47 protein-coding genes (1 of these 47 running past the window's edge) are annotated in these 57,671 nt (G+C 61.5%); 22 read left to right on the top strand and 25 right to left on the bottom strand.

Going from position 1 to position 57,671, the window contains the following annotated elements; translation table 11 throughout:
* Positions 1-1,543: the 5' portion of a methyl-accepting chemotaxis protein gene (locus tag GYK42_RS17420; protein WP_166448522.1), read on the bottom strand. The gene continues 164 nt to the left of window position 1, outside the view; only the first 1,543 of its 1,707 coding nucleotides appear in the window; it begins with the start codon at positions 1,541-1,543; its stop codon lies off the left edge, out of view.
* A gap of 206 nt (positions 1,544-1,749) precedes the next feature.
* Complete coding sequence (locus GYK42_RS17415; protein WP_166448521.1) at positions 1,750-2,640, bottom strand: LysR family transcriptional regulator; 891 nt, start codon at positions 2,638-2,640, stop codon at positions 1,750-1,752.
* Between the two features lie 114 nt (positions 2,641-2,754).
* Between GYK42_RS17415 and GYK42_RS17410 the strand changes: the two genes are divergently transcribed.
* Positions 2,755-3,933, top strand: a complete 1,179-nt coding sequence (locus tag GYK42_RS17410; protein ID WP_166448520.1) for a serine hydrolase domain-containing protein — start codon at positions 2,755-2,757, stop codon at positions 3,931-3,933.
* Positions 3,930-5,120: an MFS transporter gene (locus GYK42_RS17405; protein ID WP_166448519.1), complete on the top strand. Its 1,191-nt coding sequence runs from the start codon at positions 3,930-3,932 to the stop codon at positions 5,118-5,120. Before GYK42_RS17410 ends, GYK42_RS17405 begins: the two co-directional genes overlap by 4 nt.
* Here the strand turns inward: GYK42_RS17405 and GYK42_RS17400 are convergent.
* From GYK42_RS17400 to GYK42_RS17390, 3 genes are all read right to left on the bottom strand, one after another.
* Positions 5,085-5,630, bottom strand: coding sequence for a DinB family protein (locus tag GYK42_RS17400; protein WP_166448518.1), 546 nt, complete (start codon positions 5,628-5,630; stop codon positions 5,085-5,087). The genes GYK42_RS17405 and GYK42_RS17400 overlap by 36 nt on opposite strands.
* Before the next feature lie 31 nt (positions 5,631-5,661).
* Positions 5,662-6,261 carry a MarC family protein gene (locus tag GYK42_RS17395; protein ID WP_166448620.1) on the bottom strand — a complete coding sequence of 200 codons (600 nt, stop codon included), beginning with the start codon at positions 6,259-6,261 and terminating at the stop codon, positions 5,662-5,664.
* 116 nt (positions 6,262-6,377) lie between these two features.
* Positions 6,378-7,166, bottom strand: a complete 789-nt coding sequence (locus GYK42_RS17390; protein ID WP_166448517.1) for an AraC family transcriptional regulator — start codon at positions 7,164-7,166, stop codon at positions 6,378-6,380.
* A 101-nt stretch (positions 7,167-7,267) separates the two neighbouring features.
* On the opposite strand from GYK42_RS17390, the gene GYK42_RS17385 reads away from it, so the two are divergent.
* The 3 genes from GYK42_RS17385 (at position 7,268) to GYK42_RS17375 (ending at position 11,911) form a co-directional block, all read left to right on the top strand.
* Complete coding sequence (locus GYK42_RS17385) at positions 7,268-8,182, top strand: DMT family transporter (protein WP_166448516.1); 915 nt, start codon at positions 7,268-7,270, stop codon at positions 8,180-8,182.
* A gap of 41 nt (positions 8,183-8,223) precedes the next feature.
* Positions 8,224-9,831 (top strand): toxin-antitoxin system YwqK family antitoxin, encoded by a 1,608-nt coding sequence (locus GYK42_RS17380; protein ID WP_166448515.1) that lies wholly within the window; start codon positions 8,224-8,226, stop codon positions 9,829-9,831.
* Between the two features lie 346 nt (positions 9,832-10,177).
* Positions 10,178-11,911, top strand: a complete 1,734-nt coding sequence (locus tag GYK42_RS17375; RefSeq protein WP_166448514.1) for a methyl-accepting chemotaxis protein — start codon at positions 10,178-10,180, stop codon at positions 11,909-11,911.
* 1 nt (position 11,912) lies between these two features.
* On the opposite strand, the gene GYK42_RS17370 is transcribed toward GYK42_RS17375, so the two are convergent.
* Both GYK42_RS17370 and GYK42_RS17365 read right to left on the bottom strand, forming a co-directional pair.
* Positions 11,913-13,064 (bottom strand): AI-2E family transporter, encoded by a 1,152-nt coding sequence (locus tag GYK42_RS17370; protein ID WP_166448513.1) that lies wholly within the window; start codon positions 13,062-13,064, stop codon positions 11,913-11,915.
* Between the two features lie 163 nt (positions 13,065-13,227).
* Positions 13,228-14,238 carry a hypothetical protein gene (locus tag GYK42_RS17365; RefSeq protein ID WP_166448512.1) on the bottom strand — a complete coding sequence of 337 codons (1,011 nt, stop codon included), beginning with the start codon at positions 14,236-14,238 and terminating at the stop codon, positions 13,228-13,230.
* A gap of 123 nt (positions 14,239-14,361) precedes the next feature.
* Here GYK42_RS17365 and GYK42_RS17360 point away from each other — a divergent pair, with 123 nt between their 5' ends.
* Entirely contained in the window at positions 14,362-14,730 is a 369-nt protein-coding gene (locus GYK42_RS17360) for a hypothetical protein (RefSeq protein WP_166448511.1), read from the top strand.
* Here the strand turns inward: GYK42_RS17360 and GYK42_RS17355 are convergent.
* The 5 genes from GYK42_RS17355 to dnaA form a co-directional block, all read right to left on the bottom strand.
* Entirely contained in the window at positions 14,709-15,770 is a 1,062-nt protein-coding gene (locus GYK42_RS17355; RefSeq protein ID WP_166448510.1) for a GGDEF domain-containing protein, read from the bottom strand. The two genes, GYK42_RS17360 and GYK42_RS17355, sit on opposite strands and share 22 nt — an antisense overlap.
* A gap of 342 nt (positions 15,771-16,112) precedes the next feature.
* Positions 16,113-19,970, bottom strand: a complete 3,858-nt coding sequence (locus GYK42_RS17350) for a DUF3427 domain-containing protein (protein WP_166448509.1) — start codon at positions 19,968-19,970, stop codon at positions 16,113-16,115.
* Between the two features lie 66 nt (positions 19,971-20,036).
* Complete coding sequence (gene gyrB / locus GYK42_RS17345; RefSeq protein ID WP_058050370.1) at positions 20,037-22,535, bottom strand: DNA topoisomerase (ATP-hydrolyzing) subunit B; 2,499 nt, start codon at positions 22,533-22,535, stop codon at positions 20,037-20,039.
* Positions 22,536-22,688: 153 nt separating this feature from the next.
* Positions 22,689-23,795, bottom strand: coding sequence for a DNA polymerase III subunit beta (gene dnaN, locus GYK42_RS17340; protein ID WP_166448508.1), 1,107 nt, complete (start codon positions 23,793-23,795; stop codon positions 22,689-22,691).
* Positions 23,796-23,945: 150 nt separating this feature from the next.
* Positions 23,946-25,340 (bottom strand): chromosomal replication initiator protein DnaA, encoded by a 1,395-nt coding sequence (dnaA, locus tag GYK42_RS17335; RefSeq protein WP_034754339.1) that lies wholly within the window; start codon positions 25,338-25,340, stop codon positions 23,946-23,948.
* A 513-nt stretch (positions 25,341-25,853) separates the two neighbouring features.
* Here dnaA and rpmH point away from each other — a divergent pair.
* The 7 genes from rpmH to GYK42_RS17300 all read left to right on the top strand — a co-directional run bounded on the left by rpmH (position 25,854) and on the right by GYK42_RS17300 (position 30,498).
* Complete coding sequence (gene rpmH / locus GYK42_RS17330; RefSeq protein ID WP_010401996.1) at positions 25,854-25,988, top strand: 50S ribosomal protein L34; 135 nt, start codon at positions 25,854-25,856, stop codon at positions 25,986-25,988.
* 23 nt (positions 25,989-26,011) lie between these two features.
* Positions 26,012-26,449 (top strand): ribonuclease P protein component, encoded by a 438-nt coding sequence (rnpA, locus tag GYK42_RS17325; protein WP_099403828.1) that lies wholly within the window; start codon positions 26,012-26,014, stop codon positions 26,447-26,449.
* Positions 26,446-26,706, top strand: a complete 261-nt coding sequence (gene yidD, locus GYK42_RS17320) for a membrane protein insertion efficiency factor YidD (RefSeq protein ID WP_010401993.1) — start codon at positions 26,446-26,448, stop codon at positions 26,704-26,706. Before rnpA ends, yidD begins: the two co-directional genes overlap by 4 nt.
* An 11-nt stretch (positions 26,707-26,717) precedes the next feature.
* Positions 26,718-28,451, top strand: coding sequence for a membrane protein insertase YidC (yidC, locus tag GYK42_RS17315; RefSeq protein ID WP_166448507.1), 1,734 nt, complete (start codon positions 26,718-26,720; stop codon positions 28,449-28,451).
* Between the two features lie 62 nt (positions 28,452-28,513).
* Positions 28,514-29,893, top strand: coding sequence for a tRNA uridine-5-carboxymethylaminomethyl(34) synthesis GTPase MnmE (gene mnmE / locus GYK42_RS17310; RefSeq protein ID WP_166448506.1), 1,380 nt, complete (start codon positions 28,514-28,516; stop codon positions 29,891-29,893).
* Positions 29,894-29,902: 9 nt separating this feature from the next.
* Entirely contained in the window at positions 29,903-30,208 is a 306-nt protein-coding gene (locus tag GYK42_RS17305; protein WP_166448505.1) for a hypothetical protein, read from the top strand.
* Positions 30,209-30,300: 92 nt separating this feature from the next.
* The gene (locus GYK42_RS17300; RefSeq protein ID WP_058050374.1) at positions 30,301-30,498 is read left to right on the top strand and encodes a hypothetical protein; all 198 of its coding nucleotides are present in this window, start codon (positions 30,301-30,303) and stop codon (positions 30,496-30,498) included.
* A gap of 163 nt (positions 30,499-30,661) precedes the next feature.
* Here the strand turns inward: GYK42_RS17300 and GYK42_RS17295 are convergent, their stop codons facing one another.
* Both GYK42_RS17295 and GYK42_RS17290 read right to left on the bottom strand, forming a co-directional pair.
* Complete coding sequence (locus GYK42_RS17295) at positions 30,662-31,297, bottom strand: Hpt domain-containing protein (RefSeq protein ID WP_046683269.1); 636 nt, start codon at positions 31,295-31,297, stop codon at positions 30,662-30,664.
* A gap of 105 nt (positions 31,298-31,402) precedes the next feature.
* The gene (locus tag GYK42_RS17290; protein ID WP_205711445.1) at positions 31,403-32,353 is read right to left on the bottom strand and encodes a CAP domain-containing protein; all 951 of its coding nucleotides are present in this window, start codon (positions 32,351-32,353) and stop codon (positions 31,403-31,405) included.
* A 270-nt stretch (positions 32,354-32,623) separates the two neighbouring features.
* Between GYK42_RS17290 and pssA the strand changes: the two genes are divergently transcribed.
* A complete protein-coding gene (pssA, locus tag GYK42_RS17285) occupies positions 32,624-33,364 on the top strand; it encodes a CDP-diacylglycerol--serine O-phosphatidyltransferase (protein ID WP_235432888.1) in 741 nt (246 codons plus the stop codon).
* A gap of 2 nt (positions 33,365-33,366) precedes the next feature.
* On the opposite strand, the gene GYK42_RS17280 is transcribed toward pssA, so the two are convergent.
* Together GYK42_RS17280 and GYK42_RS17275 are read right to left on the bottom strand one after the other, a co-directional pair.
* Positions 33,367-34,293, bottom strand: a complete 927-nt coding sequence (locus tag GYK42_RS17280) for an aldo/keto reductase (RefSeq protein ID WP_166448504.1) — start codon at positions 34,291-34,293, stop codon at positions 33,367-33,369.
* Between the two features lie 53 nt (positions 34,294-34,346).
* Complete coding sequence (locus GYK42_RS17275) at positions 34,347-34,889, bottom strand: TetR family transcriptional regulator (protein WP_205711444.1); 543 nt, start codon at positions 34,887-34,889, stop codon at positions 34,347-34,349.
* 251 nt (positions 34,890-35,140) lie between these two features.
* Here GYK42_RS17275 and GYK42_RS17270 point away from each other — a divergent pair, with 251 nt between their 5' ends.
* From GYK42_RS17270 to GYK42_RS17260, 3 genes are read left to right on the top strand one after another with little or no spacing between them, the layout of a single operon-like run.
* Positions 35,141-35,833: a gluconate 2-dehydrogenase subunit 3 family protein gene (locus GYK42_RS17270; RefSeq protein ID WP_166448503.1), complete on the top strand. Its 693-nt coding sequence runs from the start codon at positions 35,141-35,143 to the stop codon at positions 35,831-35,833.
* Positions 35,834-35,871: 38 nt separating this feature from the next.
* Positions 35,872-37,668, top strand: coding sequence for a GMC family oxidoreductase (locus GYK42_RS17265; protein WP_046683272.1), 1,797 nt, complete (start codon positions 35,872-35,874; stop codon positions 37,666-37,668).
* 14 nt (positions 37,669-37,682) lie between these two features.
* A complete protein-coding gene (locus GYK42_RS17260) occupies positions 37,683-39,092 on the top strand; it encodes a cytochrome c (protein ID WP_166448502.1) in 1,410 nt (469 codons plus the stop codon).
* A 62-nt stretch (positions 39,093-39,154) separates the two neighbouring features.
* Here the strand turns inward: GYK42_RS17260 and GYK42_RS17255 are convergent, their stop codons facing one another.
* The 9 genes from GYK42_RS17255 to GYK42_RS17215 form a co-directional block, all read right to left on the bottom strand.
* The gene (locus GYK42_RS17255) at positions 39,155-40,300 is read right to left on the bottom strand and encodes a D-alanyl-D-alanine carboxypeptidase family protein (protein WP_046683273.1); all 1,146 of its coding nucleotides are present in this window, start codon (positions 40,298-40,300) and stop codon (positions 39,155-39,157) included.
* Between the two features lie 115 nt (positions 40,301-40,415).
* A complete protein-coding gene (locus tag GYK42_RS17250) occupies positions 40,416-41,069 on the bottom strand; it encodes an alpha/beta hydrolase (protein ID WP_166448501.1) in 654 nt (217 codons plus the stop codon).
* Between the two features lie 35 nt (positions 41,070-41,104).
* Complete coding sequence (locus GYK42_RS17245) at positions 41,105-41,422, bottom strand: (2Fe-2S) ferredoxin domain-containing protein (RefSeq protein ID WP_034781335.1); 318 nt, start codon at positions 41,420-41,422, stop codon at positions 41,105-41,107.
* A 39-nt stretch (positions 41,423-41,461) separates the two neighbouring features.
* A complete protein-coding gene (locus tag GYK42_RS17240) occupies positions 41,462-42,649 on the bottom strand; it encodes a VanZ family protein (protein WP_046683274.1) in 1,188 nt (395 codons plus the stop codon).
* Positions 42,646-43,257, bottom strand: a complete 612-nt coding sequence (locus GYK42_RS17235; protein WP_166448500.1) for an ABC-type transport auxiliary lipoprotein family protein — start codon at positions 43,255-43,257, stop codon at positions 42,646-42,648. The genes GYK42_RS17240 and GYK42_RS17235 overlap by 4 nt, the downstream gene beginning before the upstream one ends.
* 12 nt (positions 43,258-43,269) lie before the next feature.
* Positions 43,270-44,229, bottom strand: coding sequence for an MlaD family protein (locus GYK42_RS17230; protein WP_166448499.1), 960 nt, complete (start codon positions 44,227-44,229; stop codon positions 43,270-43,272).
* Positions 44,229-45,128: an ABC transporter ATP-binding protein gene (locus tag GYK42_RS17225; protein ID WP_166448498.1), complete on the bottom strand. Its 900-nt coding sequence runs from the start codon at positions 45,126-45,128 to the stop codon at positions 44,229-44,231. The genes GYK42_RS17230 and GYK42_RS17225 overlap by 1 nt, the downstream gene beginning before the upstream one ends.
* Complete coding sequence (locus GYK42_RS17220) at positions 45,128-46,261, bottom strand: MlaE family ABC transporter permease (RefSeq protein WP_166448497.1); 1,134 nt, start codon at positions 46,259-46,261, stop codon at positions 45,128-45,130. Before GYK42_RS17220 ends, GYK42_RS17225 begins: the two co-directional genes overlap by 1 nt.
* A 57-nt stretch (positions 46,262-46,318) precedes the next feature.
* Entirely contained in the window at positions 46,319-47,839 is a 1,521-nt protein-coding gene (locus GYK42_RS17215; RefSeq protein ID WP_166448496.1) for a B12-binding domain-containing radical SAM protein, read from the bottom strand.
* Positions 47,840-47,973: 134 nt separating this feature from the next.
* Here GYK42_RS17215 and GYK42_RS17210 point away from each other — a divergent pair, with 134 nt between their 5' ends.
* Genes GYK42_RS17210 through GYK42_RS17190 form a run of 5 tightly spaced genes read left to right on the top strand, consistent with a single transcriptional unit; the run spans position 47,974 to position 57,227 of the window.
* Entirely contained in the window at positions 47,974-49,581 is a 1,608-nt protein-coding gene (locus GYK42_RS17210; protein ID WP_166448495.1) for a DUF2138 family protein, read from the top strand.
* Complete coding sequence (locus GYK42_RS17205; RefSeq protein ID WP_240943633.1) at positions 49,578-50,258, top strand: DUF1175 family protein; 681 nt, start codon at positions 49,578-49,580, stop codon at positions 50,256-50,258. Before GYK42_RS17210 ends, GYK42_RS17205 begins: the two co-directional genes overlap by 4 nt.
* Complete coding sequence (locus GYK42_RS17200) at positions 50,255-54,787, top strand: alpha-2-macroglobulin family protein (RefSeq protein ID WP_205711443.1); 4,533 nt, start codon at positions 50,255-50,257, stop codon at positions 54,785-54,787. Before GYK42_RS17205 ends, GYK42_RS17200 begins: the two co-directional genes overlap by 4 nt.
* A complete protein-coding gene (locus GYK42_RS17195; RefSeq protein ID WP_166448493.1) occupies positions 54,787-56,469 on the top strand; it encodes a DUF2300 domain-containing protein in 1,683 nt (560 codons plus the stop codon). Before GYK42_RS17200 ends, GYK42_RS17195 begins: the two co-directional genes overlap by 1 nt.
* Positions 56,470-56,498: 29 nt before the next feature.
* Complete coding sequence (locus GYK42_RS17190; protein WP_166448492.1) at positions 56,499-57,227, top strand: YfaP family protein; 729 nt, start codon at positions 56,499-56,501, stop codon at positions 57,225-57,227.
* The last annotated feature ends 444 nt before the right edge of the window (positions 57,228-57,671 follow it).

Below are 57,671 nucleotides of genomic sequence, written 5' to 3'. Positions count from 1 at the left end.
TGCCGGTTTTAAAGAAGCCCACCACGTGGGCCAGTTCACCCGCCTGGTCCTGCATGCTTTGCGAGGCGGCTGCCGCTTCTTCCACCAACGCTGCGTTTTGCTGCGTCACTTCATCCATTTGGGCGATGGCCATGTTGATCTGTTCGATGCCGATGGTTTGCTCGTGCGTGGCCGAGGTAATCTCTCCCATGATGTCGGTCACGCGCACGATACTGTCGACGATGTCGCCCATGGTCTGGCCCGCTTCATTGACGAGTCGCGAACCCGTGTCCACGTTGGCGACGGACGCGGCGATCAATTCCTTGATTTCCTTCGCTGCGCCAGCCGACCGTTGGGCCAGATTGCGCACTTCCGACGCCACGACGGCGAAGCCGCGGCCCTGTTCGCCCGCGCGCGCCGCTTCCACGGCCGCGTTCAAGGCCAGGATATTCGTCTGGAAGGCGATGCCGTCGATGACGCCGATGATGTCGACGATTTTCTTCGACGAGGCGTTGATGGTGCCCATGGTGTCGACCACTTGCGAGACGATGCTGCCGCCGCGCACGGCCACTTCCGACGCGCTTTTTGCCAGCTGGTTCGCCTGGCGCGCATTGTCCGCGTTCTGCTTCACGGTCGAGGTCAGCTCTTCCATGGCCGACGCCGTTTCTTCCAGCGAGCTGGCTTGCTCTTCCGTGCGGGACGACAGGTCGAGGTTGCCGGCGGCAATTTCGCTCGATGCCGTGGAGATCGCATCCGTACCGTTGCGCACTTGCGCCACCACGCCCAGGAGACTGGTGTTCATGGCTTTCAGGGCGCCCAGCAGGCGGCCCGTTTCATCGCTGGAATTGACGACGATGTGCGACGACAAGTCGCCCGAAGCGACGGTTTCGGCCACGCTGACGGCCGCATTGATGGGCTGCGTGATCGAACGCGTGATGATCCAGGCAACAAAAGCACCCAGCAGCACGGCCACGCTGCCCAGGGCAAGCATGGACGCGCGCGCGCTGCCGCTCAGCGTTTCGGCGTCCGTTGCCGCCTGCGCCGCCTGTTCACCTTCATACGCGACCAGGCTGTCGAGCGCGCCCAGCACGCGTTTCAGGCTCGGCGCCGCCTGCTGTGTCAGGAATGCAATGGCTTCTTCCGTCTGGCCCGCATTGCGCAGCTCGATGACCTTGTTGTTCAGCGGCGCACCCGCTTTCAAGGCAGCGTCCAGCTCGGCCATCAGCGCCGTTTCCTTGTCCGTCGAGATTTTCTTTTGCAAGGTTTCCTTGGCGGCGCCGTATTTCTTGCGCGCTTCGCCAATTTTCGCCAATTCCGCCTGCACCAGCGCTTCCGTCGGCGCCACCACAATGCTCGTGATCGCCAATGTAATGTTGCGTACGTTGTCGCTCATGGTATTGGCGGCCGCCATCTTGACGTTCTTGTCGGCCACGATGTCGTGCGTGCGTGCGCTCAGTTGCCCCATGGAATACAAGCCGACGAGCAAGACGGCGACCAGCAGGCCGAGGACGACAGCAAACCCGATCCCGAGCCGGGTGCCGATTTTGAATTGTGTGAGTGACATGATTGCTTTCGTGTTGCGGAAGTGAGGGAAAACGTCGACAGGTCGAGGCTACGGGTTTATACGTAGCAGCGGCCGGTCTGTAATTGTTCCTCAAAATTTCGCACCGCAATACAAAAACTTGTATCAAGTCCGCGAAAAGTTTGAAAACTGGTAGCAAATTGTATAAGTTGTCGTGTGGAAACAACGAGCGTGGTGCTGATGCGGGCTCAGCTTTCCGGAAACACGTGGATGGCGAGGAAATCGATGAAGGCGCGCAGTTTCGGCGTCAGGTGGCGACTGCTGGGCCACAGGATGCGGAAGGCGCCGTCGTGCTGGCGGTGCGCGTCCAGCACCGGCTGCAAGCGTCCCGCAGCCAGCGCGGCGCGCACGGCAAAGTCGGGCAGGGCGGCGATGCCCAGGCCGCTTTCGGCAAAGTGCAGCAAGGTGTCGACATTGTTGCAGTGGAGCAGGGACGGCAAGCCGGCCGTGTGCAGGGCCTGCCACTCTGGCAGGGGCCAGGCTTCGACTTTGCCGCTGCTGGGAAATTTGTACAGCAGGCAAGTGTGACGCGCGAGGTCGGCGGGAAGCAGCGGCGTGCCGTGCTGCGCCAGGTACGTGGGCGCGGCCACCAGCTGCAGCTGGAACTGGCCCAGCTGGCGGCTCATCAAACGGCTGTCGGCGCTTTCGCCCGCGCGCACGACGGCGTCGTAGCCTTCCTCGATCACGTCGACCCGGCGGTCGCTGAAATCGAGGTCGAGCTCCACCAGCGGATACGCGCGCGCGAACGCGGCCAGCACGGGATTGAGCAGGCTGCCGACCTGCGGCAAGCTGACGCGCAGCCGGCCTTGCGGCGCGCTCTTGCTATTCGATAACTCCAGCTCGGCCGCTTCGATCTCGCCCAGGATGCGGCGGCAGCGTTCGAGAAACACCGTACCTTCGCTCGTCAGCGCGATACTGCGCGTGCTGCGGTGAAACAGGCGCACGCCGAGGCGCTCTTCCAGCCGCGCGATGCTCTTGCCCACGGCCGAGGCGGAAATACCAAGCACGCGGCCCGCCGCCACAAAACTGCGCGTTTCGGCCGCCTGCACGAAGGCCGTGAATCCCGCCAGGTTATCCATGTCACTCCTCTTTGATTGCGGATGCAAACGTCCGCACAGACAGAAACTATAGCCTGTTTTTCTTTGATCGCGCCTGCCTTACCTTGGCAGTCTGATCATTTGAAAGGCTCAGTCATGACTTACAACTTCTCTCCCACGGCCTTGGCCGCCCGCATCGATCCTCTGCTGGACTGTGTTCTGCAGCAGCGCCTGGTGGGCGCCGTCGTGCTGGTGCGCCAGCGTGGCCAGGACGTGTATCGTCGCGCGGCCGGCCACCTGGACCGCGAGGCGGGCACGCCCATGCGCGAGGACGCGCTGTTCCGCCTGGCATCCGTCAGCAAACCCATCGTCTCGACGGCCGCGCTGGCGCTGGTTGGGCAAGACCGGCTGGGCCTGGACGACCTGGTGACGCACTGGCTGCCGTATTTTGCGCCGCGCCAGCCGGACGGCGCCGTGGCGGCGCTGACCGTGCGCCACTTGCTCACGCACACGGCCGGGCTCGACTATGGCTTTTTCCAGTCGCCGGGCGGCGCGTATGCGCGGGCCGGGGTGTCGGATGGCATGGATGCCTCGCCCATTACCCTGGAGGACAACCTGCGCCGCCTGGCCACCGTGCCGCTGGCGTACGCCCCCGGCGAGCGCTGGGCGTATTCGATCGCCACCGACGTGCTGGGCGCCGTGATCGAAGCGGTGACTGGTTTGCCGCTGGCGCAGGCCGTGGAACATCTGGTGACGGCGCCGCTGGCCATGCACGACACGGGTTTCCTGGCGACGGAGCCGGCGCGCCTGGCCGTCGCGTATGCGGACCGCGCAGCGGGAGAATCCCGGCCGCGCCGCTTGCTCGATGTTGGGGAAGACCATCTGCCGTTTCTCGATGGCATGGCAGGTTTTACCTTGTCGCCGGCGCGCGCCCGCGATGCGCAGGCGTACCCGTCGGGCGGCGCCGGCATGGTGGGTTCGGCGCCTGACTTCATGCGCTTGCTGGAAGCGCTGCGCCAGGGCGGCGCGCCGCTGTTGCCGCCAGAACTGGCGCGCCAGATGGGCACGAGCCAGACGAGTGAATGTGACTTGCCATTCTGGCCGGGCCGGGGCTTCGGCCTGGGCTTTACCGTATTGACCGATCCGCTTGCCGCCGCCACGCCGGAATCGACGGGCAGCTGGCGCATGGGCGGCACGTATGGCCACTCGTGGTTTGTCGATCCGGCGCAAGAGCTGTCCGTGGTGGCGTTCACGAATACGGCATTGGAAGGCATGGCGGGGCCGTTCGTGACGGAACTGTGCCAGGCAGTGTATGGCTCGAAGGAACTGGAATGACGCGCCCGCACCCGATCGTCTTCCTCGCGTTGGGCTTGTTCGGCGTGTACTGCATCGAGTTTGGCGTCGTCGGCATCTTGCCGATGATCATGCAGCGCTACGCGGTGACGGCCGCGCAGGCGGGTTCATTGGTGAGCCTGTTCGCCCTCGTCATCGCCGTGGGCGGCCCCTTTCTGGTGCTGCTGGCCACGCGCTGGCGCCGCAAGCGCGTGTTGATCGCGTCCCTGCTCGTGTTCGCGCTGGCCAGCGTGGTGTCGGCGTATGCCCCCCGCTTCGAGCTGCTGCTGGCGCTACGCATCGTGCCGGCCCTGTTCCACCCCGTGTATTTCTCGCTGGCCATGGTGGCGGCCGCCGCGCTGTATCCGCCACAGGATGCGGCGCGGGCCGGCGCGCATGCATTTACGGGCACCAGCATGGGCATGGTGCTGGGCATTCCGCTGACGACGTGGATTGCCGCACAGTATGGCTACGAGGCATCGTTCCTTGCCTGCGCCCTCGTCAACGCGCTGGCCGCGCTTGGTTTATATGTGTTCTTGCCCGACACGCAGCAGGAAGCGCCGATGGCCTACGGGCGCCAGCTGGCCGTGCTGCGCAAACCCGCCCTGTGGCTCACCATTGCCGCTGCCGTGCTCGTCTTTGCGGCCATGTTTGCCGTGTATGCGTATGCGGCCGCTTATCTGCAGCAGGAAGCGGGCTTGTCGGCGCGCCAGACGGGGCTGGCGCTGGTGGTGTTTGGCGTGGGCGGCGTGGCGGGCAATCTGTTTGCCGGGCGTCAGCTGGGTACGCACGTGCTGCGCACGGTATTGTTGCAGCCCGTGCTGCTGGGCCTGGCGTACTGCTTGCTGTACCGCTATGCGGGCAGCGGTATCGGCTGGGCGCCCATGGCGGTGTTGTTGCTGTTCTGGGGCGCGGCGCACACGAGCGGGCTGATCGTCACGCAAGTGTGGCTCAGCAGCGAAGCGCGCGAGGCGCCCGCGTTCGCCATCGGCGTGTATATCGCCGCCATCAACCTGGGCGTGACGGTGGGCGCGCTGGCTGGCGGCCAGGCCATTGCGCACTACGGCATGCAGGGGGCGCTGGCGTGCGGCGCGCTGCTGGGTATGCTGGCGCTGGCGGCGATTGCCGGGAAAGCGTGGCTGTACCGCCCGTCGTCAGTCGGCAATATGGTTGGGAATGCGAAACAGTAAATCCGTATCGCCGATATCCACACCCGCTTGCGACAGCAGGGTGCTGGCCTGTCCCCGGTGATGCGTCTGGTGGTTAAAGAAATGCATGAGCAGGCTGAAAAACTCGCGCCGGTTCGGCCCCTTGCTGTTGCGGTAGTCGAGCAGGTGGTCGAGGTCCGCTTCCGTGATGGAGGCGGCCCAGTCGACGATGAGCTGATCCAGCCATTGCCGGTGCGCATGCATGGCGGCAAAATCGTCGGCCGCGAACAGCGGCTGCGTGAGCGAGGCGGGCGGAGTGATGGCGCGGATGGGGTTGAGCAGGGGGAAACCGGCCGGGTGTTTCGCATAGCGCTGCATCCACAGTGTGTCGCCCACCATCACGTGGTTCAGGGTGGCCAGCAGGGAGCCGAAAAAGGCGCCCCGCTCGCGCTGCAGTTCTTCCGCCGGCAGGCTGGCCGCCGCCGCGTAGACCTTGGCATTCATCCACTGGTTGTAATCGGCCATCAGGCAAATGTGGGCGCAACGGCTCATGCTGGACTCCTTCAGTGGATGAATGATGATGTTAAACGGATTTCAAAAACGCGCGTATGCCGGCCAGCAGCATTTCAATCGCCATCGCCGTCAGGATCAAGCCCATCAGGCGTTCAAACGCCGTCATGACTCTTGGACCGAGGGCCCGCTGCAAGCGTTCGGCGCACAGGAAGACGGCCAGCCAGACGACGGCCACGGCCGTCAAGCCCGCCACGTGGGCGATCACTTCATTGACTTCATGCGAGGAAAACAGCAGCACGGTGGCCAGGGCCGACGGACCGGCCAGCGCGGGGATGGCCAGCGGCACGATGAACGGTTCGCCGCCCATCTCGTGGTCGCTATTGCCCGCGTTCGGCTGTGGAAACACCATGCGCATGGCGATCAGGAACAGGATCACGCCGCCGCCGATGCGCAGGGCGATTTCCGACAACTGCAAGGCGTTCAGAAAATGGCGGCCGAAGAACATAAACAGCAGCAGGATGCCGAAGGCGATCATGCATTCGCGCACCACGACTTTCCAGCGCCGCTCGATCGGTACCCGTTTCAGGGCATTGACGAACAGGGAAACGTTGCCGAACGGGTCAGTGACAAGCAAGAGCAGGATAAAAGTCTGGAAGAAATTCTGTGTCATGGTGGTGTGGAATAAGGTCAACACCGTTGCCAGGATGGGTGCGGTGCGATAAGGCTTGCGATGATAACAAGCGCGGCGCTTATCGCCCATGATTATTGATGCATAGCAGCATTTTTTTACGCAGCGATGACTTTAGCCTGGTAAAACGCGGTCGGCGTGGTGCCGAAATGTTTTTTGAACATGGCGGCAAACGCGCTTTGGCTCGTGTAGCCGTTGTCCATGGCCACGTCGATGACCTTGATGCCTTGCGCCAATTGCTCCAGCGCCCGCAGCAAACGCGCTTGCTGGCGCCATTGGCCGAAGCGCATGCCCGTCTGTTTCTGGAACAATCGGTGCAGACTGCGCTCGGTGATCGCCAGTTCCTGCGCCCAGTGCGCCACCGTCACTTGCTCGCCCGGCTGTTCCATCAGCCGCGCGCAGATGCCGCGCAGGCGCGCGTCAAAAGGCAAGGGCAGATACAGGGGCAGTACTGGCAGGCTGTCGAGCTCGTGCAACAGCAATTGCAGCAGATGCCAGTCGCGGCTGCCTTCCGTAAAATCGGGTGCGATGTCGACGGCGGCCACGATCAGTTGCCGCAGCAGGGGGCTGATGTCGAGCACGCAGCTGTGGCCAGGCAGCAATGGAGAATTGGCGCAGTTGACGAACACCGTGCGCATTTTCACAGCGCCGCTCATGCGCACCTTGTGCGCGATGCCGGGTTGCAGCCACACGCCGCGCGTGGGCGGCACTACCCAGCGCCCGCCCTGCGCCTCGATGGTCATCACGCCCTCGATGGCATACAGCAATTGCGCATGCGTGTGGCGATGGGCGGAAATCACGTGGCCGTGCGCATAGTCGACGGCCAGCGCCATGGCGCGCGCCGTGACGGGCAGCAATTCCTGAAAGGCGGGGGAGGAACAATCCATGAAAGCAGGTCAGTTTTGCGATAGGTATGGACATCTTAGCGCGAGAAGGCGCGGCGTGCCTGCGGCATGATGAATACCCGCAATTATTTATGGAGCCTCGCATGCCTGTGCGCGCCTATCTGTATCCGTTTCTGGCCATGTTGCTGTGGGCCGGCAACGTCGTCGTGTCCAAGCTGGCCGCGTCCAGCATCGCCCCCACGGCCATCACTTTTTATCGCCTGGTACTGGTCTTGCTGGTGATGACGCCGTTTATCGTTCGGCCCCTGTGGCGCAACCGCGCCGCCATCCGCCGCCACTGGTGGCAGCTGGCCTTGTGCGGCCTGATGTCGATGGCCTTGTTCCAGAGTTTGTCCTACCGCGCCGCGGAAAGCACCACGGCGACGAATATGGCCATCGTCACGGCGCTGGCGCCCCTGATGACGGCCCTGCTCAGCGTGTTGCTGCTGGGCGAGCGCCTGACGGTCGGCATGGCGGCCGGCGGCGTGCTGTCGTTTGGCGGCTTGCTGTACCTGGTGGGGCGTGGCGACGTGCTGGCCTTGCTGCATCAGGGCGTGCATGCGGGCGACGCGCTGATGCTGCTCGCTTCCCTGAGCTTCGCCCTGTACGGCGTGCTGCTGCGCCGCTGGCGTCTGTCTGTTCCTGCTTGGCAAGCCATTTATTGCCAGGCGCTGGCTGCCCTGGCGTGCATGTTGCCGTTCTTCCTGTTCTTGCCGCCCGGCAGCGCCAAGCTGGACGCCACCACCTTGCCCTTGATCGGCTATGCGGGCATCGGTTCGTCCATCGTGCTGTCCTATCTGTGGATCGAAGGCGTCAAACTGCTGGGGCCGAACCGCTGCAGCATCTACGTCAACCTGTTGCCCCTGCTGACGGCCTTGCTGGCCATCGTCTGGTTGCACGAAAGCATGCATGTGTACCACCTCGTCGGCGGCGGCATCTCGCTGCTGGGCGTGCTGCTGGCGCAGACGGTGCAGCGGCCCCTGTTCGGCCGGCGTCCTCGCGTGTCCGGTCTTGCCTGAGCGGCCATGCATAATGGCGGTTTTCAGGCAGTGGAGTGGGCATGCGGCAAGCATTTTGGATGAGCACGATGGCGGCGCTGCTGGCGCTGGGTAACTTGGCGCCAGCGCAGGCGGCGCGTTTCTATGAAGGCGTCCCTATGGCCACCGCCAGCGTTGTCGAGCGCCGCGATGGCGGCGTGGTGTTGGCTTTCTTGCGGGAAAATGGCGAGGTCAACGGCTACTACTGCCAGTGCAATGGCATCAGCGAAAAACGCATGAACCTGGACAAGTACGGCAAGGCGGCCATCGCGGCCGTGTTCCAGCTTGACCTCGACAGCGAAGGTGAAACGACGTTCGTGCTCAGCCGCAGTGCCGATGGCTATGGCTTGCATGCCTACCGCTACGAGCGCAGCGGCGGCAGGATGTTCAAGGTCGCGACCTTGCAGCCGGCCTTGGATGCCATCGTGCGCGGCGCGAAAACCATGGACGAGGCGCGGGTACGCGCTGCGCTGGCCCGTTTGCAGCTGATCGACTACAGCATCGCCTATGTGCCTACAGGCGTGGCCGAGTTCGACGCCATCGAGCATGCGTACGGCACCCTGGTCGGCTATTTCAATATCGATGGTGACTTGTTGCCGGGCAAGCCGGTGGACGCACCCGCGTTTGCCTATAAAAAAACCTTCGAGGGAAAGGATGGCCATTTCCTCACGGTCACGTATTTGCTGGGCAAGGGCTGGGAAGGCGGGCGCGCGCCCAGCTATCACATCAAGTGGATCACCTGGGAAACGCAACCGCAGCGCTTTGCCGCCAGCCAGGATGGGCTGTTCATCGAGTACGACGTGAATTGCTGCAGGGGCAGCGTGTTTGCCCGCGGCCAGTATGCGCAGGGGAAGCGGACAGGGCAGTGGCACTATGAAGAGCCGCTCACCATCCGTTCGTCTGGCGCGTTTGTCGATGACAAGGCTGAAGGAGCATGGACCTATGTAAGCGGCGAGGAAACGACGACGGGCATGATGCAGCGTGGTCAGCGCACGGGACGCTGGGAAGTGAGTCCGGGTGTGGAGGAATGGCGCGACGAGGGCAAGGGCAACTACCAGGGCTTCGATACCTACCTCAAGGACAGGCTGGATGGACCCAGCGAGCGTCGCGTCGAAGGCGTGGTGCACTGGCAGGGCAACTATGTCAATGGCAAGAAGCAGGGCCAGTGGGTCGAACCTGGCGGTGGCGGTTTGTACGTTGACGACGTCAAGCAGGGGCCGTGGAAGAAAGCGACGCCGGATGGCGGCTGGCAAGTGTTGACCATGCTCAATGGCGAACCGGAAGGCAAGCTGGAACAATATGCGCCCAATGGCCAGCTGGAACTGGCCGAGCATTACCGCCTGGGCGTGCTCGAGGGCACGATGGAAAGTTTTTATCCGGATGGCAAGCGGCGTTATCAGGGGTCATTTGCCGAAGGCAAGCGCGATGGCGTGGAAATCCTGTTTTATCCCGATGGCGAATTGCCGCAATTTCAGCGCAACTGGCACAAGGGCGTGCTGCATGGCGTCAACATCGAGAATTTCCAGAACGGCAAGCCGAAGCTGATCGGCGCCTACGACATGGGCAAGAAAACGGGCCGGTTTCAATATTTCCGCAGCGATGGCCAGCTCATCGAAGAAACCATGTATTAACTAATTGGCTAACATAAATGGCATTCCCACGCGAGCGCGCACGATTGCGGAATGCCAGTTCTGCGCAAAAAACATCATCCGCTTGTTACAAAGCGTGAAAATTCATGCTGGATGTTGCTACTGGTAATCTTTCCCTGTATCTTGCAGTCAGGAAATAAAAGTACGGAAAACCTCAACCCTGTTGATCTGTCTTTCACTCCTGACGATATGCGCGGGCCGCCTTCCCCCTGCTGCCGCACACGCCGTATCGCTCTGTCCTGAACAATTCACGTGACCCGCCCATCTGGCGCTTGCTGTATTCCAATCGGTAAGCAGCGGCATGGTTGCGCCCCTACCAAGGAACTGCATGCTGTCGAATATCACTATAAAAATGCGCCTGATTGCCACCATGAGTGTGCTGGGCTTGCTGATCGCCGTGCTGGGCGTCATGAATATCATCAGCCTGAAATCGGCCAACAACAGCCTCAACGAGGTCTACAGCAATCAGCTGGCATCGACGCAAGCGATCGGCGAATCGCAGATTCTGCTGGGCCGCGCCCGGTTCACGATGGACCGCGTGATGGTGCATCCTGATGCGGCCGACGCCAAGGATATCCTTGTCCGTGCCGAACAATTCATGGAGGCATCCAACAAGTCCTGGAAGGTGTACCTGGGCTTGCCGCAAAGTGCGGATGAAAAGCGCTTGTCCGACGACATGGACAAGAAGCGCAGCGATTACATGAGCAATGGCTTGCTGGTCATGAGCAAGGCTTTGCGTGAAGGCAATGTCGCGCAAGCGGACGGTTTGATGATGACGGGACTGACGCCGCTGTACCGCACCTTGGACCAGGCCGCCGAAACATTGACGCAATACCAGGCCACTTCGGCCGCCGCGATGTATGCGACCAGCCAGTCCAGCTACCGTACTCAGGTGACCATGGCCATCGGCGGCATGATACTCGGCGCCTTGCTGACCATTATCTCGAGCATCTTGCTGCTGCGCGCCATCTTTGGCCCGCTGGACCAGGCCCTGCGCCATTTCGGCGCCATTTCCGACGGCAACCTGGCCAACGACATCGTCATTATGCGCAACGACGAAATGGGCGCCTTGCTGACGGGTTTGCAGAAAATGCAGGAACGCCTGTCGACCACCGTGCGTGGCGTGCGCGACGGCAGCGGCGCCATCGCCACGGCCAGCAATGAAATCGCTTCGGGCAACCTGGATCTGTCCAGCCGCACGGAGCAGCAAGCGTCGAGCCTGGAAGAAACGGCCTCGTCGCTGGAAGAACTGACCTCGACCGTCAAGCAGAATTCCGACAATGCGCGCCAGGCCAACCAGCTGGCTGTCTCGGCATCGGACGTGGCGGTGAAAGGTGGCGCATTGGTGGCGCAAGTGGTCGATACCATGGGCACCATCAGCGAATCGTCGAAAAAGATCGCCGACATCATCGGCGTGATCGACGGCATCGCCTTCCAGACCAATATCCTGGCGCTGAATGCAGCCGTGGAAGCGGCACGCGCGGGCGAACAGGGCCGTGGCTTTGCCGTCGTCGCCACGGAAGTGCGCAACCTGGCGCACCGCTCGGCTTCCGCCGCCAAGGACATCAAGCTGCTGATCGAAGCGTCGGTACAGAACGTGGGCGCCGGTAGCGAACTGGTCAGCCAGACGGGCACGACGATGGACGAGATCGTGTCCAGCATCCGCCGCGTGACGGACATCATGGGCGAAATCAGCGCCGCCGGCCGCGAGCAGGAACTGGGCATCGGCCAGATCAATCAAGCCGTGGCGGAAATGGATACCGTGACGCAACAGAATGCGGCCCTGGTGGAAGAAGCGGCAGCAGCGTCGGAAGCCATGCAGGAACAGGCGGCGGCGCTGGCCGAAATGGTCAGCATTTTTAAACTCGACGCCAACCATAGCGGCCCGGCAGCGGCCAAGCCTGCCTTGCGCAAGCCTGTCGTTGCCGCCGCCAGCACGGCCTTGAAACGCCCGGCGTTGCGTCTGACGCCAAGCCGCGTCGCCGCTGCACCTGTCGCGGCCGCAAAACCGCGTCCGGCCAAGCCTGCAGCCGACAACAGCGGCGAGTGGGAAGAGTTTTAAGTTACTGTGCTTCCAGGGTGGCCTTGCTGCCCTGTTCCTGCAAGCGCGCCGCCTCGGCCAAGGCCTGGGCGCGCGCTTCTTCCGCCGCCTGCTCCGCTTTCTCCAGCGCATCATGGCGCGCCTGCAAGGCTGCCCGGGCACGCACGAAGACAATCTTGATGGCCGCCATCACGGGCACGGACAAAAAGATGCCGACCACGCCACCGAGCTGATCGCCAGCCAGCAAGCCGACGATCACCATCAGCGGGCTCACTTCCACGCCTTCGCTCATCAAATACGGATTGACCACGTAATCCTGGAACAAGCGGTAGGCGGCGATAAAGCCGATCAGCCAGAACACGTGCTCGAAGCCGCTGAAACCGGCCACGACCACGGCGATGACGGCGGCCGCCAGAGGACCGGCAAACGGGATGAATTCCAGCAAGGCGGCAGCGCCGGCCAGCAGCAGGCTGTACGGCACGCCCATCAGCGAAAAGGCGATGCTGTAGGACACAAACGTGGCGATCGACAACAGCAGCAGGGCGCGCACATAGCGCGACAGCAAGATGTCGAGGTCGTCGATGATGGCGCCCCAGAGCTTCTTGTTCGGGCGGTTCAGCAGGGACAACAAGCCGTCGCGCATGTCCGGTCCCTCCTTGATCAGCAAAAAGCTCAGCACGGGCACCAGCACCAGATAGATCAGGTTGCTGGCCGCATGCATGACGGTCAAGCCCAGTTCTTTCGCCAGCGGCATGGCTTGTCCCGTACCGCTGCTCAGCTGCGTCTGCATGAATGACAGCAGGCGCGCGCGCAGCGGCTCCATGAATTCAGGCAAAGGAATGCGCTCGGCAAAGTTATTGCCCTTGAGCAGCGTCGGCAGCTGATCGCTGAGTTTGATCGCCTCTTCCTCGATGCGCGCGCCAAAGATGGAGCCCAGCACCGCCACCAGCAAGATCACGACGAGGAAGACGATGCCGATATTGGCCGTGCGCGGCAAGCGTTTCGGGCCATGGCGTTCCAGCAGGCCGATCAGCGGATACACGAGGTAGCTGAAGAAAATGGCAAAGACCACGACGATCAGGGTCGACGAGACCTTGTAGGTGAGAAAGAGCAGGAAGGCGATGAGGAACGCCGTCCACACCATCTTGGCAACGCGCAAGTTAAAACCGAACATATGAATTCCTTAGGGGCAGGATGCGACGCAAGCGTGACAGGCTTGAAGGGCAGGGTGGGCAAGGCAGGGATCGGGCCGCGCCGCACGGCTGGAAATCATACCGCAAAATGCCAAAATGCCATGCTCTTGTGCGTAATGGCAATGCTTTCCCGGTTCGCTTACCTTATTTTGTCCGCCAACTGGCCACGGTGATGAGGATGCCATCGTCCTTGTTTGGTTCGCGCAAGGTCACCGTGTAGCGGCCGCTCGTATCGCTGCCCGTAAACACCACCTTGTCGTCATGGCCCTTCACTTGCGCGCCCTTGGCCAGCTTGGCGTAGGTGTTGAGCACCCAGTGGAAATCGGCATAGCTGCGCAGGGTGATGTCGGCATCGGGCATGGGTTCGTCGCCCGCCTCGGCCGCTTCCGTCGGCGTGCGCATGGGCAAACCGACCAGGCCCGCTGGTGTGACGATCTTGCCGCCGCTGGAACTGCTGTTCAATTCCGCATTCGGCAACAGCAGGTGCAGCAGGCTGTCGGGAAAGCCGGGCGGCACGTCGCGCGCCTCCCAGCCGGGTTGATCGGGGCGGGTCGTGATGTATTCCACCGCCGCAATGCTTTGCCGCTGTTCCGGCGCGGCCTGCGCCAGCATGGGGGGCAACTGCCGCGCCCAGACCAGTAGCGGCGCGCCCATCTCATCCTCAGCGCCTGGCGGCAAGAAGAGCGTCAGCACGGCGTGCGTGGCTGGCAGGCAGGCGGGTGCGGCGTCGCCGATGGGGGCTTGGCAATGGCCGTTGACGAGGCCCAGCGCCAACAGCTTGCGTTGCGGATCGAACAGCATGGCGGCGCGCCAGGCACCGTGTGTGCCGGCATCGACGGAGGCCAGCACGGAGCGCCCGTCTGGCAGCATGGTGCGCGTGATGTCGTCGAGTGAATGCATGCTGCCGAGCACCTGACGGGCGATCAGGGTGTCGCCCTGCGTATAGCTGCCGCGCGCATAGCCGAGCAGCTTGAAGACGTCGGCGCGGATCTCCGGATGCGCACTCAGGCGCAGTGGCGGCGACGGCACGGGCACGGTAGCGGCCACGAAGGCGGCATCCTCGGCAGAAACGGCTTGTGCCATGCTGGAAAGCGGCAGGGACAGGGCGGCGCACAGCGACAGCATGCACAGAGTGATTTTTCCTGGGGTGTTCAATGGCCATCCTTGTCGAGACGCCATGCCGGACCGGTTGCCGGCATGCGCGGGCCGCGATCTTAGCATTTCAGGAATAAATCTCTTTCTGCTAAGCTAGTCTATTGAATCACTGTCTCCGTTGCCATGGCCAAGATCACCATTTCCTGCAGTATTCCCGTTGACGATGAAGTCGTGACCGAGTTCCTGCACAAGTACGTGCTCCACTCGCGTGTCGGGGCGGCCAGGAGATTGCGCATGGGAGAGAAGGGCTGCTTCTATACCTGTTCTTTATACTTGGAAGACCATGCCAGGGTCAGCCAACTGCTCCGCCGCATGCTGGCCTTCTTTGAGAGCAAGAACATTCCCTTGACCATCCTCAAGATCTGCGCCCAGGACAGCTGGTACGAGGTGGACCCGGAGCAGCGCGATCCCTGGAACATTTCCCCACAAGCCTTGCTGGCGCTGCTCGATGCGGCGCCGGAAGGCGGCGTTCAGGCGGCGTCGAGCACGTAGCGGTTCTTGCCGTTCTTCTTGGCCAGGTACAAGGATTCGTCGGCGCGCCGGTAGCTGTGCGACAAGTCGACTTCCTTGAGCAGTTCCGCGACGCCGATGCTGACGGACACCTTGCGTTCCGGCACGAACGCGGCCTCGACGCTGTCAACGATCTGCGCGGCAAAGGCGCAGGCCGCGTTCTTTTCGCCCAGGTAAATGACGGCAAACTCTTCGCCGCCGAGGCGCCCGCACAGGTGCTCGCCCGACAGCCTGGCGATCACGTCGGCGATCTTTTTCAGGACTTCATCGCCCACGTCATGGCCGTACACGTCGTTGATCTGCTTGAAGTCGTCGATATCGATCATCAGGAAATACGCGGGCGTGCGCGCCGTGCGCTGCAAGGTGCGCGCGCCTTGCGTAAACATGCGGCGGTTATTGAGTCCGGTCAAGCCATCCTTGTAGGCCATCGTCGCCAGGTCGCGCTGGGCGCGGTAGTTGTGGATGCGCAAGACGAGAAAATAGATGTTCAGCGCCAGGCCGATGATGACGCTGATGGTGACGGCCAGCACGGGCCAATGCTGGTCAGCCTGGCCCGCATGCACGGGAAACTGCCCCAGCCCCAGGATGGCCCACACGCACAGCGATACGCCCAGGTAATACGCGATGCCGCTGAAAATGGGCGCCGTCGTCAGGGTGATCATCACGCCCAACGGCAACACCCAGAAAGCGGGATCTTCCGTGCCCAGCATCAGCACGCGAAAACTGAACCCGATGAACAGCACGCTGATGGTGCCGCTGGCGATAATCGCCTGCAAGGACTTCGCATACACGGTCAGCAACAGCCCGGCCAGCATGCCCGTCACGCCCAGCGCCGCCTGCGCATGATCGAACGAAGCGCGCGGCAAGGTCAGGCTGAACGTGACCAGCCAGCAAGCCAGGCCAAACGTCAGGATCGCTATCGAAATGAAATGCAGTTCCTTGAAAAAGCGCTGCTGCTGCTCCCGTTCTCCTGAAAAGAACAGGTAATAGAAGGCAGGAGACAGGCTGCGCGAAGCGAACATGACATTTGTCCAGGCAGACAACAAGCCTTGCGGCAGGGACGCCTCCCGGCAACGGCAGGCGGCATGATGCGCGCACAAAATAGTTGCGCTCAGGAACTAGTGTACTGGTTTCTGGGAGGAAATGGTGACTGAGGCGAGGAAAACGGTGGCCAGTGTTCTGCTGCCGCCACATTGTGAAGGAGTACGCCTATTGTTCGATCCACACAGAGCTATACCAAGGCCATGCTGCAAACCGCCTACCGCAGCAAGACCAATCAGGATATCGCCGCCAGCATTTTCTTTGGTAGTAGTGATTATTTTCTCTTTTGGTGTTAGCAGTTCACGCTGCGATAGATCAGATGCTTATAGCGTAGCCAAGCTAAATACGACACTCATCGGACTGCTGCCTGTGTGGCTCACGTAGCGTACCGCCCCATGATAAACGAAGGGTGCACCTTTGCCGTTGTGTAGCTTAGATTCACGCACAAACAGATGGATTGTGAGTCCTTTGTGCTCGTGCTCGATAATGTCCCGTCCTCTTTTGTTAATCGGTGTTGTGGAGTTTTGGCTTTGCCAATGAAAGGTGCTGTCATCGACCCAATGATCGACGTACCGATGATCTACGGCTTTGCCTTGCTTATTCAGCGTTACCAGCAACACCATTGCGTTCTTGCTGACCAGCGTCACATGCCCGACATTCCAATTGCCGATACTATAGGTTTCGCCAAATAACGGCGCAATATCCTCGCGCTTGAATGCCTGTCCGACGGCCAAATCGAGCGGACTGACAATGGCTTTGAAACGCGCCAAGGTGTGCATATCCTCGGTGGCATCCATGTCTTGAAAGTCTGTATTCGTTGCCCGCAGCACATAGCCGCCGTCAGGTGTTTTCACGATATGTCGCAGTAAATACTGGAAGACATCGCCAGACTCATCTTGACGCTCGATTGCCATCACCGAGCCAGTAATCGAGCCCGCATTGGTGGGCGTAATATGTTCCAGTAGCAGGTAGTCGCCATCTTGAATCGGGTGTTTTCCACCGTTCATGGAATTGCCCGATGCTCGGGCGATAAAATGTCGATGCGGATCGATATTTCCGTAGCTGGTAGGCAGATTGCGGTACTCTTCCGCATCCACAGTCCCGGTCTTAAAGTGGCCGCAAGCGATTTTTAAATTTGGGAAATATGGCAGTGTCGTCAGATTGTTCGCCTTTGCGCTGCGAACAAACGGAATCACATTATTTGTTAAATCTGCTTGAATGCGACGGATTTCATAGGTGGCCAAGCGGTAGTCAATAATCTCTTGCACCATCAGTTCGAAGTTCTCCCGATGGCCGTCATGAAGTTTAAAGACGGCTTCAAATCGCCCATCTTTCATCCGGAAATCACTATTCTTACCAGTGCTATTGCCGCCTATCCAAGCGTTGATGGGATTGCTGGACCAGTAGCGCAGCCATGCTTCGCTTTGACCATTCCCTGCGCGCAGTGGCTGCGGAAGATCGGCCAAAAGCGCGCGTCGCCGTTGCAGCACTTGCCATGAGCGCTCAGCCAGTGCGGCTGCTGTTGGTGGCGTATGCCAACCATCCATTTCCTGTAATGCCTCAAGCAATACCATCTTGAAGCTCTTGTTCATCGAGGTTATTTCCAGTTCGCGCAAGAAGCTGCGATGCTTGGCCGCGATGGCTTGCTCGTCTGCGTCAAGGTCATCCATTGCCTGGACTAGGGCGTACCAATCACCGTACTCCTTGCGCATCGCTGGCATGCTGGCGCCAGCCCGGTAAAACTCGGCCAAAGTCGGGCGCCGGCCTAAGCTATCGCGCAAGGCGATGTACTCGTTTTTCGTTCCTTCGCTGTCCAACGACTTGAGAAACTCGATCAATTTCAAATCGTAGTTGACGAAGCATCCCTCGGGAAAATCAAGCTGATTCGCCTCTGCCTTGCGTGCGAAATCCGCTAATTTTTTATAGCTGGCGTCGATCTCAAACAAGGCCTCGGGTTTGTGTAGAAAGCTCTTGTGATTGCCGATAAAGTCTAAAATAACCAAGCGTTCCTTACCTTCGCTTTTGCGCAAGCCTCGGCCCAACTGCTGGAGAAATAGGATTTTGGACTCGGTAGGGCGCAGCATCATGACCGTATCGATAGCCGGCAAATCCACGCCTTCGTTAAACAGATCAACAGAGAAGATCACTGCGAGCCGTCCGTCACGCAGGCGCTCCAGCGCGTCGGCGCGGCTTAGCCGCGAACCGGCATACACGGCAGCACAAGCGATACCCGCTTTGGAAAATTGGGCGGTCATAAATTCGGCATGCGTGACCGAGACACAAAATGCCAGCGTGCGCTGCTGCTTATGGCGCTGCCACTCCGTCAGCGCATGCTTAGCCCGAGCCAGAGTCGCTAATTTATTGCTTAGTTGCTCAAGAACGAAGCGCCCGCTGCGCCAAGGTATCTCGGTGTAATCGACGGAACTGTCGAAGATGCCATAATAGTGAAACGGTACCAAGAGCTTGGCTTGGATGCCGGCAAATAGCCCCCGCGTGAACACCAGATTGTCATCGCATAACGACAAGATATCGGACTGGTCTGAACGATCCGGCGTCGCGGTTAAACCCAGCAGAAAACGTGGTGAGAAATAGGCCAGTAAGCGTCGATAGGTGGGAGCGGCCGCATGATGGAATTCGTCAACGACGATATAGTCGAAATGCTCTGGCGAGTATCGCTCCAAATGGGCTTCTTGCCCTAAAGTTTGGATCGAAGCGCATAAGATATCGGCCTCGCTGTCTCTGGTTTGACCAGCGTAAAAGCCGACGCGTGCATCGGGTCGAATGCGTAGGAAAGTTTCGGCGGCTTGATTCAAAATCTCCTCCCTGTGAGCGACAAACAACACCCGTCGCGCTCCGAGCTGTTTGGCATCGAAGGCGGCAAGCCATGTTTTTCCAAGGCCGGTTGCCAGCACGACTAAACCGCGTCGAAACCCTTCATCGCGTGTCGCTCTCAGAGCGAACAAGGCTTCTATTTGGACGGTAGTTGGAACGGGGGGCGCATCTTGTTCCAAGCTACCTGGCGCTACAGCCATCGGCAAGGGAACGCGGCGGGCATCATACTGGGCGATCCACTCATCCGTTAGGGGGACGCAGCGAGGATGAGCAAACAGCTCTTCGAATTTGGTGCGTGCTTCAAGATAGCCATTGTCGCCCGGATAATCAATGCGATAGTTCCATTCCAAGCCATTCGTTAGCGCTTGCCTGCTGATATTGCTGGAACCAATAAATGCCGTGCCGCTTAGAACACTCTGGTCATTGAGTTGAGCGAACAGATAGGCTTTGAGGTGAAAACTGCTGCCAGCCGATTGGTACACTTTGACCTGCGCCCCCTGGGCCTGCAGCAGCATCAACAAGCGCAAGGCCTCGGTATCTGTCACATCTAAATAGTCGCTCGTCAGCACCCGTACACGCGCCGACTGGCGATTCAATTCCTTGTTACCTTTGAGTGCGCTTTGAATGTCTGGCAGCAGCAAGCGCAGTCCTGTCGTTTTAACGAAAGCAACAGCTAAATCGACCTCGGACGCTTGATTAATGGAACTGCTCAGGTGCGGCAAAAACGGATCGCTGCCACCCGTAATCAGATGATTTTGTGATGCGACTGCACGGCGCACGAGCGCGTTCAGCCATTGCTCTGTACGGCCAGGACGTTGGTCCATTGACTGCCAGCAAGCCATGGTGTCCACCTCGGGCAAGGCGGTAAACCATGTACGCAACTGCTGCTCTTCGACATCAGTAAAGTGACGCCCATCTTGCACACGTTCTCCCGTGCCTACTTTAAAACTGAGATAAAACACACCGCCGGGTTTCAGTGCATTCCACAGAGAGGCAAGCGCAGCTGGCAATTCTGCTTTTTCAACATGCAGCAAGCTGGCACAGGCCCAAATGCCGTCATAGCACGCTTGCTCTTTGACATCGATAAAACTACGCACCTGAACCTGAATGCCAGTGTGTTCCTCTGCCAAACGCGCCAGCTCATGTGAGGCATCGAAAGCGGTAACGCGATAGCCTCTGTCTAAAAATACCTTGCTATCTCGCCCCGAGCCACAACCGGCATCCAAAACGTTTCCGCCAGCGCTCACCGCAGACAAAAATCGGTCATGTAATACCGACATATCGACGCTAATCGTATTAGTAAAGAAAGTCGTCGCGTTTTGATTGTAGTAGCTCAGGGTAGATGTCATCGTGCTGTTCAATCTGATCAAAAAAAAGGCGACACATTGTGTCGCCCCCTTTATCAACAATACCGCTTAAACGTCGATATTGCCGGCCCTCAGCGCATTATTCTCAATAAACGCCCTGCGCGGCTCCACATCATCTCCCATCAGGGTGGTGAAGATCTGGTCTGCCGCAATCGCGTCTTCGATCTGCACCTTCAACAAGCGGCGCACGGTTGGGTCCATCGTGGTTTCCCACAGCTGGTCCGGGTTCATTTCGCCCAGACCTTTGTAGCGCTGTTTCGAGACGGTGCGTTCGGCTTCGTCGCGCAGCCATTGCATGGCTTGGTGGAAGTCGACCACGGCGATTTCCTTCATGCGCTCGCCTTCGCCGCGGCGCACGAACGCGCCTTCGCCGATCAGGCCTTCGAAGGTGGCGGCGCCGCTGCTCAGCACGGCGTAGTCCGGGCCTTGCACGAAGTCGGCGTCGATGGCGGTGACTTTGACGTTACCGTGGTACATGCGCTCGATGTGCAGCTTGTGTTTTTCCGACAAATCGTCGGAACGCACGTGCACGCGCACGGCGCTGTCGTTGATGGCCGTCTGCAGGGCCAGGGCGGAGGTTTCCGCCAGGTCCAGGGTCGACAGGTCCAACTGCACGCCTGTCATGATGGCCGTCAGTGCGGCGCGGTCGATGACGCGCGTCAAACGGGTCATGATAGTGTTCGACAGGTTGAACTTGCGCACCAGTTCCGTCAGCGTGTCGCCGGAAATGCCTTCCGCGCCTTCGCGCGGCACCAGTACGGCCGTGTTCAGCGCCACGGTCATCATGTAGCTCGCTTCTTCGGCGTCATCTTTCAGATAGCGCTCGTCGCGGCCGGCTTTCACTTTGTACAGCGGCGGTTGCGCGATGTAGATGTGGCCGCGCTCGACCAGTTGCGGCATCTGGCGGTAGAACAGGGTCAGCAGCAAGGTACGGATGTGGGCGCCGTCGACGTCCGCATCGGTCATGATGATGATGCGGTGGTAGCGCAGTTTCTCGACGTTGAATTCGTCCGGTCCGATCGAGGTGCCGAGCGTGGCGATCAGGGTGGTGATCTGCTCCGACGACAGCATTTTTTCGAAACGGGCTTTTTCCACGTTCAAGACTTTACCGCGCAGCGGCAGGATCGCCTGGAACTTGCGGTCGCGCCCTTGTTTTGCCGAGCCACCTGCCGAGTCACCCTCGACGATGTACAGTTCGCACAGGGCGGGGTCTTTTTCCTGGCAGTCGGCCAGCTTGGCCGACAGGCCCAGGCCGTCCATGATGCCTTTGCGGCGGGTCAGGTCGCGGGCCTTGCGGGCCGCTTCGCGCGCGCGCGCCGCTTCGACGATCTTGCCGCAAATGATCTTGGCGTCGTTTGGTTTTTCTTGCAGGTAATCGGCGAGGGTCTTGGCAACGATTTCTTCCACCGGGCCGCGCACTTCGCTCGATACCAGCTTGTCTTTCGTCTGCGACGAGAATTTCGGTTCCGGCACTTTCACGGACAAGACGCAGGTCAAGCCTTCGCGCATGTCGTCGCCGTTGATTTCCACTTTCGCCTTTTTGGCGAACTCGTGTTCATCGATGTATTTGTTGATCACGCGCGTCATCGCTGCGCGCAGGCCCGTCAAGTGGGTGCCGCCGTCGCGTTGCGGGATGTTGTTCGTGAAGCACAGCACCTGTTCGTTGTAGGCATCGTTCCACTGCATCGACACGTCGACCGAGATGTTCGTGTTCTGGTCCGACATGCGCTCGCCCGTGGCCTGGAAAATGGTCGGGTGCAAGACCGACTTGGCCTTGTTGATGTATTCGACGAAGCCGCGCGTGCCGCCTTCGAAGGCGAACACTTCTTCCTTGCCCGTGCGCTGGTCGGACAACTTGATGTTGACGCCATTGTTCAGGAAGGACAGTTCTCGGATGCGCTTGGCCAGGATTTCGTAGTGGAATTCCACGTGCGTGAAAATCTCTTCGTCGGCCCAGAAATGCACGTCGGTGCCGCGCTTGTCCGTTTCGCCGATGACACGGATCGGCGAGGTGGCGATGTCGCCCACCATGACGATCTGGCGGTCTTGCGGCACGCCGCGCACGAATTCCATGTGATGCACTTTACCATCGCGGCGGATGGTCAGTTTCAGCAGTTTCGACAGGCCATTCACGCAGGACACGCCCACGCCGTGCAAACCGCCCGAGACTTTATACGAGTTCTGGTCGAACTTGCCGCCGGCGTGCAATTCGGTCATGACGATTTCCGCCGCCGAACGCTTCGGATCGTGCTTGTCGTCCATTTTCAGGCCGGTCGGCACGCCGCGGCCATTGTCGGTGATCGAGATCGAATTGTCGCTGTGGATGGTGACGTGGATTTCCGTGCAGTGGCCGGCCAGCGATTCATCGATGGAGTTGTCCAGCACTTCGAATACCAGATGGTGCAAGCCGGTGCCGTCCGAGGTGTCGCCAATGTACATGCCCGGGCGTTTGCGTACGGCTTCCAGGCCTTCCAGGATCTGGATGGAGGCGGCGCCGTATTCTTCCGTTTTGGCCTGGATCGGGGTGTCTTGTGGATTCTCGGACATGGACTGCTTTCTCAAATAACGATTGCTGATTGATTCGGGGCTGCTGGCTGATGACCGTAGGTCGGGTTAGCCATAACGGCGTAACCCGACAGACGGCGATTCAGCATGTCGGATTACGCTGCGCTAATCCGACCTACGTCACTGCTGTGGTCTTTAGATGCGCATCGGCATGACGACATACTTGAAGTCGGCATTGTCGGGGATGGAGATCAGGGCGGACGAGTTCGAATCACCGAGCGCGATGTTGACGTATTCGCATTTCAGGTTGTTCAGCACGTCCAGCAGATACGTCACGTTGAAACCGATGTCGACGGAGTCGCCGCCGTAGTCGATTTCCATCTCTTCGACGGCTTCTTCCTGGTCCGCATTGGTCGAGCTGATCTTCATGCTGCCCGGGGTGATGATGCAGCGCACGCCCTTGAACTTGTCGCTGGTCATGATGGCGGCACGTTGCAGCGAGCGCAGCAGTTCATCGCGGCCGATGGTGAAGTCGTTTTTGTAGCCTTTTGGAATCACGCGCGTGTAGTCGGGGAACTTGCCTTCCACCAGCTTCGAGATCAGCTCGATGTCGGCAAAGGTCAGTTTTACCTGGTTGGCGGCGATGTCCAGCTGCACCGGCTCATCGTTCTCTTCCAGCAGGCGCTGCAGTTCGATGATGGTCTTGCGCGGAATAATGACTTCCTGGCGCGCAAACGTCTGTTCGGTGGCGACCTGGCAAAACGCCAGGCGGTGGCCGTCGGTGGCCACGGCGATGACATTATTGCCATCCAAAACCAGCAGCAAGCCGTTCAGGTAGTAGCGGATGTCTTGCTGCGCCATCGAGAAATGCACCATGTTGAACAGGTGCTTCAGCGTTTTTTGGGGCAGGGTGACGGACGCGTTGTAGCTTTCCGCCTGTTGCACGGTCGGGAACTCTTCCGCCGCCAGGGTTTGCAGGGCGAAGCGCGACTTGCCCGTTTGCACGGTCAGGCGCTTGTTCAGCAGGGTCATCGTGACGTCGCCCGATTCGGGCAGGGCGCGCAGGATGTCGAGCAGCTTGCGCGCGGCCACGGTGGTGCCGGTGACGTCCGCGCCGGAACCGATTTCCGCGTGCGTGGTGATCTGCACTTCGGTGTCGGTCGACAGGAAGGAGACATTTTCACCGTCTTTGCGGATGAGGATATTGGCCAGAATCGGCATAGTGTGCCGACGCTCGACAATACCGCTCACGATCTGCAGTGGCCGGAGAAGGGTATCTCGGGTGGTTTTGACCAATTGCATATTTATCCTCAATGTATAGGTTGAACAGTACGATGTTTAACGTATTAATTTAACAATTGTTGCCATAGGGAGCCCCGACAGACCGGCTGCGGTGCCCTCCCAGATGATAAGGGTAAAGCACGTTTTGAGCCAGTCTTGCTCAAGCGGCGCTTAGCCTTTTAATGTTTGCTCCAGCACATGCAATTCATGGTTGCATTCCGGATTCTTGGTGCGGTCCAGCGCGATCTTGCGCACGGCATGCAGCACCGTGGTGTGGTCGCGGCCGCCGAACAGCTCGCCGATTTCCGGCAGGCTCTTCTGTGTCAATTCCTTGGCCAGGTACATGGCGATCTGGCGCGGCCGGGCGATATTCGCAGGGCGGCGCTTCGAATACATGTCGGCAACCTTGATATTGAAGAAGTCAGCCACCGTTTTCTGGATGTTTTCCACGGAAATCTGGCGGTTCTGCACCGACAGCAAGTCCTTCAGGGCTTCCTTGACGATATCGATCGTTATATCTTTGCCATGGAAGCGCGAGTACGCGAGGATCTTGCGCAACGCGCCTTCCAGCTCGCGCACGTTCGAGCGCAAGTGCTTGGCGACAAAGAAAGCCACGTCGTCGGAGAAAGTCACGCCTTCCTGCTTGGCTTTTTTCAACAGAATCGCCACGCGCATTTCCAGTTCCGGCGGTTCGATGGCCACCGTCAGGCCCGAGTCGAAGCGCGAGATCAGGCGGTCATCCATGCCCGTGATCTCCTTCGGATACGTATCCGAGGTGATGATGATCTGTTTCTTCGCGGCAATTAATGCCTCGAACGCATAGAAAAACTCTTCCTGCGTGCGGCTCTTGCCACCAAAGAACTGGATATCATCGATCAGCAGCATGTCGAGCGAGTGATAGTAGTGCTTGAAATCGTCGAAACCCTTGCGCTGGTAAGCGGTCACTACGTCGCGAACGTACTGTTCCGCGTGGATGTAGCGAATTTTTGCGCCCGGATTGTCGGCCATCACCTGATTGCCGATGGCGTGGATCAAGTGGGTTTTACCGAGGCCGACGCCGCCGTAGAAGAACAGCGGGTTATAGGACACGCCCGGATTGTTCGCCACCTGGATAGCGGCGGCGCGCGCCAACTGGTTGGCCTTACCGGTAACAAAACTGTCGAAGGTCAGGTCGGTGTTGATGCGGCTCTGCTCGCGGCGCGGCGCCGCGCCGATGCTCAGTTCCGGCACGCTGGGCTGCGGCTCCGCGGCGCGCGCGCTGGGCGCGCCGCCATTCGGATCGCTGGCCGGGGTACTGGCGGCAACGGGCTTCTTCGGCAAGGCCAGACGCGGGTCGAGCACGAACTGCACTTCCGTCGGCGCTTCGAAGTACTGAATGGCCAGGGCAGTGATGCGGCTGGCGAACTGGGTCTTGACCCAATCGAGCTTGAAGCGATTGGGCGCAGCAATGCGCAGCTTGCCCTCTTCGTAATCGAGAGGGATAAGCGGTTTGATCCACGCACTGAATTGTTGCGGTGTCAGCTCCAGTTCCAACTGCGCGGAACAGGCCTGCCAGAAATTATCCATGTATGTCTATGTGAAAAGGTGTGGGAGGGCGTATCGATTCTGCCCTGCGTTCACCGTGTTGCAAGGCCGGCGTCGCGCGAGGGCTCGCCACACGTAACGCGCTATTCTACTCCCGACTGACAAAGTTATCCACAGGCACGACGCTTATTTTTCTGTGGCGGGGTGGGGCGCCGTGTGCATAAGAGGCGACTTATCCCCCGGTTATCCCGTCACAAGCAGTGCTGGCGCGGCCTGTGGCGGGGCCTTGCAAGCAGATGGGGGCCGGCGCGCAAATTTCCAGGCGATCACGGCAATCCTTGACAAGAGGGGGGCATATGCTGAATAATTCAGGGTTCCCCGCCCGTATTCCGTGTTTATTCATTTGGAACGACAATATGGACTAAGCGTGGATTAAGCGGGCGATGAGATTGGCCAGCTTGTGCCTTGGCATAAGTGCGCGATTGTCATTGGCACCAAAAACTGACGGGACGTCAGACCCGATTTTGCATTTTTTTTGTTTTTAGCGAGACCAACATGAAACGTACTTACCAACCTTCCGTCGTTCGCCGCAAGCGTACGCACGGCTTCCGCGCTCGTATGGCTACCCGTGGTGGCCGTGATGTGCTCAACGCACGTCGCGCAAAGGGCCGCAAACGTCTGGCCGTCTAGGCTTGTCGTTGACAGCTGATCGCGTGGCTAGCTGTACTCCAGTCGGCAATCAACGCGAAGGTTCACACGACTTCGCGCGCGTTCGGCGTATCGTTAAAACGGATGAATTTTCATCCGTTTTTCGTTTGCGCCCTTCGCAAAAAACAGCGCATTTTGTGCTGTACACCCGACACAATCAATTGCCGCATGCGCGGCTGGGCGTCGTTGTGGCGAAGCGTTTCGCGCCGCGCGCGGCGACCCGCAACACGATCAAGCGCGTCACGCGCGAGCTGTTTCGCAACAGCGCGATGCCGCCGGTCGACTGCGTGGTGCGTTTGTCGCGCGCCGTCAACAGCAAGGATGGCCCGGCCACCACGACCAAGCTCAAAGCCGAGCTGCGTGAAGAGTTGAGCCGCCTGTTCGCGGCGCAAATCGCCGCCCAGGCCCGTTCTGTTGCTGCGCCACCACCATCCGCGCCATGAAAACCCTGCTGCTGTTCCTGCTGCGCGCTTATCAGTTGCTGATCAGCCCAATGCTGGGACAGAATTGCCGTTTCTATCCGAGCTGTTCGCATTACGCGATGGAAGCGCTGCGCGTGCACGGTACGGCCAAGGGCAGCCTGCTGGCTGCCAAGCGCCTGTGCCGTTGCCACCCCTGGAATGAAGGGGGCGTCGACCCGGTGCCGCCGGCCGATTGCAAACAATCTTCAACGACCGCTTGCGGTTGCAACCACTCCTGACAAATACCCTAATGGATATCAATAAACGTACCATCCTGTGGATCGTGTTTTCCGTCTCGCTGGTAATTCTCTGGAACGAATGGATGATCTCGAACGGCAAGCCGTCGATGTTCTCCGCGAACACGGAACAAACCGCCAAGGCGCCTGTCACCCCGGCCAAGACGGACGCCCTGGCTGCCGCGGCTGCCGGCGCGACCGCCGTGCCTGGCGAAGCGACCGATCCCGCCGCGTTCAAGCGCGAAGTGATTACCATCACCACCGACGTCATCAAGGTCGACATCGACACCCTGGGCGGCCAGGTCAAGCGTCTGGAATTGCTGAAGTTCAAGGGCGCGGGCAATCCGGGCTGGTTCGGCGGCTGCTTCGGCCTGTTCAAATGGTGCCAGCCTGATGAAGGCAAGCAAAACGAAGTGCTGTTCGACGAAGGCGCGAACCATACCTACCTGGCGCAATCGGGCCTGGTCGGCGGTCCTTTCCCTACCCACGCGAGCGGTTTTACCGTGCAGCCTGGCGTGCGCACGATCGGTGACGGCAAGCAAGTGCAACTGGTGATGGAAGCGGTCGAAGGCGGCGTCAAGCTGACCAAGACGTTTACGTTCAAGCGCGGCGACTACGTCATCGACGTGCGCCACGACGTGTCCAACGTGGGCGCGGCCCCTGTCACGCCACAGCTGTACCTGCAACTGACGCATGACGGCAACAAGCCGGTCGGCGATTCGTTCTTCAATAGCAGCTTCACGGGCCCGACCCTGTACACGCCGCAAGACAAGTACCAGAAGCTGACGTTCGAGAAAATCGAAAAAGCGGCCGTGGAAGACGAGAAGAAGGGCAACGACAACGCCATGAAGGGCCTGCATCCGGCCACGGCGAATGGCGGCTGGTTTGCGATTTCGCAGCACTTCTTCGTGTCGGCCTTCGTTCCGCCCGAGAACGCCAAGCGCGATATCTTCACGAAAAAGCTCGGCACCAATCTGTACGCCATCGGCAACGTGCTGCCATTGCCTACCCTGGCGCCAGGCGCCTCGGCCAGCATGGACAGCAAGCTGTACTCGGGTCCGCAAATCGCGCACCTGCTGGAAAACGTTTCGCCTGGCCTGGAACTGGTCAAGGATTACGGCTGGCTGACCATCATCGCCAAGCCGATCTTCTGGGTCATGGAACACATCCACAGCGTGCTGGGCAACTGGGGCTGGACCATCATCGCCTTCACGATCCTGATCAAGCTGGCGTTCTTCCCGCTGTCGGCCGCCGGCTACCGCAGCATGGCCAAGATGAAACTGGTCACGCCGAAGATGCAAGCGATCCGCGAGCGCTACAAAGGCGATCCGCAAAAGATGAACCAGGCCACGATGGAGCTGTACAAGACGGAAAAGATCAATCCGCTGGGCGGCTGCCTGCCGATCCTGATCCAGATGCCCGTCTTTATCGCCCTGTACTGGGTGTTGAACGCGTCCGTGGAAATCCGCGGCGCGCCATGGATCGGCTGGATCACCGACCTGGCCCAGCATGACCCATGGTGCATCCTGCCAGTGCTGTACGCGATCTCGATGTACATCACGACCAAGCTGAACCCGGCCCCGGCCGATCCGATGCAAGCGAAGATGATGCTGTTCATGCCACTGGCATTCTCGGTGATGTTCTTCTTCTTCCCGTCGGGCTTGGTACTCTACTGGGTCGTCAACAACGTCCTGTCGATCGGCCAGCAATGGGTGATCACCAAAAAATACGCGCCTGCCGCCAAGTAATTCCGGCCAGCGAACAGAAAGCCCGCCTCGCGCGGGCTTTTTTTTCATCTACAATATCCCCCATGAAACTCGACTCTTCCCCTATCGCCGCCATTGCCACCGCTCCCGGTCGCGGCGGCATCGGCGTGGTACGCGCCTCCGGCAAAAACCTCGCTCCTTTAATGACGGCCCTGTTCGGCGCGCAGCAACTCAAACCGCGCCACGCCACCTATCTGCCATTCACGGAAAGCGATGGCAGCATCATCGACCAGGGTATCGCCATCCACTTCAAGGGCCCGCATTCGTACACGGGCGAAGACGTGCTGGAATTGCAGGGCCACGGCGGCCCCATCGTGCTGCAGCTGCTGCTGGCGCGCGTGCTGGAAGCGGGCAAGGACAGCGGCTTGCGCCTGGCCGAACCGGGCGAATTCACGCGCCGCGCTTTTCTCAATGACAAGCTGGACCTGGCGCAAGCGGAAGCCGTGGCCGACCTGATCGACGCGTCCACGGAAGCGGCGGCCAAGTCCGCCTCGCAATCGCTGTCGGGCGCGTTCTCGAACACCATCCACGCGCTGGTGGAACAGGTGACGGGGCTGCGCATGCTGGTCGAAGCGACCCTGGACTTCCCGGAAGAGGAAATCGACTTCCTGGAAAAATCGAATGCACGCGGCCAATTGAAAGCCGTGATCGAAGCGTTGAACAAAGTGTTTGCACAGGCGGCGCAGGGCGCGCTGCTGCGCGAAGGCCTGAACGTGGTGCTGGCCGGCCAGCCCAACGTGGGCAAGTCGTCACTGTTGAACGCGCTGGCGGGCGCCGACGTGGCCATCGTCACGCCGATCGCCGGTACCACGCGCGACAAGGTCAGCGAAACCATCCAGATCGAAGGCATTCCGCTCAACATCATCGACACGGCCGGCATCCGCAGCGCGGGCGACACCATCGACGCCGTCGAGCGCATCGGCATCGAACGCACCTGGGGCGAAATTGGCAAGGCGGACGTGATCCTGCACTTGCTGGACGCAGACCACGGTCCGACCCTGGCCGATGAAACCATCGTCGCCGCCTTCCCTGAAGGCGTGCCCGTGGTGCGCGTGTGGAACAAGATTGATCTCTCTGGCCACAAGCCCGGCGTCGACAGCATGCCGGACGCCACCCACGTGTATCTGTCGGCGCACGAGCACATCGGCATCGACCTCTTGCGCGCCGAGCTCCTGCGCATCGCCGGCTGGCAGCAGACGGGTGAATCGCTGTACCTGGCGCGCGAACGCCATTTGATCGCCTTGAAATCGGCCGGCAAGCATCTGGATATCGCCGCCGCGCACGCGGCGCAGGACGACCAGTCGCTCGATCTGTTCGCCGAAGAACTGCGCTTGGCGCAGGTGCAACTGTCGAGCATCACGGGCGAGTTTTCGCCTGACGACCTGCTGGGCGTGATCTTCAGCCGTTTCTGCATCGGCAAATAAGGAGGTTCGATGAAGCTTGTGCTCGCTTTTGTGTTTGCCTGCCTGCCCCTGCTGGCTGGCGCGCAGGAAAAACTGCCGAAGGATGTGGCGAAGTTCGTTGAGCATGCGCAAACGTGCGAGCATTTTGCCGGCGAATGGGATGATAACGACAAGGCGCGCCAGCGCGAGATCATCGCAGCCGTGGACGATGCCTGCGGCCAGGCGCAGCGGCAATGGAAGCGGCTGTCCGCCAAGTACGCGGGACAGCCGAAGCTGCAGAAAATCATCGATGAACAGGCCAATGACGCCGTGCGCAGCTACCGGAAGTCAGGCTAGCATCTGCCCCGTTGAGAATTATCATGAAGTCCAAACTGCGCTGACGTAATCTTGCTGAGCGGCCTTGAAGTGCCGCTAGGAAAGGAAGCGCCATGGACAGCGAACAGCCGGAAGTCGTGGAAAGCGGGGGAGTGGTGGCGCCGCCATTGCCTTCCCTGCCGCAATTGATCGCAGCGTTGCCGCCAAAAGGCGCATGCTGGTACTGCGACAAGCCGCTCGATGCCGTGCGTCGTTTCTGTTGCAAAAGTTGTTGCGTGGCGTATGCGGAAGAGGCGCAATACAACAACTGAGCGTCAAGTAAGCCCCAATAAATTATTGTGTTTTCTGACTTCCATAACCGCTGCTCTGCGGTGTTGCCCGCTGCTGGCAGTGCTCGCACTGCGTCGCAGCGGGCGCCTTGCACAGCATCCGGTTCTGTTCGTTATAAATTCACAATAATTTCCCGACGATTACTTAGCGGCGCCGCAGCAGGGCCGCCAGGGCGCCGTCGAAATCAAACTCGTGCGCGGCGGCGGCCACTTCCTGGTAGACGTTCACGCCCAGGCTGGCCGCGAGCAGGCTGGCCGAGTTTTCCAGGATGTCGATGGCCGCCCCGTCGCCTTCGCGCAGATGGCTGGCCAGGCGCGCCAGCAGCAGCTGGATGGCGGGCGCGGCCGGGTCGGGCGCCACGTCCTGCGCCGCCGTATGGTTTGCCTCCGGCGTGCCCAGCATGCTGCTGACCGCGCCGAGCAATTGATCCTGCGCCAGTTCCAGCTGCAGCATCTGCTGGGCCAGGTCGGGCGCCTGTGCGCGCAATGCCGATTCGAGGGTGGCCGACAGGCCATGCACGTGGCGCGCACCGATCATGCCGGCGGCGCCTTTGAGGGTATGCGCCTTCAGGCGCGCGGAAGCGTAGTTGCCCGCGTCGAATTCGGCGCGGATCTGGCATGGCGTGGTGCCGTGGTCGTGCAGGAAGCGGCGCAGGATTTTCAGGTACAGGATGCGGTCGCCCATGATGCGGCCCAGTCCGTTCTCGACATCGAGAATACGGACCATGTCGGATGCCGCAACGGCGGCATCATCATCGCAAGTGGCGTGTGGTTTCAGCATGCTGTGCAGAGCGCCCCAAAACTTGTCAATGTCAGTAAAGCTGGAACCGCTATTTTACATCCAGTCATCCTCGACGCTGCGCCCGCTTGGCCGCCAGCGACATTGCTAGCGCGTCGTGAATGACCAGCTGTGCGTAACGTCCGCGCCATTGACTTTGCCGATGAAACTCACGTCATAGCTGGCGTTCGCATTCAAGGGCGCCAACGGGATGATGGACGCGGCCGAGACCGGCGTATGTACATCGTTGCTGCTGGTGAGCAGGCGCGCCGCCAGGTCCGTGGCGGTGCCGCGCTGGCGCACGCTGAACGCCGTCACGCTGACGGGCGTGCCGTAGTTGGCATGCACGCTGATCGGGTAGCCGACCACATCCTGGTTCGGCACGGGATCGGGCGATTCGTTATCGCTGGAAAAACTGACGGCCACCTTCTGCTGCCCGCTGAACGGATAGGTAACGATCTGTCCCGCCGCCAGCCCGGGGCCATAGCTGCGGTTGCCGGCCAGGTCGGTGGTGAAATAGGCATAGCCGGCGCCGCTGACGGCCGCGCCCGCGCCACCTTCCTTGAACAGCGGTTCGAAAATGACGAAGCGGTGATAGATGGCCGTGACCAGTTCTTCGGCCAGGTAAAAGCCGGACGTGTTGCTCGCGCCAGCGATGACTTCGCCCTGCAGCGACGTGACGACGTAGCCGGCCTTGGCCAGGCGGTCGCCCAGTTTCACACCCGTAAAGCCGGGCTTGCCCTGCACCTGTTCGTGCGCCACCGTATTATTGAGATTGAGATAGCTGGAATGCCCCAGGGCCGCGCTGTCGATCTGGCTGTTGCGCACCAGTGGCGACAGGCCGATCTGGCTGCGCCGGTAGTTGAACCAGTTAAAGCCATCGGTGGCAATATTGTTGCTGAGGACGGGAGCGCCCGGCTCCTGTGTCAGCTGCCCGGCCGGGGTCGAGGTGCTCAGCGACGTATTGCCGCCGCTGTCGCCGCCGCCGCAGGCACTCAGCAGTGCTGCACTCAGCAGGGTAGGTATCCAGTATTTCCAACGCAGTGACGAGGCAATCAAGTTGGCTCCTGTAGAGGTAGACGGACGGCGGTGGGGCCAGCGTGCTGTCCTGTAAAACGATTCTAAGGTATTTTGATACCTTGTAGCGCATTCATGAAAAGATATGTGGCGCGCTCGTGCGCGGACGGTGCCGCAGCTGCGCAGGGTAGAATGAGCGTAGCGCAGCGTTTGCCGCTGCATTGCCTTACTTCCGATTTTTTTTGATTGCCCATACATTTGAACACCTTGCCCAAGTCGCGCCTGCAGCGCGCCAAATACGCCTTGCCCAGCATGGTGACTTTGCTTTCGATAGCCTGCGGTTTTGCCAGCATCGTCATTTCCGTCGACAACGCCGCCGTGGGCGATGCGGATGCCTACCGCCTGGCGGCGGCGCTGCTGGTGCTGGCCGGCGTGTTCGATGCGCTCGACGGCTATGTCGCGCGCCTGACGAACACCAGTTCGCAGTTCGGCGTGCAGCTCGATTCCATCGCCGATGTGATGAATTTCGGCTGCGCCCCGGCCGTCCTGTTGTATTGCTACGGCTTCGTGCAGATGGGCGTGCATGATCCGCTGCTGCTGCGCTTTGGCGGCATGGCCAGCTTCTTCTTTGTTGCCTGCGGCGCGATGCGCCTGGCGCGCTTCAATGTGAACGTGGGGCGCACGGATCCCCTGTATTTCGTCGGCATGCCGATCACGGCCGGGGCCGCTTGCGTGGCGGCCGTGGTGGTGGCCTGGCCGGCGCCCATCGATTCCATGCTGCACAGCTATCTGCTGATGCTGCTGCTCGTCGGCGTGGGCAGCCTGATGGTGTCGACCTTGCGCTTCCCCAGCTCCAAGCAAAAGAAAAGCCTGGCCGCGCTGCTGGTGCTGATAGTCGCTATCGCCCTGCTCGTGTGGCTGAAGACGAGTTTCTTTGCGCTGTTCTTCGCCGTCTACATCGCCGCCACCCTGGCGTTGAACCTGGCGTGGTACCTGGGCTGGCGCGGTATTGCGCTGCCGCAGGTATTCAACGACCCCGACGAGATCGATTAATCTCAGGCCACCTCGTGCCCGCGCGCGGCACGCAGGATGGCGAACCAGTCGCTGCGGCTGAGCGTAAACTGCGTGCCTTCCACGGCCACGCCCACGGCCTCGATGCGGCCCGTGCCCGTCAGCGGCAGGGGGCGGCATGGCAGCTGCATGATCCAGGCAAACACGACGCTGGCAAACGGACGCTGCAGTTGGTCCGCGATCTGCTTGATGACATTGCGCAAGTTCTCCACATTCGCATCGCCCCCCTGGAACAGCCGGCCGCCCGCCAGCGGCGACCAGATCATCGGTGCCACCCCCACGTCTTGCAAGCCGTCGAAGGTTTCATCAAACAGGGGAGCCACGTGCAGCGGCGAAAATTCCACCTGGTTCGTCACCAATGGAAAACGCCGGTGCAGGCACTCGAACTGGTGGCGGCTGAAATTCGACACGCCAAAGTGCAATACCTTGCCCGCCGCTTTCAATTGCGTGAAGGCGCCGGCGATCTCGTCGAAATCCATCAGCGGGTCGGGACGGTGGATCAGCAGCAAGTCCAGGCGGTCCGTGTGCAGCTGGCGCAAGGTGTGTTCCACGGAACTGGTGATGTGCGCCGCGCTCGTGTCGTAATGCTGGATGGCATGGCCAGGACGGTGCGGCGACAGCAGCTTGATGCCGCATTTGCTGACCAGCTCCATCTTGTCGCGCAAGCCCGGCTGCAGGGCCAGCGCTTCGCCAAACAGGCCTTCGGCACTGTAATCGCCATAGATATCGGCATGGTCGAAGCTCGACACGCCCAGCGCCAGGCATTGCTCGATGAAGGCCAGGCGCTGCTGCGCCGACATATTCCACTCGCCGATGCGCCACATGCCGGCGACGATGCGCGACAGTTCGGGACCGTTGCTGCTCAAACGGCTGCGCGGTGTTTGCAGGCTGGCGGGAAATACATGGCTCATGGGCTGGCTTTCTGGTGGTGGCGAAGAAGGTGACGCCACGATTATATCCAGTGCTACAGCATGCTGCGGATAAAGCGGCAGCAACGCTCCTGCAGGGCATCGTCGAGCTGGCCGCCCAGCTGCATCTGGTACACCAGCGCCGACTGCAGCATGAAGGCAAACAGGCGCAGGTCGAGGTCGGCGCGCACGCCGATGTTGACCAGGCGCTGCACCACCAGGGTGATCCACGGCGCGACGATCTGCTCGCGAAAACGCAGCTGCGCCGCCGCATCATTGTGGATCAATACCAGTAAGTCGCACGTGAAGCGGCCATCGGCGTTCAGGTTGTCGAAGATGCGCGCGCAGATCGCCTCGATTTCCTGACCGTCCGGCATGTCGAGCGCGCGCTGCAGCTTTTCCGCCGTGCGCTTGACGAGCGCGTCGAGCAGCATGTCTTCGCGGCGCGGCCAGCGCCGGTAGATCGTCTGGCGCCCCACGCCGGCAGCGTCGGCCACCATCTGTATTGTCACGGCGTCGAGCCCATGCTGGCGCACCAGCATGACGATGGCTTCCAATACCGCATCTTCCACGCCCGCCTTGCGTGGGCGGCCACGCACTGCTGCCTCTTTTTTAATCACGTCTGGCCTGTCTCTGAATGTTTCTTTTAATTATGGTACGATGCGCACCGTAAATGCAAAGCAACTGCTTGTCAATCATGTTAGTCAATTAACCGGCAGGTTGATGCACCGCGCCGCGATACTCCAGTCATCTCTACGTGAAATCTGCAATCTCAGCGGCGCGTGCCCGTATTTTCTTTCTGACTTCCACATCCATCACTGTGGCGGCTCGTGCCGCCTGAGGAAAACCTATGAAAATCATCGGGATTTCGCCCCATCGGCGCAACTTCCTGCGCAAGGCCGTTGGCGCCGCGCCTGCCGTGGCCTTGCTGGCCGGCGCCGGCGGCGGCCTGGCCATGGCCGTCTCCAAGGACCAGCCTGCCTACAAACCGCGCTTTTTCAACGCCACCGAATGGGCCACCTTGAGCGCGCTGGTCGACCGCCTGATCCCTGCCGACGCCGAAGGTCCGGGCGCGCTGGAATCGGGCGCGCATGAATTCATCGACGCGCAGATGAACACGCCTTACGCGTATGGCGCGCTGTGGTACATGCAGGGACCGTTCGTGCCATCGATCGAACAGTTCGGCTACCAGTTCCACATGGCGCCGCGCGAGCTGTACCAGAGCGCCTTGGCCGGCGTCAACGCGACAGTGCAGAAACAGTCCGGCAAGCCTTTCGTGCAGTTGAACTCGGCCGAGCGCGATGCCGTCATCACGCAATTACAAAAAGGGACCCTGGACATCGGCGAAGTGCCGTCGAAAGTCTTCTTCAACCAGCTGCTGCAAAACACGCGCGAAGGCTATTTTTGCGACCCCGTGCACGGCGGCAACAAGGACATGCTGGCCTGGAAGATGGTGGGATTCCCCGGCGCGCGTGCCGACTACATGGATTGGGTCGAACAGTATGGCAAGAAATACCCGTTGCCGCCCGTGTCGATTGCCTAAAACTTTTTGTACCCGATCAAAGAAAAAGAAAAACCATCATGAGTGATATCAAACCAGATGTAAAAATGAAGCCTGTCGATGCCGTGATTGTCGGCTTCGGCTGGACCGGCGCCATCATGGCCAAGGAATTGACGGAGGCGGGCCTGAACGTGGTCGCGCTGGAACGCGGCGAGTACCGCGACACCTATCCGGACGGCGCCTATCCGAAGACCCTCGACGAGCTGACTTATATCCAGCGCAGCAAGCTGTTCCAGGATATGTCGAAGAGCACGTTCACCTTCCGCCACAGCATCACGGGCGTGGCCGTGCCGTACCGCCAGATCGGCGCTTTCAAGCCGGGCACGGGCGTGGGCGGCGCGGGCTTGCACTGGTCGGGCATGCACTGGCGCGTCTTGCCGGAAGAGCTGCAAATCCGCAGTCACTACGAGCGCCGCTACGGCAAGAAATTCATCCCCGAAGGCATGACGATCCAGGACTTTGGCGTGACGTACGCCGAGCTGGAGCCGCACTTCGATTTCGTCGAGAAAGTCTTCGGCACCTCGGGCCAGGCGTATAAGGTCAACGGCATCGTCGTCGGCGACGGCAATGTGTTTGAGGGCGACCGCTCGGACAATTACGCGCTGGCGCCGCAAAAAGTGCCGTACACGGCCGAGCTGTTCCGTCGCGCGGCCAAGGCCGTTGGCTACCACCCATTCGTCAACGCCTCGTCGAACGCGTCCGGCCCGTACACGAATCCGTACGGCTGCCAGATGGGCCCTTGCAACTTCTGCGGTTTCTGCTCGGGCTACGCCTGCTACAACTATTCCAAGGCTTCGCCCAACGTCAACATCATGCCGGCTCTGCGCATGGTGGCGAACTTTGAACTGCGCGCCAATTGCAACGTCGTGCGCATCAATCTCGACGGCAGCAAGGGTGGCAAAGCGCGTGCTACCGGCGTGACCTACATCAATGCGGACGGCAAGGCCGTCGAGCAACCGGCCGACCTGGTCATCGCGAGCGCGTTTGCCTACAACAATGCGCACCTGTTCCTGCTGTCGGGCATCGGCAAGCCGTATGACCCCGTCAGCAATGAAGGCGTGGTGGGACGCAATATTGCCTACCAGATGATGTCCACCATCCAGACGTTCTTCAAGGAAGACACGAACACGAACCCGTTCATCGGCGCCGGCGGCACCGGCGTCGCGCTCGATGACTGGAATGGCGACAATTTCGACCATGGCCCGCTGGGCTTTGTCGGCGGCTCGCCTGCCTGGTGCAACCCGGCCGGCTCCAAGCCCATCTCGGGCATTGCCACGCCGGACGGCACGCCCGCCTGGGGCTCGGCCTGGAAAAAGGCCGTCAAGAAGAGCTATCTGAATACGGTTTCGTTCGATTGCCACGGCGCCAACATGACTTACCGCGACTGCTATGTCGACCTCGACCCGACCTACACGGACAAGTATGGCCAGCAATTGCTGCGTTTTACCTTCGACTGGAAGGAAAACGACATCAAGATGAGCCGTTTCGTCACCGACAAGATGATGAAGGTGGCCGAAGCCATGAATCCGGAATCGATCAAGGTGTCCGTCAAGAGCGTGGGCGACCACCTCGACTTGCGCAACTACCAGACCACGCACTGGGCGGGCGGCACGGCCATGGGCGCGGACCGCAAGACCAGCGTCGTCAACCGCTACCTGCAGAGCTGGGACGTGCACAACGTGTTTGCCGTCGGTTCCAGCGTGTTCCCGGTCGGCATCGGCTATAACCCGACGGGTCTCGCTTGCGCGCTGACCTACTGGTCGGCCAAGGCTATCCGCGAGCAATACCTGAAAGATCCCCGTCCCCTGGTCGCCTGATAAAGAACAAGAAGATGAACAACACATTCACCCATACAGTGGGCGCCCTGCTGCTGGCGCTCGCCGCCAGTACCCCCAGCGCTGCCTGGTCCGCCAGCGCGGTGAGCACCGCCACCACCCCGAACGCCCAGCTGATACGCCAGGGCGAATACCTGGCCCGCGCGGGCGACTGCATCGCCTGCCATACGGCCGGCGCCAAGGGCCAGCCGTTCGCCGGAGGCCTGGGCATGGAAACGCCGATCGGCAAGGTGTATTCCACCAACATCACGCCCGATAAAAAGGCCGGTATCGGCGACTGGAGCTTTGCCGATTTCGACAAGCTGATGCGCACCGGCGTGACCAAGCACGGCTATACCGTGTATCCGGCCATGCCGTATCCGTCGTACTCACGCCTGAGCGAGGTGGACATGCAGGCCCTGTACGCCTACTTCATGCACGGCGTGAAGGCGGACCCGACGCCGAACAAGGCGGCCGACATTCCGTGGCCGCTGTCGATGCGTTTCCCCTTGACCATCTGGCGCTGGGCTTTTGCCCCCACGCCGCAGCCGTATAAAACGCCGGTCACGGGCGATGCGCAATTGCTGCGCGGCGCCTACCTGGTGCAGGGCCTGGGCCACTGCGGCGCCTGCCACACGGCACGTGGCATGGGCATGCAGGAAAAATCGCTGACGGACGAGGGCAACACGACCTTCCTGGCCGGCGGCGGCGTGATCGACGGCTGGTCCGTGCCATCGCTGCGCAATGAACATGGCGGCGGACTGGCGCGCTGGAGCGCGGCGGAGATCGCCGAATTCCTCAAAACGGGCCGCAACAGCCATACGGCGTCGTTCGGCGCCATGAACGACGTGGTGGCCCATTCCATGCAGCACATGACGGATGGCGACCTGGCGGCAATGGCGAAATACTTGAAGTCGTTGCCGCCATCGACGCCGGCCACACCAGCATTTGTCGCCGATGACAAGCTGGGCAAGCAATTGTTCAGCGGCATCGTCAACTCCAAGGGTGCGCAGCTGTACCTGGACCGCTGCGCCGGCTGCCACCGTTCCGACGGCAAGGGCTACGACAAGGCTTTCCCTGCGCTGGCCGGCAATGCCGTGCTGCAGACGAACGATCCCACGTCGGCCATCAACATCGTGCTGTCGGGCGGCGCCGTACCGGCCACGCGCACGGCGCCGTCGGCGCTGACCATGGCGCCGTATGCGGACATTTTCAACGACGAGCAGACTGCCCAGGTGGTGACGTTCATCCAGACCAGTTGGGGCAACCGCGGCACGCCGGTGACGGCGGCGCAAGTGGCCAAGGTGCGCAAGGTGTCCGTGCCGGTGGAGGCCTCGCAGACGGAGGCGACGTTTGCGGCAGGCCGCCATGGCACCTTCCCGCCCGTGGCGCGCAAGCCGCACCTGAAGGACGCGCCGCTGAAATAATGTGACGGACGAAAAAAATGCCCGCAGCATCTGCGGGCATTTTTTATGGGAACGTTAAAAACTTATTTCATCCACAGGCGCATCGAATCCCAGGCGCGGCCGAAGATCGTTGCCTGGTTGATGGTTTCCAGCGCGACGACCGGCAGTTCCAGCAGGACCTTGTCGTCGACCATCATTTTCAGCTTGCCGACAGGGGCGTTTTCAGCCAGTGGCGCGACCAGCGGGTCCTTGCGTTCCAGCACAGGTTTCATCTTGGCAGCCGTGCCTTTTGGTACGGTGACGAGCACATCGCGGGCGAAACCGATTTTCACGGTGCTTTTCGAACCCTTCCACACTTCCGGCGTGGCCACGGCCTGGCCTTTCGAGTACAGCTTGACCGTATCGAAGTTCTGGAAGCCCCAGTTCAGCAGCTTCTGGCTTTCCTGCGTACGGGCCTGGTCCGACGAGGTGCCCAGCACCACGGAGATCAAACGGCGCTCGCCCGTGCCGCCTGGACGGCGGGCCGATGCGATCATGCAATAGCCGGCCGCTTCCGTGTGGCCCGTCTTCATGCCATCGACGGTTGGGTCCAGCCACAGCAGGCGGTTGCGGTTAGGCTGGGTGATCTTGTTGTACGTAAAGCTTTTGATGGAATCGATTTTGTAGAATTCCGGGTAATCGGCGATCACGCGCTTGGCCAGCACGGACAAGTCTTGCGCCGTGGAATAGTTATCGGGGCTAGGCAAGCCATGTGGATTGGCAAAACGCGTGTTTTTCAGACCCATGCGCTGGGCTTCGCGGTTCATCAGCACGACAAACGTGCCTTCATCGCCGGCAACGGCTTCCGCTAGCGCCACGGCGGCGTCGTTACCCGATTGAATCATCAGGCCGTGCAGCAAGTCGTCGATCGAGACGGGGGTGGCCGGGTCGATGAACATCTTCGAGCTGCTCGAATCGACTTTCCATGCGCGCACGGACACGTTTACTTTTTGGTCCAGCGCCAGTTTCTTTTCGCGGATGGCGGCAAACGTCAGGTAAGCCGTCATGATCTTGGTCAACGATGCCGGCTCGATGCGGGCGTCCGGATCTTGCGAAGCAATGATCTGGCCACTGGTGGCGTCAAGCAACAGCCAGGACTTGGCGGCGATGGTCGGGGCTGGAACGCTCTGGGCGTAGGCGGCGGAAAAGAAAAATACACTGGAGGCCAGTGCCGCTAAAAGTTTTTTCATGGAGGCTGGTCTGCGAGAAAAAGATGAAGGCTGAGGGCCATGCTGTTGCTGCTTGCATGGCCGCGTGGAAAAAACGGATCAATTATAGCCGTGGAGGCGCTAGTAAGCCCACACTTCAATGATCATCTGCTGCGATTGCGGGTTTGTCACCATGCCACAGGGCAATCACGAGGTTCTTGATGTGATTGAGCTTGCGGTGGAAAAAGTGGTCGGCGCCGGGGATCACGATCACGGGAATGTCTTGTGGACGGGCCCAGTCGAAGACGGCGGACAGGGGGATTGTGTCGTCCAGTTCGCCGTGGATCAAGATGGTGTCGGCGGGAATATCGGCCATGGCCCACTTGCCGGCCGCGCTGCCGATCAGCGCCAGGCGCTCGACGGGCGTGCCGGCGGCGGCCAGGCGTTCCTGCAGTTTCGATTGCACGAAGGTGCCGAACGAGAAACCGGACAAGGCCACGGGCAAGCCCGGGTACAGGCCACGCATGTGTTCATACAGCAACTGCATGTCGTCCGTCTCGCCCACGCCATGGTCGTGTACGCCTTCGGAAGCACCGACGCCGCGGAAATTGATGCGCGCCACCACGTAACCGAGGGCGACAAACGCGCGCGCCAGGGTTTGCGTGACCTTGTTGTCCATCGTGCCGCCGTACAAGGGGTGCGGATGGGCAACGAGGGCGATGCCGCGCGGAGTGTCTGCTGGGAAATCGAGCAAGCCTTCCATGCTGCCTGCCTGGCCGGCGAGGGTAAATTTTTCCGAGTTTCTGTTCATGAGGCTCATACTGGTGGGTATCTCTTAAATTGGCATTAAATCTTGAGGCGTTCGACGATTTTGCCGCCCACCAGGTGCGTATCGATGATTTCATCGATATCGCTGGTGTCGACATAGGTGTACCAGGTCGCTTCCGGATAGATCACCAGCAGCGGGCCTTCTTCGCAGCGGTCCATGCAGCCGGCCTGGTTGATGCGGATCTTGCCCGCGCCATTCATGTCGAGTTCCTTGATGCGGCGCTTGCAATGCTTTTGCGCCGCTTCCGCGCCATGGTCGCCGCAACTGTTGCGGCCGTCTTCACGTTTGTTCATGCAGAAAAAAACGTGGCGTTCAAAATACGGTGCGTCGCTCATACTATGCTCCTGCTGATCATCAATGCGTCATGATAACGCTTATGGGTGGTCTTCGCGACGCTGGCGCTGCACATCTTCCTGCCGGTTCAGGCGGTGCGAGGGCAGGCACAGGAACCACAGGGCCATGAAGGGCCACAGCAAGGCGAGGAATTGCGCCGCGCCATTAAAATTGAGGAACTTGCCTTGTACCCAGCCTTGCAAGGTTGACATGAAGTATGGGTTGATCGGCGTCGTATTCACCATCACCAAGCTCAGCAGCAAGGTGGCGGCCGCGATGCGGCGCTGCGCCACGTGCGGCGCGAACGCCAGGCCGCCCAGCATGATCAGGCCGATCAAAAAGCCGCCCTGGGCGCCCGGCGTGATCCAGACGAAGGCGTTTTCCGGGGAAAACAGCAGCGCGCTGGCCATCGAACGCACGGTCAAGGCGGCGGCGATCAGGATCAGCATTAATATCGTGCGCGGCGCGGCGCGGCGTAGCAGGCACAGCAAGGTGAGCACGGCGCCCGTCATGCCGCAAGCCGTGATGATGGTTTCCGAAAGCCAATATTGCTCGACCGTCAAGACCACGTCGGGACGCAGATACGTGGCCAGGTCGATGTCGACGCCGGCCAGCTGCGACAGCCAGTCCGACAGGATGGGCAGCAACTGGCCCAGGCCGAACAGATAGCCTTGCGGATAGATTTGCGCCAGCGGCCACAAGGCCACCAGCACCAGGCCCTGGCTGGCGTGCTGGGCAAACCAGCGCTGGCGCAAGCGGTACAAATGGCTATGGTCGAGCAGCTTGCGCGCCGTCAAGGCGCCGATGATGGAACCGATAAAGCATCCGGCCGCATTCGTATAAAAGTCCAGATTCGACGATACGCGGCTGGGTAGATAGGTTTGCACGGCTTCCATGCTGCCGGAAATGAACATGCCGCACAGGCTGGCGACGATAACGGCGAAGAAACCCGTGATGCGTGGAAACAGCGAATACACGATCAGCGCGCCCAGCGGGATGTAGCCGACGACGTTGATGCCCACGTCAAAGCCCGTCCAGTAACGGGGCATGCGCGTGTTTTCCAGGAACGTCAGCGGCGACAGGCCATTGCTGTGCCAGCCCGTGAACGGGAACCAGCTGGCGTACACGATCAGGAAGACGTAGGCGAGCAGGGTCGCGCGCGATACGGGCGAGGAACGGACCGGCGGCAGCGGCGCCGCCGGGCTGGCTGGGGATGCGGGGTCGGTCATTCTTTCGTGATATTCAGCGTGCCCAGCCAGGTGAGCAGGTCGGCGGCGATGGCGTCCGAAGCCGCCGCCAGCGCTTGCGCGCCGCCTTGCGCATCGGCGCTGCCGGCCGGTCCGCTGCGGCTGAAGGTTTTCTGGTCGATCAGGCGGTGGCCGCGAAACAGCGAGGCGCGCAGCGACACGTGGCCGCTGCTGTGCGTCTGCGTATCGAAGTTTTGCGAAAAATCATCGACATCGATGCGCAGCAGGGGCATGCCGGCGGCCGCGTCCGTGGTCGACAGCACTTTCACGCCGCTTTGCGCCACGCGGGTTTTCAGGCGCTGGCTCAGCAGTTGGAGCGGCGGCGTGTTCCAGCGGTTGTAGGCATACGGCCGCGATTGCTGCGCATCGGCGTACAGCAGCCGGTAATACATGCGCTGGCTGTCGAGCCAGGATGGACCGTTGGCGTCGGCGATCACCAGCACGGGCACGGCTGGCGCAGCTGTTGCCGCCGCCAGCGGCGCGGCCGGGCCGAAATCATAGAAAGTGGGGACGGGGCCGCGGCTGGCGCAGCCGCCCAGCAGGAATGCGGCGGCCAGGATGAGTGCGCTGAGATTGCGTGGAATAGGCATGCGGTATTCTCCTTATTTGCCCGGTGCCGAAAAACCGGGCTCGCCCGGACCGGGCGGGATGTCTGGGGCGCCGAACAAGATGCTCTGCGGCTGTTCATTGAGCGTGCTCATGGTGGTTTTCAGGGCGCGCATCGAGGAACGCGCTTCGCCGCTCAGCTCGATTACCTGTGGCAAGACTTCCAGCGACACGCCATTGGCCACCGTTTCCACCGAGCTGCCGACCCGGTCGACCGTGCCATTGACCTTGTCGAGCACGCCGCCTGGCGCCTGAATGTCGTTGCCCAGCTTTTTCCACGTGGCCGTCAGGTCCGACACGTTCTTGCTGGCCGTGCTGACGGCCGTCAGGGTTTGCCGCGTCTGTTCCGTCAGTTGCGGCAATTGCGTCAGGGTGGGTTCCAGTTGCTGCGGAATGGCGCCAAAGGCCTTGGCAGCCTTGCCCACTTCACTGAAGGCACCCAGCATGGCCGCCTGATTGTCGGGGCTGAGCAGATTGTTGACCTTGTTGGTAATCTGCTCGGCCTGGTCGAGAATGCGCTTGCCCCGTTTTTCCAGCTGGTCGAGCAAGCCCGCGCGCAGGGGGATCAGCGAGGGCCTGTCCTTGCTGGTGCCCAGCAGTTTGGAGCCGACATGCTCGTCGTCGAGCTGGATGTAGGCGATGCCCGTCACGCCCTGGTAGCCTAAAGTGGCAAAGGTGGTGTGGGTGACGGGGGTATCGGGCGCCACGCTGATGTGCACGAGGATTTGCCCCGCCTTTTGCGTGTCGAAGTCGATGGCGTCGACCTTGCCCACTTCCAGGCCCCGGTAGCGCACGGTCGCCTGCGGGTTCAGGCCCGGCACCGACAGGGTGGTGGCGAGCAAATACGGCACCCGTTCCACGCGGTCGCGGTTGAACCAGACGCCGAACAGGATGGCGGCCACCAGCAGGGTGAGTGTAAAAAATCCCGTCATCAGGGCATGTGATCTGTTTTCCATTACTTCTCCGCTTTCTTGTCTGTGCCGGCGTCGTCGCCTGGCTGTGCCGCCTTGCCCGCCGCCGCCTGTTTCTCATCGAGGACGGCCAGCGCGCGCTTGCCGCGGTCGCCGAGGAAAAATTGCTTGATGAACGGGTGGTCGACTTCGATCACCTCGCGCGTGGGGCCGATGGCGATCACGTGTTTTTCCGCCAGCACGGCGATGCGCGTGGACAGGGCGAACAAAGTGTCGAGGTCATGCGTGACCATCACCACCGTCAAGCCCAGCTCGCGGTGCAGCGACTGGATCAGGGCGACAAAACTTTCCGACAGGTCCGGGTCCAGGCCCGCCGTCGGTTCGTCGAGGAACAGCAGCTTCGGCTCCAGCGCCAAGGCGCGGGCCAGGGCCACGCGCTTGATCATGCCGCCCGACAAGTCTGACGGCATTTTCAGCGCATGTTCGGGACCCAGGCCCACCATGTTCATCTTCAATAGTACCGCGTCGTGCACCAGCGCTTCTGGCAGCACGCGCAATTCGCGCATCGGCTGGGCCACATTGTCGAACACGGTCAGGGCCGAATACAGGGCGCCTTGCTGGAACAGCATGCCCCAGTGGTTGCGCAATTGCTGCAGCTGGTCGGAACTTGCCCGGTTGATATCTTCGCCAAAGACTTTGACGCAGCCGCGCGCCGGATGTTCCAGGCCCAGCATCTGGCGCAGCAGCACCGTCTTGCCCGTGCCGGAACCGCCCACGATGGACAGGATCTCGCCCCGTTCGATTTCCAGGTTCAAGTCCTGGTGCACGACGGTGCGGCCGAACTTGGTCCACAGATTGGTGATTTCCACTACTGGCGCGCTGCCGTGCAGGTTGAACTGGCCCTCGTTGCCAGTGCCGCAAGCGATATCGGTGTCGTCCGCCATCAGTAGCCCACTCCATTGAAGACGATGGCAAACACGGCGTCGGCCAGGATCACGACGGTGATGGCCGTGACGACGGCGGTGGTGGTGCCGCGCCCCAGGCTTTCCGTGTTGGCCTTGATGCGCAGGCCGAAGTGGCACGAGACAAGGGCGATCAGCATGCCGAAAATCATGCCCTTGCCCAGGCCGATCATGTAGTTGGCCAGCGGCACGGCGTCCGGCAGCTTCTGGATGAAGTAGCGGGCCGACAGGTTCAATTCCACCTTGGCCGCCACCATGCCGCCGATCAGCGCGGCCGTATCCGTCCAGATGACGAGCAGGGGCATGGAAATGGCCAGGGCCAGCACTTTCGGCATGATCAGGCGGAAACCGTGTGAAATACCCATCACCAGCATGGCGTCGAGCTCTTCCGTGACGCGCATGACGCCCAGCTGCGCCGTGATGGACGAACCCGAACGCCCGGCCACGAGAATGGCGGCCAGGAGCGGCCCCAGTTCGCGGATGACGCTCATGCCCAGCAGGTTGACCAGGTAAATGTCGCCGCCAAAGGCGCGCAGTTGCTGCGCGGACAAATAAGACAGCACGACGCCGATCAGAAAGCCCACGAGGGCCGTGATGCCCAGCGCCTGGAAGCCCGCATGGAAGATGTTGGCGGAGATTTCACGCCATGGTCCGCGCATGGGATGGCGCGCGAAGCGGCCGATATCCTGCGTCACCTGGCCCACGAGGGCGATAAAACCCTTCAAATGTTCGAAAAACAGCAGGATGGCCATGCCCAGTTTCATCACGGGCGTGAGGCGGTTGGCGCGCGAAGGCGGCGTTGTCAACGGTCCCGTTTCTTCGATGCGCCGGAAAAACTCTTCCTGCGACGGCGCCAGGGTCAGCTGCGCGGGGCGTTGCTTGCCCCAGGCATTCCAGAACAGCTGGGCGCCGATATGGTCCATGCTGTCGATGGCCGACAGGTCCCATTGCGCTTTCGTGTCGCCCTGCAAGGGCTTGAGCTGGGCGTCGATGGCCTTGATGGCATTGTCATGCGCCAGCGCGTGCACCTGCCAGGTGCCGCTGGCAGTGACAAGGGCTCCCTGTTGGGAGCTGGTCTGGGAGAGGGTCAGTTTCGGCGATTGTACAGTCGGCATCGTGCCAGTTTAAGGGAGAATGGCGCAGACCGCCACCGCTGTTCAATCGCCGGCCCCTCAGGACGCCAGGTGGCGCGCCTGCCGCTGCGGCAGGGCGACGTCCGGGCGCACCTTGGCGCTGCTAGTACTCACTTCGCTTGGCTTGGCGTGCGCGGCCGCCTGCGCGCCGCCCGCATAGTCGCTGGCCAGCAGGGCATTGGCTTCAAGCGCGCTCATGCCGCGCGTCTGCAGCCATTGCGCCACCAGCTTGGCCAGGCGCTCCATGGCGATGCGGTGGGTGGCGTCCGTGTGGGCGTACAGCCAGTTCGAAAAATCCATGAAGTTTTCAAATGGCGCATCGCCGAGCATCCATTGCACCGTATTGGCGAAGCGGCCCGAGTTGGCGACCAGGTCCCAGTAGCGGGCGAAGCGCACGAGGCGCTGCATGCTCATGAAATCGAGCTGTTTATTGGCCAGGATGGTGTAGGGCGGATGCGGATCGAACACCATGCCATAGTTTTCCGTATGGCGGATGATGGGCGTGCCGCGCAGGCGCTTCAGGATGCCGAACTGGATTTCATGCGGTTTCAAGGCCACCAGCTTGTTGAAGCCGGCCGCGAAGCTCGCTTCATCCTCGCCCGGCAAGCCGGCGATCAAGTCCACGTGCAGGTGGGCGTTCGATTCCTCGCACAGCCAGCGGATGTTGTCGGCCGCCTTTTGATTGTCCTGCTTGCGGCTGACCAGCGATTGCACGTCCGGATTGAAGCTCTGGATGCCGATTTCGAACTGCAGCGCGCCGGGCGGGAACTTGCTGATGCCTTCTTTCAAGGCGTCGGGCAAGTGGTCAGGCACCAGTTCGAAGTGGGCGTAGATCGGGTCGTCCGGGTTCGCTTCGATCTTGTCCAGAAAGAACTGCATGATCTTCAAGCTGGTCTTGATATTCAGGTTGAAGGTGCGGTCGACGAACTTGAACAGGCGCGCGCCGCGTGCATGCAGGGATTCCATCTCGGCCAGGAAGTTCTCGAGCGCGAAGGGCCAGGCCGTCTTGTCCAGCGCCGACAGGCAGAATTCGCACTTGAACGGACAGCCGCGCGACGCTTCCACGTAAATCGTGCGGTGGCGGATATCGTCGTCTGTATACAAGGAGTAGGGCAGCTGCAGTTCCGCCAGCGGGGCTTGCACGCCCGCGTGGATCTTCATCAGCGGCTTTGGTCCGTTGAGGATCTCGCCGCACAGCTTGGGGAAGGTGACGTCGCCCCAGCCCGTGATCAGGTAGTCGGCCAGCTTGACGATTTCCTGCTCGCCCGCCTCATGCGACACTTCCGGCCCGCCCAGCACGATGATGACCTCGGGCGCCACCCTCTTGAGCATGGCCACCAGTTTGGTCGTTTCCTCGACGTTCCATATATACACGCCAAAACCGATGATACGGGGCTTGTTGATGAGGATGCGTTCGACCAGTTCCGTGGTTTTCGTGCCGATGACGAATTCCTGCAGCCGCGTCTGCGCTTGCAGCGGACCCATATTGGCCAGCAGATAGCGCAATCCCAGCGAGGCGTGGGTGTAGCGGGCGTTCAGGGTGGAGAGCAGGATGGTCATGGGAGGCGATGAAAACGGCGAAACCGCTATTTTACGCTGTCGCGTCAGCTGTGCGCTGCGGCAACAAATGCCATGTTACCATTTGTCAATAATTACTAACTTGTCAATGCTGTGGCAGGCTAAAAGGATACAAGGTGCAGGCGAAAAAAGTACTCAATAAAAAAGTCCTGCTCGGGACGCTGGCCGGCGTGGCCGTGGTAGCGGCCGCACTGGTCGGCTACCGGGTTTTCGGCTGGGGCGTGATGGGGCCGGTCAACAGCTTGAAGCTCGATTTATCCCGGCCCGATGCGCTGGTCCGCACGAAAAGCTTGTCGGCCTTGCCGCGCGACTTGCTGACGGTGCCGCTGGCGCGCGACGTGCTGCGCGAGGATTTCCTGTTCTATTACGAGCAGAGCGAAGACCGGCTGGGCCTGAAGGGCAGTTTGCGCCGCATCGCCTATGAACATGAGCTGGGCTGGGGCGACCAGTTGCTGCGCATGGTGCTGGACCAGCCGGCGGAAGTGGCCTTGTGGCGCGACGCCGACGGCTCGCTCAAGCACTTTGCGATTGCCGTGTCGCGCAGCCAGCTCACGCGCTTGCTCGAGGAAGCGGGCAAGATCGCCCTGAAGGATACGCAGATGCGCGTGGCCGGCAGCTTGCGCGTCGATGGCGGCCAGGTGCCCGTGTATGCGCTGAACTATGCTTACCAGCGCACCTTGCTGTTTGCCGCGCATGGCCAGCGCCTGGTCATCCTGTCCCATCCCGGCATGCTGTATGGCGGCAGCGATGGCAAGCATGGCGACGGCACGGCCGAGAAAACCGTGGCCAGCCTGCTGGCGCCGGAGCCGGCTAAACAGAACGTCTTTCATGCGCAGTTCCATCTCGACGGCGCCGCGCCCGAGGGCCACAGCATCGCCGTCAAGGCTGACTTCCTGTCGTTCGGCTACCAGCCTTTCTTTGGCGCGTTAGAGGCGCTGCGCTTCGATTTTCAACAGGGCGCCTGGCAATCGAAGGTGCTGCTCAATGCCGACAAACTGAAAAACGGTGGCTACGACAGCAGCGCCTTGTGGCCCGTGCTGCCGCACAACCCGAGCGCCTGTTTCAGCGTGCCGGTCGACTGGACCGCGCTGCAGCCCGTGCTCAAGCGCCTGGGCAGCAAGACATCGGAGCCGGTGGCGCCGCTGGCCGGGCACCTGCAAGGCCCCGCCGCCGCGTGCTGGTACGGTACTTCGCGCCTGCATACGCCCGTGTTTGTCGCCACCCGCAGTGCGCAGGCCGGCGATGACGCTGTCTATGGCAGCCTGTTCGAGGCGGCCATTGGCGGCAAGGACCCCGTGCGCAAGACCACAGGGAAGGATGGCGCCGTTCGTTGGGAGCGCAGCGTCGCCACGGCGCTGGGCCAGTCCACGCCGGCGCTGGCCGTGGCCGGCAATACCGTTGTCTTTTCCGCCGACGGCAAGCTGGTGGACCAGGTGCTGGCCGTGCGCCGCAAGCAGGCGCCGGCCGCCAGCGACCTGCTGCCCGATGGCGCGCGCACCATCGGCCTGATCGCGCCGGCGTCGCTGGCCCGGCTGATCCAGCTGGAAGCCTTCGACACCCTGCCGGCGAATAATGAACCGGTCTTGCGCGCGGCCGCCAACGAACACCTGGTGCCGCGCCTGAACGCCTTGAAAAAATATCCGCCGCTGCGCATGGTGCTCAAGCGGCAGCCAACCAGCGGCACGTCGTGGGAAGCGCTGGAATGGCAGGAGGCCGGGCGATGACGCTGTGGCATGGGCGGCATGGACGCCGTGCCGCCTTGCGCTGGCTGGCGGCCTGCGCCGCCACCGTGGCAATGCCCGCGTGGGCCTTGCGCGCGGCCGCCGAGCCGCAAGTGCAGCTGTCGCAGGCGCAGAGCCGCGCCTTCCAGGCCTGGATGCTGCGCATCGTCAACGCGCAGATCGAGCGTGGCCCGTCGCCGCGCTGGACGCACCGCGATTGCGCCGGCCTGGTGCGCTTTGCCGTCAACGAAGCGCTCACTGTGCATGACGCGAAGTGGCTGCATGCGAACGGCATCGCCAGCGACCGGCGCCTGCCGCCCGAGCTGGAGTTGGATGCGAAGCAGGCCGCCTTGCGCAACCGCTGGGTGCAGACAGGTGGCAATGTCGGCCACTTCGTCACGGCGCTGGCGCTGGTGCAGCACAACAGCCGCTTCATCGCCCGCGAAATCAGCCAGGCGCTGCCCGGCGACCTGCTGTTTTTCGACCAGGGCGACGAACAGCATTTGATGGTCTGGATGGGGGCGCGCATCGCTTACCACACCGGCACCGTCACCCCCGACGACAATGGTCTGCGGACCGTCGATATCAAAGAACTTACGAGCTGGAAGGACACGCGGTGGCAACCTGTGGTCAACAATCCCAATTTCGCCGGTGTGTTCCGGCTGGCGTTCCTGTCATGAAGCTGTTATTTATGGGCTTTCTGGCGCTGCTCATGCTGGGCAACGCCTCCGCGCAGCAGCGCGAGACAAGCAATTACACGACCTTCAAGGGTGAACCGTTCTTCCTGCTGTCGGACGCCAGTTACGGCAGTCTTGATGAAGCGCGCGTGCGCCTCGAGGTGCCGGGTCGCGACATGGGGCGCATGAACCTGGAAGCGTATTCGGGCGCCGACATCGTCGTCTACCGCGTGCCCGAACCGATGGAGTTCCTCAAAAAACAGCGCAATCTGCACCGCATCCAGGTCGAGGGCAATTACCAGGGCGAGGGCCTGGCCAACACCTTGAGCTTTTTGTGGGATAGCTGGTGGAAGCAGTCGCGCCTGGCCTGGCGCAAGCTGTTTTCCGGCGAGGCGCGCCTTGCGGTCACGAAGGAACAGCCGCAACTGGCGACCAACGACGCGATTCGCCGGCGCACCGTGTTCGCCAACCATCCGCAGTACAAGCCGATCAAGGGCATGGAGCTGGTCGACAGTTTTCGTTATCCGATCTGGCAAGCCAAGGCCATCGCACCGCCGAAAGGCGTCAAGCTCGATGGCTCCAGCAGCGACTTCATCGTCGCCGGCGCCGGTAACGTGATGATCCCGCTGGGCAAACGCAAGCCGGGTTTGTACCTGATCGAAGCGATCATCGGCGAGCACCGCGCCACCACTTTGGTATTTGTGTCGGACACGGTGGCTGTCACCAAGGTATCGTCCGGCCAGATGCTGGTGTGGACGGCGCGGCGCGACAACAGCGCCGCCGTGGCGGGCGCCAATGTGGCGTGGACGGACGGCACCGGCGTGCTGCAGTCGGCTGTCACCGGTGCCGATGGTGTCGCCTCGCTCGAGCGCGGCAGCCCCGAACACACCTATGTGCTGGGCCAGGACGGCGCCGGCGGCGTGTTCGTGTCCGAGAATTTTTACTATGACAGCGAAATCTACAACACCAAGATCTATGCGGTGACGGACCGGCCTCTGTACCGGCCGGGCGACGAAGTCAACATCAAGTTTTTGGGACGCGAATTTACCTCCGCACGCAACTCGCAGGCGGCAAGCGCGGCGCCGATCAGCTTGAGCGTGCTCAATCCGAACGGCACGCCGCTGCTGACGCAAACGCTGCAGCTGTCCGGCGACACGGGCGCCGACACGCGCTTCCGCCTGCCCACGGAAGCGACCGCCGGCGGTTATGAACTGCGCTTCAATTACAAGGATGGCGTGTATGGCGCGGCCTTCCGCGTGGCTGAATACGTCAAGCCGCACTTTGAAATCAATGTCCAGCCATCGAAGCCCGAATTCAAGACGGGCGAGGCGGTCAAGGGCAGTATCGCGCTGCGCTACCCGGATGGCAAACCCGTGAAAAACGCGAAGATGACCTTGTCCTTGCGCGGCCAGCAAAACACCATGGTCGAAGGCGAACTGCGCTACAGTGGCCTGTTTCCCGTGGCCTTGAAAACCGAGGAAGTGACGAGCGACGGCAGCGGCAATGTCGACTTCAGCTTGCCGCCCGCCGCCGATCCCTCGCGCTACATCTTGACCGTGCTGGCGACCGATGGCGCGGCCTACCGCGTCAAGGCGACGCGCGAGCTGATGATCGAACGCTCGATCACCACTTATCAGTTGAAGGCCGTGCGCCAGTTTTCCGATCCGGGCCAGGCCGTGCATTTTGATTTGCTGGCCGATGGCCAGGGCGCGGCCAAGCCCGTGCGATGGGAGATGGTGCAGCTGGAAAAACAGAGCAAGACCGACGGTGCGTTCGATCCAGACGCCAAGGGCTGGGACGTGACGTTCCCCGCATCGGGCTCGTACCAGCTGGCGCTGCGCGACGAGCGCGGCAACCTGCTGGCGGCCGCCAGCCATTGGGTCGCCGGCGATGGCGTGCAGACGACGCCGGGCAGCATCGAGATCGTGCTGGACCGCGCCCGCTACCGCCCTGGCGACACCGCCGAGGCGCTGATCACGTTTTCCGACAAGGTCGACCAAGCGTTGTTGACGCTCGAGCGCGACAAGGTGGAGCACCATGGCCTGATGGCCGGCGCCGCCGACTGGTACCAGGCAAAGCGCGTGGCGCCGCGGCAGTGGCGCGTGCGCATACCCGTCAAGGACGAGCATGGCCCGAACATGACGTTCTCGGTGGCGTACACGCGTAATGGCGACTTCGTCTTCGAGAACGCCGGCCTGCAAGTGATCGAGCCGCGCATCGCGCTGCAGTTCAAGAGCGACAAGGAGGTCTACCAGCCGGGCGAGAAGGTCACGCTGGACGTGAAGGCCACGCTCGATGGCAAGCCCTTGAGCACGATGGTGGCGCTGGGCGTGGTCGATGAAATGATCTATGTGCTGCAGCCGGAAATCGCACCGGACATCGGCGACTTCTTCTATCATCCGCGCCGCAACAACGTGCGCACCACAGCCAGCCTGTCCTTCATCAGCTACGATATGGCACAAGGCCGCACGGCCGGCGCGCCCGCGCGCCACAATTACAACGAGCGGGGCGTCAAGGTGCTGGAACGTCCGCGCCGCGACAATATTGATACGGCCTACTGGGCGCCATCGCTGAAGACCGACGCGAATGGCAACGCGCGCGTGAGTTTTACCATGCCCGACGCGCTGACCCGCTGGAGGATCACCGGGCGCGCGATGGATGAACAGGGGCGCGTCGGTCAGCGCACGGCCTATCTGCGTTCCGATAAAAATTTCTATGCCAAGTGGACGGCGCCTGACTGGATGCGCGCCGGCGATGCGCCGCGTGCCTCGGTGGCCGTGTTCAACCAGACGGGCAAGGAGCAGGCGCTCGACGTGGTTCTCTCGGGCGGGGCACAGCCGAAGACGGAAAAATTGACCGCCAAACCGGGTGTCAACTACGTCGAATTTCCGTTGGCCGCTGGCGGCGGGCCGCTGCGCCTCGAGCTGAAACAGAGTGGCAAGCTGGTCGACGCCTTGGACACGGCCATGCAAACCTTGCCCGCCGCGTGGAGCAGCCCGCGCTCCTTGGTGCTGCCGCTCGATGGCGCCACCGCTGATATTCCACTCAAGCTGCCGGCGGACGCGCGCAATATCCGCGTCTCGTTCGCCCAGGGAGCGGCCAGCCAGTTCGCGCGCATTGCCGACGACCTGATCGACTATCCGTATGGCTGCGTCGAGCAGACGGCCAGCCGTTTGATTCCGCTGGCGCTGGCCACGCAAAGCCTGGGGCCGGATGCGGGCGCGGCAAGCGAACGTTTGCAAACGCTGCTCACGGCTCAACGCCTGCGCCTGGTATCGATGGCGGGTCCGAACGCCGTCTTCGGCTGGTGGGGCAATGCCACGGCTGGCAATGCATTGATGACGGCCTACGCCTATTACGCCGATTGGTACGCGGCGCGCGCGCTGCGCATCGAGCTGCCGCCCGAACATTGGAACAAGCTGCTGGCCGTCTACAGCGAGCATGGTTTGAAGGATGCGATGGGCGACCGCGCGCTGGTGCTGTGGATGGCGCGCGAGATGGGCCTGCCCACGCAGACCCTGGCGGCGGGACTCGTGGACGACAGCGCGATTGCCGTCCTGGGCGGCAAGCCGCGCCAACCTGGCGACACGAGCAGCCTGCTGCTGGGCGGAGCGTCTGACCGCGAAGCGCAAGCGATGGGCCTTGGTCTGGTGGCGCTGGTCGCCAGCCAGAACGGCATCGCCCTGCCGCATGGGCTGCAGCTGCAAGTGGCCAGCGCATGGCAGGTGCTGAGTGTATCGAAAGCGCCGGTGGCGCAAGCCTTGCTGATGCTGGCCGGCGAAGTGCCTCCATCACAGGCCGACGCGGTGCTGGCCGGCGTGCGCGCCGAGATGCCGACCCTGGACCGCGCGATGACCTTGATGTGGGTGCAAAAGAAGCTGGGTGGCGTATCGTTCGGCAAGGGCCCGGCCGTCGCGCTGGACGGCGCTTGGCAAAAACGCGACAGCCGCAGCGGCCCGCCGGTCTGGCGCTGGACGGACGCCAAGGGCGCGCCGGATAAATTACGTCTCGCCGCACCGGCGTCGGCCGGCACGGTGGCCGTGCTGCAGTACGACAGCCACGCGGCCGAAGCGCAAACCTTGCCGGTCGCCGTCGAGCGTCGCATCCTGCGCATGAAGGCGGGCAAGGGCGGTTACACGACGGAACTGGTCAAGCCGGGCGAAGCGCTCAGCACGGACGCGCTGTACCTCGATGAAATCACTTTAAAAGCGGCACCGGGCGCGAAGCACCGTTTTGGCTTGCTGGAAGTGGCGCTGCCGCCTGGCGCCATGGTCGAATCGACTACCTGGGGCATGGTCATGGCGGGCGACAAGCCGGCCGCGCTGGAACGCGCGCGCCACACCGAGCGCCGCGACGGCTACGCCGTGCCGATCGAGCCTTTGGCCGGCGAGGTGACGGTGCGCCATTTGCTGCGCTTTGCGCAGAAGGGCAGTTACGTGCTGCCGCCTGCGCGTTTTTACCGCATGTACCAGCCGGAGCAGAAAGCCTTCGAAGGCGACGGCAAGGCCACGCGCGCGCTGAAGGTCGAGTGATGGGCCTTGTACGTCCTGCTTTGATGGCTGCCTTGCTGCTGGCCGCTCCTGCCCGGTCTGCATCGCTGGACGTGGCCTGGTGGCGCGACGGCAAGATGGAAGTGCGGCAGCTGCGCCAGGGCGGCGCAGCGCCGCCGCCGTTTGACGGCGCGCGGCAACTGCCGCTGGCCAGCCTGTGGAAGCTGTTCGTATATGTGTATGCGAGTGATAGCAAGGTGGCGATGCCGGATTACCGTTGCGGCGGCCGCGATCCGGAAGAAGTGTATTGCTGCGATGCGGGCCAGAGCATCGGCCATGACGCGGCGCTGGCGCAATCGTGCGGCCCATTTTTCTCTCCCAAGCGGCTGATGATCGCGCCGGCCTCATGGCGCCAGTACTGGACTGGCCGCCTGGGCGTGGCGCCGGCAGGCGACTTTGCCTGGCTGTCCGACCCTGCGCAGCTGGCACCAAAGCGCATGGTGCGCCTGGACAGTCTGCTGCGCGCGCTGGACAGCATCCCGGCCGCCAGCCGCGTGGACGCCGAAGCGGCGCTGCTGCGCGTGGTGCTCGATGGGCGCGGCGCCGGCACTGCACGCTGGTTTGGCAGCCAACTGCGTGTAAAAACATACTCCTGGCACCAGCAGCGCCGGGCAGACGAACGTATCGGCGGCGCGGCCGGCTGGCTGGCCGACGGCACGCCGATCTGGTTTGGCGGCGCGGGCGGCAGCAGCAATGTCTTTGAACAGTGGGCGCCCAGGCTGGCCGCCAGCTTGCCGAAAGTGGGCGCGGCCGACGATGGCGGCTGTGTGGTGGTCGATTACTTCAAGCGCTATCCGATCCGTGCCGTGCGCGGCGAGCGTGGCGTGGCTGCGGTTGGGCCGCTGAATGGCCGCTACCATGTGCAGTTCGAAAATGGCCAGAACCTCGCTTTGCGCAGTAGCGGTGAACTGATGCTGCTGCAAGAGAGGGGCGGCCGCCCGCAACTGCGCGGCCGCTTCGGCGTCAATGAATATGTGGCGCGCGTGCTCGATCGCGAAGCGAGTACTAGTGAGCCGGAAGCGGCCAAGGCGCTGGCAGTCGCCGCGCGCACGTATCTGCAGCAGAACGCGGTGACGGTGGCGGGCTGCCAGCAGATCGCCGACAGCAGCGCGACCCAGCGCGTCAGTCCCAGCCCCGCCACGCCGGCGGCCTTGGCGATTGCGCACTGGACTGATCAATTGATCGTCGATGGCGTCACCGTGCGCTATCACAGTAACCAGGCGTCCGAGGGCACGATGGCGTGGAGCGAGGCGGTGGGCCAGGCCAGACAAGGCAAGCACTATGATGAATTGCTGGCGGCGGCTTATCCTGGCGGCGCGCTGAGCACCGTTGGCAACACTGGCGCGCGTTGCCGCCGCCTGGCGCAGAACGAGGATTGGCTGGCGCAGTCCGTGCCGCGCTGGCAGCGCGTGCTGCTGCGCGAGGCCGGTTACGAGGCACCGCCGCAAGCGCCGCTGGTCTGCGCCTTGCAGAGCGGCGCGCCGTATTCGGAGCAGTCGCGCAACCGTATCTACATGCGGCCGCTGGCCACGCGCGAAGACCGCATCACCCTGGCCCATGAATATTTACACCTTGGCCTGCGCCGTCATCCGCGTGGCCAGGACGAAGAATATGTCGAGCGGCTGGCCCGCCGGCTCGTCGACCTTAACCTGGAGGCCCTGTGAGTTTTTATATCCGTTGCGCGATTCCGCTAATGCTATTGCCACTCTGGGCGCAGGCCCAGGTCACAATTGACGCACCGAAGAGCGGTTGGCGCAATTCGGCTGGTGCGCGCGAGGACTATACGCAAGCGGTCAATTACCCCGCCGCGTCGGTCAACCTGCAGCCGGGTCAAGCTGAAACGGCGCAGATACGGGGGCGTATAGCAGGCGCTGTCAAGGGCAAGCCCGCCACCTTGGTGGTCAATGGCGTGGCGATGCCGATGGAAGTGGGCGAAGACGGTAGTTATGGCCGCCCGTATGGCTTCGGCAGCGGCTCGAACAGTGTGGAAGTACGCTCGCCCGATGGCAGGAGCCGCGCGCGCACCCAGTTTGTCGACAGCTACCAGGGCAAGACCCAGGCGCGTCTGCGTGTCGTCCTGTCTTGGGACAGCGTCGGCACCGACCTCGATCTGCATGTGGTCACGCCGGACGGTGGCCACGCCTGGTACGGCAATCGCGTATTGAAAGATGGCGGCGCGCTGGATGTGGACGTGACCACCGGCTATGGCCCGGAGATATTTTCCAGTTCGGCGCCAGTGAAGGGCAACTATCACGTCTACGTCAATTACTACGGCAGCGGCGAAAACACAGCCATGCTGACCGTCGCCCGCATATCGGTCATCACCAATGAAGGCACGCCGCGCGAAAAGCTGCAGAGCTTCCAGGTGCCGATGCGGGCCGCCGGCGAGCTGACCCTGGTGAAATCGTTCGTCTTGCCGTAAATGGCCCTTGCGCCGCCGTGTCGCCTTGGCTATAATTCGCCCCCTCGCTGAACGACGCATGCAAATGCCGAGTAAAGCAGGGTGAAAAAGAAGGTTGACGAAATGCTGCAAACGCTTCATACTCTTCCTTCTTCGTAGCTGACAAACACAACGCTTTGTCGATAGCGCGAAAGCAGTACCGAATACAGTTCTTTAACAATTAACAGTCGATAAGTGTGGGCATTTGATGTAGTGCAGCGATGATCTTCGGATTGTCGTAAAACTTAAAATATCAAATGTTCACAAGAAATAATGAAATAGGCGCTACGAAAGTAGTGGCCTGTCAGTTTTTTGAGTGAGCGACCCGTCAGCAATGACGGTGCCGGTAAAACGGCAAAGTAACAGAGATTAAACTGAAGAGTTTGATCCTGGCTCAGATTGAACGCTGGCGGCATGCCTTACACA

It is taken from the genome of Janthinobacterium lividum (genome assembly GCF_011601275.1).
Classification (GTDB): Bacteria; Pseudomonadota; Gammaproteobacteria; order Burkholderiales; family Burkholderiaceae_D; genus Janthinobacterium; species Janthinobacterium lividum_E.
This window is presented reverse-complemented; position numbering and strand designations above follow the sequence as displayed.

What these genes read in the sequence shown, in the direction of transcription:
- GYK42_RS17235 (WP_166448500.1), bottom strand. Translation starts at nt 43,257, where the DNA reads ATGCCTATTCCACGCAATCTCAGCGCACTCATCCTGGCCGCCGCATTC.
- mnmE (WP_166448506.1), top strand. Translation starts at nt 28,514, where the DNA reads ATGAAACTCGACTCTTCCCCTATCGCCGCCATTGCCACCGCTCCCGGT.
- dnaA (WP_034754339.1), bottom strand. Translation starts at nt 25,340, where the DNA reads ATGGATAATTTCTGGCAGGCCTGTTCCGCGCAGTTGGAACTGGAGCTG.
- GYK42_RS17350 (WP_166448509.1), bottom strand. Translation starts at nt 19,970, where the DNA reads ATGACATCTACCCTGAGCTACTACAATCAAAACGCGACGACTTTCTTT.
- GYK42_RS17375 (WP_166448514.1), top strand. Translation starts at nt 10,178, where the DNA reads ATGCTGTCGAATATCACTATAAAAATGCGCCTGATTGCCACCATGAGT.
- GYK42_RS17190 (WP_166448492.1), top strand. Translation starts at nt 56,499, where the DNA reads ATGCTATTGCCACTCTGGGCGCAGGCCCAGGTCACAATTGACGCACCG.
- GYK42_RS17395 (WP_166448620.1), bottom strand. Translation starts at nt 6,261, where the DNA reads ATGACACAGAATTTCTTCCAGACTTTTATCCTGCTCTTGCTTGTCACT.
- GYK42_RS17220 (WP_166448497.1), bottom strand. Translation starts at nt 46,261, where the DNA reads ATGCCGACTGTACAATCGCCGAAACTGACCCTCTCCCAGACCAGCTCC.
- GYK42_RS17240 (WP_046683274.1), bottom strand. Translation starts at nt 42,649, where the DNA reads ATGACCGACCCCGCATCCCCAGCCAGCCCGGCGGCGCCGCTGCCGCCG.
- GYK42_RS17415 (WP_166448521.1), bottom strand. Translation starts at nt 2,640, where the DNA reads ATGGATAACCTGGCGGGATTCACGGCCTTCGTGCAGGCGGCCGAAACG.
- GYK42_RS17255 (WP_046683273.1), bottom strand. Translation starts at nt 40,300, where the DNA reads ATGAAAAAACTTTTAGCGGCACTGGCCTCCAGTGTATTTTTCTTTTCC.
- GYK42_RS17405 (WP_166448519.1), top strand. Translation starts at nt 3,930, where the DNA reads ATGACGCGCCCGCACCCGATCGTCTTCCTCGCGTTGGGCTTGTTCGGC.
- GYK42_RS17370 (WP_166448513.1), bottom strand. Translation starts at nt 13,064, where the DNA reads ATGTTCGGTTTTAACTTGCGCGTTGCCAAGATGGTGTGGACGGCGTTC.
- GYK42_RS17230 (WP_166448499.1), bottom strand. Translation starts at nt 44,229, where the DNA reads ATGGAAAACAGATCACATGCCCTGATGACGGGATTTTTTACACTCACC.
- GYK42_RS17225 (WP_166448498.1), bottom strand. Translation starts at nt 45,128, where the DNA reads ATGGCGGACGACACCGATATCGCTTGCGGCACTGGCAACGAGGGCCAG.
- GYK42_RS17390 (WP_166448517.1), bottom strand. Translation starts at nt 7,166, where the DNA reads ATGGATTGTTCCTCCCCCGCCTTTCAGGAATTGCTGCCCGTCACGGCG.
- GYK42_RS17355 (WP_166448510.1), bottom strand. Translation starts at nt 15,770, where the DNA reads ATGTTCGCTTCGCGCAGCCTGTCTCCTGCCTTCTATTACCTGTTCTTT.
- GYK42_RS17245 (WP_034781335.1), bottom strand. Translation starts at nt 41,422, where the DNA reads ATGAGCGACGCACCGTATTTTGAACGCCACGTTTTTTTCTGCATGAAC.
- GYK42_RS17265 (WP_046683272.1), top strand. Translation starts at nt 35,872, where the DNA reads ATGAGTGATATCAAACCAGATGTAAAAATGAAGCCTGTCGATGCCGTG.
- GYK42_RS17300 (WP_058050374.1), top strand. Translation starts at nt 30,301, where the DNA reads ATGGACAGCGAACAGCCGGAAGTCGTGGAAAGCGGGGGAGTGGTGGCG.
- GYK42_RS17400 (WP_166448518.1), bottom strand. Translation starts at nt 5,630, where the DNA reads ATGAGCCGTTGCGCCCACATTTGCCTGATGGCCGATTACAACCAGTGG.
- GYK42_RS17195 (WP_166448493.1), top strand. Translation starts at nt 54,787, where the DNA reads ATGGGCCTTGTACGTCCTGCTTTGATGGCTGCCTTGCTGCTGGCCGCT.
- GYK42_RS17200 (WP_205711443.1), top strand. Translation starts at nt 50,255, where the DNA reads ATGAAGCTGTTATTTATGGGCTTTCTGGCGCTGCTCATGCTGGGCAAC.
- GYK42_RS17215 (WP_166448496.1), bottom strand. Translation starts at nt 47,839, where the DNA reads ATGACCATCCTGCTCTCCACCCTGAACGCCCGCTACACCCACGCCTCG.
- GYK42_RS17205 (WP_240943633.1), top strand. Translation starts at nt 49,578, where the DNA reads ATGACGCTGTGGCATGGGCGGCATGGACGCCGTGCCGCCTTGCGCTGG.
- pssA (WP_235432888.1), top strand. Translation starts at nt 32,624, where the DNA reads ATGGTGACTTTGCTTTCGATAGCCTGCGGTTTTGCCAGCATCGTCATT.
- gyrB (WP_058050370.1), bottom strand. Translation starts at nt 22,535, where the DNA reads ATGTCCGAGAATCCACAAGACACCCCGATCCAGGCCAAAACGGAAGAA.
- GYK42_RS17360 (WP_166448511.1), top strand. Translation starts at nt 14,362, where the DNA reads ATGGCCAAGATCACCATTTCCTGCAGTATTCCCGTTGACGATGAAGTC.
- GYK42_RS17260 (WP_166448502.1), top strand. Translation starts at nt 37,683, where the DNA reads ATGAACAACACATTCACCCATACAGTGGGCGCCCTGCTGCTGGCGCTC.
- GYK42_RS17380 (WP_166448515.1), top strand. Translation starts at nt 8,224, where the DNA reads ATGCGGCAAGCATTTTGGATGAGCACGATGGCGGCGCTGCTGGCGCTG.
- dnaN (WP_166448508.1), bottom strand. Translation starts at nt 23,795, where the DNA reads ATGCAATTGGTCAAAACCACCCGAGATACCCTTCTCCGGCCACTGCAG.
- GYK42_RS17280 (WP_166448504.1), bottom strand. Translation starts at nt 34,293, where the DNA reads ATGAGCCATGTATTTCCCGCCAGCCTGCAAACACCGCGCAGCCGTTTG.
- yidC (WP_166448507.1), top strand. Translation starts at nt 26,718, where the DNA reads ATGGATATCAATAAACGTACCATCCTGTGGATCGTGTTTTCCGTCTCG.
- GYK42_RS17270 (WP_166448503.1), top strand. Translation starts at nt 35,141, where the DNA reads ATGAAAATCATCGGGATTTCGCCCCATCGGCGCAACTTCCTGCGCAAG.
- GYK42_RS17295 (WP_046683269.1), bottom strand. Translation starts at nt 31,297, where the DNA reads ATGCTGAAACCACACGCCACTTGCGATGATGATGCCGCCGTTGCGGCA.
- GYK42_RS17250 (WP_166448501.1), bottom strand. Translation starts at nt 41,069, where the DNA reads ATGAACAGAAACTCGGAAAAATTTACCCTCGCCGGCCAGGCAGGCAGC.
- GYK42_RS17305 (WP_166448505.1), top strand. Translation starts at nt 29,903, where the DNA reads ATGAAGCTTGTGCTCGCTTTTGTGTTTGCCTGCCTGCCCCTGCTGGCT.
- yidD (WP_010401993.1), top strand. Translation starts at nt 26,446, where the DNA reads ATGAAAACCCTGCTGCTGTTCCTGCTGCGCGCTTATCAGTTGCTGATC.
- GYK42_RS17410 (WP_166448520.1), top strand. Translation starts at nt 2,755, where the DNA reads ATGACTTACAACTTCTCTCCCACGGCCTTGGCCGCCCGCATCGATCCT.
- GYK42_RS17385 (WP_166448516.1), top strand. Translation starts at nt 7,268, where the DNA reads ATGCCTGTGCGCGCCTATCTGTATCCGTTTCTGGCCATGTTGCTGTGG.
- rpmH (WP_010401996.1), top strand. Translation starts at nt 25,854, where the DNA reads ATGAAACGTACTTACCAACCTTCCGTCGTTCGCCGCAAGCGTACGCAC.